The 57,671-nt window shown below is 44.4% G+C and carries 46 protein-coding genes and 1 pseudogene (1 of these 47 running past the window's edge); 19 read left to right on the forward strand and 28 right to left on the reverse strand.

Annotated elements, in window-relative coordinates; translation table 11 throughout:
• Positions 1–51 precede the first annotated feature (51 nt).
• The gene (locus ACED45_RS09480; protein WP_102284712.1) at positions 52–315 is read left to right on the forward strand and encodes a helix-turn-helix domain-containing protein; all 264 of its coding nucleotides are present in this window, start codon (positions 52–54) and stop codon (positions 313–315) included.
• Positions 316–722: 407 nt separating this feature from the next.
• On the opposite strand, the gene ACED45_RS09485 is transcribed toward ACED45_RS09480, so the two are convergent.
• The 4 genes from ACED45_RS09485 to ACED45_RS09500 all read right to left on the reverse strand — a co-directional run bounded on the left by ACED45_RS09485 (position 723) and on the right by ACED45_RS09500 (position 6,153).
• On the reverse strand, positions 723–1,010 hold the full coding sequence (locus ACED45_RS09485) for a hypothetical protein (protein ID WP_371713858.1): 288 nt from the start codon (positions 1,008–1,010) through the stop codon (positions 723–725).
• Positions 1,011–1,163: 153 nt separating this feature from the next.
• The gene (locus tag ACED45_RS09490) at positions 1,164–1,556 is read right to left on the reverse strand and encodes a hypothetical protein (RefSeq protein WP_371713859.1); all 393 of its coding nucleotides are present in this window, start codon (positions 1,554–1,556) and stop codon (positions 1,164–1,166) included.
• A 417-nt stretch (positions 1,557–1,973) separates the two neighbouring features.
• Positions 1,974–2,987, reverse strand: a complete 1,014-nt coding sequence (locus ACED45_RS09495; RefSeq protein ID WP_371713860.1) for a LacI family DNA-binding transcriptional regulator — start codon at positions 2,985–2,987, stop codon at positions 1,974–1,976.
• Between the two features lie 94 nt (positions 2,988–3,081).
• The gene (locus ACED45_RS09500; protein ID WP_371713861.1) at positions 3,082–6,153 is read right to left on the reverse strand and encodes a GH116 family glycosyl hydrolase; all 3,072 of its coding nucleotides are present in this window, start codon (positions 6,151–6,153) and stop codon (positions 3,082–3,084) included.
• 64 nt (positions 6,154–6,217) lie between these two features.
• Here ACED45_RS09500 and ACED45_RS09505 point away from each other — a divergent pair, with 64 nt between their 5' ends.
• Positions 6,218–7,165, forward strand: a complete 948-nt coding sequence (locus tag ACED45_RS09505; protein WP_371713862.1) for an aldose 1-epimerase — start codon at positions 6,218–6,220, stop codon at positions 7,163–7,165.
• A 128-nt stretch (positions 7,166–7,293) separates the two neighbouring features.
• Here the strand turns inward: ACED45_RS09505 and ACED45_RS09510 are convergent, their stop codons facing one another.
• From ACED45_RS09510 to ACED45_RS09555, 10 genes and pseudogenes are all read right to left on the reverse strand, one after another.
• A complete protein-coding gene (locus ACED45_RS09510; RefSeq protein WP_371713863.1) occupies positions 7,294–9,708 on the reverse strand; it encodes a GH36-type glycosyl hydrolase domain-containing protein in 2,415 nt (804 codons plus the stop codon).
• Positions 9,709–9,865: 157 nt separating this feature from the next.
• On the reverse strand, positions 9,866–10,957 hold the full coding sequence (locus tag ACED45_RS09515; protein ID WP_009846155.1) for an ABC transporter ATP-binding protein: 1,092 nt from the start codon (positions 10,955–10,957) through the stop codon (positions 9,866–9,868).
• The gene (locus ACED45_RS09520) at positions 10,957–12,306 is read right to left on the reverse strand and encodes a GH1 family beta-glucosidase (protein WP_371713864.1); all 1,350 of its coding nucleotides are present in this window, start codon (positions 12,304–12,306) and stop codon (positions 10,957–10,959) included. Before ACED45_RS09520 ends, ACED45_RS09515 begins: the two co-directional genes overlap by 1 nt.
• 17 nt (positions 12,307–12,323) lie before the next feature.
• A complete protein-coding gene (locus ACED45_RS09525; protein WP_009846153.1) occupies positions 12,324–13,217 on the reverse strand; it encodes a carbohydrate ABC transporter permease in 894 nt (297 codons plus the stop codon).
• Between the two features lies 1 nt (position 13,218).
• Complete coding sequence (locus ACED45_RS09530; protein ID WP_009846152.1) at positions 13,219–14,205, reverse strand: carbohydrate ABC transporter permease; 987 nt, start codon at positions 14,203–14,205, stop codon at positions 13,219–13,221.
• 66 nt (positions 14,206–14,271) lie between these two features.
• Positions 14,272–15,519, reverse strand: a complete 1,248-nt coding sequence (locus tag ACED45_RS09535; RefSeq protein WP_017097773.1) for an ABC transporter substrate-binding protein — start codon at positions 15,517–15,519, stop codon at positions 14,272–14,274.
• An 18-nt stretch (positions 15,520–15,537) separates the two neighbouring features.
• Positions 15,538–16,545 carry a LacI family DNA-binding transcriptional regulator gene (locus ACED45_RS09540; RefSeq protein ID WP_009846150.1) on the reverse strand — a complete coding sequence of 336 codons (1,008 nt, stop codon included), beginning with the start codon at positions 16,543–16,545 and terminating at the stop codon, positions 15,538–15,540.
• A gap of 579 nt (positions 16,546–17,124) precedes the next feature.
• The gene (locus tag ACED45_RS09545; RefSeq protein ID WP_371713865.1) at positions 17,125–18,408 is read right to left on the reverse strand and encodes a carbohydrate porin; all 1,284 of its coding nucleotides are present in this window, start codon (positions 18,406–18,408) and stop codon (positions 17,125–17,127) included.
• Between the two features lie 373 nt (positions 18,409–18,781).
• A pseudogene (locus ACED45_RS09550) lies at positions 18,782–18,994 on the reverse strand (prolyl oligopeptidase family serine peptidase); the annotation flags it as partial.
• A gap of 61 nt (positions 18,995–19,055) precedes the next feature.
• Positions 19,056–19,973, reverse strand: coding sequence for a LysR family transcriptional regulator (locus tag ACED45_RS09555; protein ID WP_009846145.1), 918 nt, complete (start codon positions 19,971–19,973; stop codon positions 19,056–19,058).
• Between the two features lie 235 nt (positions 19,974–20,208).
• Here ACED45_RS09555 and ACED45_RS09560 point away from each other — a divergent pair, with 235 nt between their 5' ends.
• The 3 genes from ACED45_RS09560 (at position 20,209) to ACED45_RS09570 (ending at position 24,401) form a co-directional block, all read left to right on the forward strand.
• Positions 20,209–21,900 carry an L-lactate permease gene (locus ACED45_RS09560; RefSeq protein ID WP_371713866.1) on the forward strand — a complete coding sequence of 564 codons (1,692 nt, stop codon included), beginning with the start codon at positions 20,209–20,211 and terminating at the stop codon, positions 21,898–21,900.
• 305 nt (positions 21,901–22,205) lie between these two features.
• Positions 22,206–23,345: an FMN-dependent L-lactate dehydrogenase LldD gene (gene lldD, locus ACED45_RS09565; protein ID WP_371713867.1), complete on the forward strand. Its 1,140-nt coding sequence runs from the start codon at positions 22,206–22,208 to the stop codon at positions 23,343–23,345.
• Positions 23,346–23,792: 447 nt separating this feature from the next.
• Entirely contained in the window at positions 23,793–24,401 is a 609-nt protein-coding gene (locus ACED45_RS09570; RefSeq protein ID WP_371713868.1) for a riboflavin synthase subunit alpha, read from the forward strand.
• 185 nt (positions 24,402–24,586) lie between these two features.
• Here ACED45_RS09570 and ACED45_RS09575 read toward each other — a convergent pair whose 3' ends face one another.
• On the reverse strand, positions 24,587–24,790 hold the full coding sequence (locus ACED45_RS09575; RefSeq protein ID WP_004733789.1) for a CPXCG motif-containing cysteine-rich protein: 204 nt from the start codon (positions 24,788–24,790) through the stop codon (positions 24,587–24,589).
• A 111-nt stretch (positions 24,791–24,901) separates the two neighbouring features.
• Positions 24,902–25,768: a fructosamine kinase family protein gene (locus ACED45_RS09580; RefSeq protein WP_048611040.1), complete on the reverse strand. Its 867-nt coding sequence runs from the start codon at positions 25,766–25,768 to the stop codon at positions 24,902–24,904.
• Between the two features lie 586 nt (positions 25,769–26,354).
• Here ACED45_RS09580 and ACED45_RS09585 point away from each other — a divergent pair.
• Complete coding sequence (locus ACED45_RS09585; RefSeq protein WP_048665016.1) at positions 26,355–26,699, forward strand: DUF3802 family protein; 345 nt, start codon at positions 26,355–26,357, stop codon at positions 26,697–26,699.
• Positions 26,700–26,786: 87 nt separating this feature from the next.
• Here ACED45_RS09585 and ACED45_RS09590 read toward each other — a convergent pair whose 3' ends face one another.
• Entirely contained in the window at positions 26,787–27,272 is a 486-nt protein-coding gene (locus ACED45_RS09590; protein ID WP_371713869.1) for a C40 family peptidase, read from the reverse strand.
• 104 nt (positions 27,273–27,376) lie between these two features.
• On the opposite strand from ACED45_RS09590, the gene ACED45_RS09595 reads away from it, so the two are divergent.
• Positions 27,377–29,422: a methyl-accepting chemotaxis protein gene (locus ACED45_RS09595; RefSeq protein ID WP_371713870.1), complete on the forward strand. Its 2,046-nt coding sequence runs from the start codon at positions 27,377–27,379 to the stop codon at positions 29,420–29,422.
• A 167-nt stretch (positions 29,423–29,589) separates the two neighbouring features.
• On the opposite strand, the gene ACED45_RS09600 is transcribed toward ACED45_RS09595, so the two are convergent.
• Positions 29,590–30,393, reverse strand: coding sequence for a sterol desaturase family protein (locus ACED45_RS09600; protein ID WP_371713871.1), 804 nt, complete (start codon positions 30,391–30,393; stop codon positions 29,590–29,592).
• A 68-nt stretch (positions 30,394–30,461) separates the two neighbouring features.
• On the opposite strand from ACED45_RS09600, the gene ACED45_RS09605 reads away from it, so the two are divergent.
• Complete coding sequence (locus ACED45_RS09605; protein ID WP_371713872.1) at positions 30,462–31,208, forward strand: tRNA-uridine aminocarboxypropyltransferase; 747 nt, start codon at positions 30,462–30,464, stop codon at positions 31,206–31,208.
• Positions 31,209–31,371: 163 nt separating this feature from the next.
• Positions 31,372–32,280, forward strand: coding sequence for an N-acetylglucosamine kinase (gene nagK, locus ACED45_RS09610; RefSeq protein ID WP_102530284.1), 909 nt, complete (start codon positions 31,372–31,374; stop codon positions 32,278–32,280).
• 171 nt (positions 32,281–32,451) lie between these two features.
• On the opposite strand, the gene ACED45_RS09615 is transcribed toward nagK, so the two are convergent.
• From ACED45_RS09615 to ACED45_RS09640, 6 genes are all read right to left on the reverse strand, one after another.
• Entirely contained in the window at positions 32,452–32,718 is a 267-nt protein-coding gene (locus ACED45_RS09615; RefSeq protein WP_017063882.1) for a DUF2960 family protein, read from the reverse strand.
• Between the two features lie 279 nt (positions 32,719–32,997).
• Positions 32,998–34,815, reverse strand: coding sequence for a bifunctional molybdopterin-guanine dinucleotide biosynthesis adaptor protein MobB/molybdopterin molybdotransferase MoeA (locus tag ACED45_RS09620; RefSeq protein WP_102478346.1), 1,818 nt, complete (start codon positions 34,813–34,815; stop codon positions 32,998–33,000).
• Positions 34,815–35,399, reverse strand: a complete 585-nt coding sequence (mobA, locus tag ACED45_RS09625) for a molybdenum cofactor guanylyltransferase MobA (protein WP_108082893.1) — start codon at positions 35,397–35,399, stop codon at positions 34,815–34,817. Before mobA ends, ACED45_RS09620 begins: the two co-directional genes overlap by 1 nt.
• A complete protein-coding gene (locus tag ACED45_RS09630) occupies positions 35,377–36,096 on the reverse strand; it encodes an energy-coupling factor ABC transporter ATP-binding protein (protein WP_017067175.1) in 720 nt (239 codons plus the stop codon). The genes mobA and ACED45_RS09630 overlap by 23 nt, the downstream gene beginning before the upstream one ends.
• A 10-nt stretch (positions 36,097–36,106) precedes the next feature.
• On the reverse strand, positions 36,107–36,805 hold the full coding sequence (locus ACED45_RS09635; protein ID WP_009846742.1) for an ABC transporter permease: 699 nt from the start codon (positions 36,803–36,805) through the stop codon (positions 36,107–36,109).
• A gap of 190 nt (positions 36,806–36,995) precedes the next feature.
• Positions 36,996–37,802 (reverse strand): substrate-binding domain-containing protein, encoded by an 807-nt coding sequence (locus ACED45_RS09640; protein WP_017059611.1) that lies wholly within the window; start codon positions 37,800–37,802, stop codon positions 36,996–36,998.
• Between the two features lie 303 nt (positions 37,803–38,105).
• On the opposite strand from ACED45_RS09640, the gene ACED45_RS09645 reads away from it, so the two are divergent.
• From ACED45_RS09645 to ACED45_RS09655, 3 genes are all read left to right on the forward strand, one after another.
• The gene (locus tag ACED45_RS09645) at positions 38,106–39,569 is read left to right on the forward strand and encodes a sigma-54-dependent transcriptional regulator (protein ID WP_029405312.1); all 1,464 of its coding nucleotides are present in this window, start codon (positions 38,106–38,108) and stop codon (positions 39,567–39,569) included.
• Entirely contained in the window at positions 39,559–41,586 is a 2,028-nt protein-coding gene (locus tag ACED45_RS09650; RefSeq protein WP_371713873.1) for a sensor histidine kinase, read from the forward strand. The genes ACED45_RS09645 and ACED45_RS09650 overlap by 11 nt, the downstream gene beginning before the upstream one ends.
• 286 nt (positions 41,587–41,872) lie before the next feature.
• Entirely contained in the window at positions 41,873–43,492 is a 1,620-nt protein-coding gene (locus tag ACED45_RS09655; protein WP_371713874.1) for a methyl-accepting chemotaxis protein, read from the forward strand.
• A 196-nt stretch (positions 43,493–43,688) separates the two neighbouring features.
• Here the strand turns inward: ACED45_RS09655 and ACED45_RS09660 are convergent, their stop codons facing one another.
• The gene (locus ACED45_RS09660) at positions 43,689–44,576 is read right to left on the reverse strand and encodes a mechanosensitive ion channel family protein (protein ID WP_017077251.1); all 888 of its coding nucleotides are present in this window, start codon (positions 44,574–44,576) and stop codon (positions 43,689–43,691) included.
• 1 nt (position 44,577) lies between these two features.
• Entirely contained in the window at positions 44,578–46,923 is a 2,346-nt protein-coding gene (locus ACED45_RS09665) for an ATP-binding protein (protein WP_371713875.1), read from the reverse strand.
• A gap of 451 nt (positions 46,924–47,374) precedes the next feature.
• Between ACED45_RS09665 and ACED45_RS09670 the strand changes: the two genes are divergently transcribed.
• Positions 47,375–48,958: an ABC-F family ATPase gene (locus ACED45_RS09670; RefSeq protein WP_017077249.1), complete on the forward strand. Its 1,584-nt coding sequence runs from the start codon at positions 47,375–47,377 to the stop codon at positions 48,956–48,958.
• Positions 48,959–49,145: 187 nt separating this feature from the next.
• Here the strand turns inward: ACED45_RS09670 and ACED45_RS09675 are convergent, their stop codons facing one another.
• Entirely contained in the window at positions 49,146–51,035 is a 1,890-nt protein-coding gene (locus ACED45_RS09675; RefSeq protein ID WP_371713876.1) for a methyl-accepting chemotaxis protein, read from the reverse strand.
• A 298-nt stretch (positions 51,036–51,333) separates the two neighbouring features.
• Positions 51,334–52,173 carry a formate dehydrogenase accessory sulfurtransferase FdhD gene (gene fdhD, locus ACED45_RS09680; protein WP_285954920.1) on the reverse strand — a complete coding sequence of 280 codons (840 nt, stop codon included), beginning with the start codon at positions 52,171–52,173 and terminating at the stop codon, positions 51,334–51,336.
• Positions 52,174–52,529: 356 nt separating this feature from the next.
• Here fdhD and ACED45_RS09685 point away from each other — a divergent pair, with 356 nt between their 5' ends.
• The 6 genes from ACED45_RS09685 to ACED45_RS09710 all read left to right on the forward strand — a co-directional run.
• Positions 52,530–52,994, forward strand: coding sequence for a DUF3305 domain-containing protein (locus ACED45_RS09685; RefSeq protein WP_371713877.1), 465 nt, complete (start codon positions 52,530–52,532; stop codon positions 52,992–52,994).
• The gene (locus ACED45_RS09690; protein ID WP_371713878.1) at positions 52,984–53,682 is read left to right on the forward strand and encodes a DUF3306 domain-containing protein; all 699 of its coding nucleotides are present in this window, start codon (positions 52,984–52,986) and stop codon (positions 53,680–53,682) included. The genes ACED45_RS09685 and ACED45_RS09690 overlap by 11 nt, the downstream gene beginning before the upstream one ends.
• Before the next feature lie 299 nt (positions 53,683–53,981).
• Positions 53,982–55,643 (forward strand): 4Fe-4S dicluster domain-containing protein, encoded by a 1,662-nt coding sequence (locus ACED45_RS09695; RefSeq protein ID WP_371713879.1) that lies wholly within the window; start codon positions 53,982–53,984, stop codon positions 55,641–55,643.
• Between the two features lie 9 nt (positions 55,644–55,652).
• The gene (locus tag ACED45_RS09700) at positions 55,653–56,291 is read left to right on the forward strand and encodes a TorD/DmsD family molecular chaperone (RefSeq protein ID WP_371713880.1); all 639 of its coding nucleotides are present in this window, start codon (positions 55,653–55,655) and stop codon (positions 56,289–56,291) included.
• A 78-nt stretch (positions 56,292–56,369) separates the two neighbouring features.
• Positions 56,370–56,570, forward strand: a complete 201-nt coding sequence (locus ACED45_RS09705; RefSeq protein WP_008217926.1) for a twin-arginine translocation signal domain-containing protein — start codon at positions 56,370–56,372, stop codon at positions 56,568–56,570.
• Positions 56,571–56,580: 10 nt separating this feature from the next.
• On the forward strand, positions 56,581–57,671 hold the 5' portion of the coding sequence (locus ACED45_RS09710) for a formate dehydrogenase subunit alpha (protein ID WP_048665029.1). It continues 1,765 nt past the right edge of the window; the window shows 1,091 of its 2,856 coding nt (coding positions 1–1,091); its start codon is at positions 56,581–56,583; the stop codon falls past the right edge of the window.

Here is a 57,671-nt window from a genome sequence, read left to right on the forward strand (position 1 = left end):
TCGTGATAAATTAGTCCCAACAAAAAAATCGATTAATCACCATAAATATATATGAATGACCAACTAACCCCAATCAACAAAGATCATTTTAAGAAGCTTATCCGACAAGAACTGGAACCCATATGGTTTGATACAGAATCAGCTAACCCTGATATGTCTTGGGTCACGCCTGCGGTGTTAGAAATATTGTTTACTGAGTTGATAACTCATACTCGCGGCAACCAGTCAAAGGCCGCAAGGATTTTAGGTATCAACAGAGGCAACTTCAGTAAAAAATTGAACCAAATCACCAATAGTGAATTTGGACTGGTTTAGAGGGCCAATACGTATCTATCAGGCCTATTGATGCCTTGTCGATAGTGGCACCTCTCATTATCACCTCAAACAGAGCCCTTATACCCAACGGTGAGTGGCACGCTAGGTTCGCGACTAGTGCCACTCAATACTGAGCGACTGTCTCGAAAGTCGCCTTCGTCCCGAAGCTACCCATCAATCCAATCTAAAATCCCGCTTTTAATGCATAGATATGATTTTCGTTAGATTAGTAATATTTGGGGAAATTGGCACTAGTCTTAATTGTGAGTTTTCTCGGCGAAACTAATAACGGGGCAAAAGACGTTCGGCGTTCATGAGGCTTTGCTAACTTAATTACCGATGGGTTATTTCAAATATTGAAAATCCTCTTAGGCAGCAAACAATATTCTTATTTGTTATCTGCGTAACTAAAAGTACGTTGACAGCATATCAACTTCCATATCGAGAAAGCCCGGATAATAAAACTTCCCCCCCTGAGAGATAAGATCATGTACAAGAAAATTGAAGCGCTTTAGTGTCATACAATATGACTGCATTGCATCTACCCCATAAACATACTCATCAATACCCAATGCCAACACACTAAATTTACAACGATAATCACCAATTGGATCTGGCTCAGGCAAACCTAATTCAATAATCAAATGTTGCTCATTATCATTAGTCATCTTCACTACATATTCACTACTTATCATAACTAATCCTCAAAACTCATAACGCTTTCTCTACGGCGATTGTCCGTATTTCCAATTGTGATCACCGAGCGATTCTGTTGGTGCGCAAAAAACGTTAGTCAGTACTATATTACTAACTAACTGTTCACGATTTTTCATCATAAGTAGGGTTTATCAAGCCCGACCAAAAGCTTTGAGAAAGTTCTTGGGGTGTTGGTGAAACCTTACATGCTCGGAGTGATTAACTCTCCTCTTTCCCTTAAAAGGCGGCGCAATGTATCCCCAGTTTGAACATCTTGAGAAATATATTACATAATCAATCTGTGCATTCTGCCATTGGTCAGTAACAACGGTGTTTTCATCAAAGCACTCTACCGACTTTACTTGAATGCGGTAGAATTTGTTCCCATCAGAAATAAGCACATCGGTCTTCATACCATGATCGATCATGGGCATAAATACCTCCCAACCATCATGTAATAGCCAGCTTGCTAATAGGGTTTCGTAAGAGATGCTTTTATAGTGCTTTTTAGCTTCAGAAGAAGTTTGGAGTGTTTTTACAGGCATAGTAATATCCTAATTACATGCTGATTGTCTTTTTAGCACAAGACAATCAGCGAAGCCTCCCTTATGGGACAACTTCAATTAGGATTCACAATGGCTCTATTGAGATCTCATCAACTAATAATGGGAGCAGCCCCTAGTCTTCTACCTACTCGGTTACCTTGACTATTAATATTAGTGTTCACGTACCGTGAGTGAATCAGTCGGTGTTTATATTAAGATAAACAAAGATCGTAATTTCGTCAATTCAACTGATGGCAAGAAACCAGATCAGTAGACACTACACTGATTAGAAAATGTAGGTCAAACAACCTTCAGCAAAGTATGATGGAAAAATGTTCTGAATTGGAAAGGGCCACGGTTCGCACTGACATCAATACGAATCTTCACGGGCGCACCACCTTGATGCTTGTCTTGAAATTAACGATACAATGATTTAGTCGACTCTCTGACGATTAAATCAATCGGTGGCAGTCGAGCTTCATGCCTCTCGCCAGATAACAAGTTCAAAATCGACTGAGCACACACCTCTCCAATCTCTTCAATCGGCTGTCTCAGCGTCGTCAGGGCTGGCGTGAAATACTTAGACGTCGGCAAGTCATCAAATCCAATCACCGACACGTCTTCTGGAACTTTATAACCGTGATCGTGTAGCGCCTTAATCGCCCCGTAAGCGGTTTGGTCATTGGCTGCGAACAGAGCCGAAAAATGAACCTTTGACTCTATTAATTCAACGGTTTTCTCATAACCAGATTCACTACTGAAGTCACCCTGTTTGACGAGTTTTGGCATCACTTTTATACCCGCCTCTTGCAGCGCTTTCTTATAGCCTTCAAAGCGATTACCTGCGTCTGGCTGGCTAGAAAGCCCTTTGATATGAGCAATATTCACGTGCCCCTGTTGGAGCAAGTGGAGGGTTGCCATGTAACCACCCAACACATTATCAATGTTAATTGAGCGAACATTATCTGCAACCATGTCATAGCCCACTGCAACAACCGGAATGTCTTGCACATACTTAGCGATGTCCTCTTTGGTAATGCTGCCTGTCACGATGATCATGCCATCGACATTACTCTTAGCTAAATACTCCAAGGCATGTATTTCGAGCTTTTTTTGCCAATGCCCGGTAGCTATCACTAACGAATAGCCTTGAGCTATCAGGGTTTTCTCCATGTCGTTAAGAATACGACTGGTATAAGGGCTATCAGGATGCTGCACCAATACACCAATCGTTAATGAACGGCGATTAATGTTTTCCTGCATTTGAAAATTCGGCTTGTAGCCGGTGTCTTTGATTGCCTGCTCGATATTCTGGCTTTTATCATCCGACACATAGGTTGTTCGATTAAGAAAACGAGAAACCGTGCTTGGAGAAACGCCAGCTAGCCTCGCTACATCGTATACGGTGGTTTTTTTAGTTTTAGTGCGCATCTCAATACCCTAACCCAATGACATTAAGGGGAGCCCTAAAGCTCCCCATCAGTTTCAACTCAACATTGCTCAAGGTGAAACTCATACTATTTAATTAATATAAGTAGGCGAAAATCATCCCCGGTCGGAAGTAGCGACCCGCGGTATATTTCAAACCTGTGCTCAGAAGCCACTTGTGAAGAACCGTAGCTTGATCCGCTGAAATTTCACCTTGTACCATATTAACAAATTTATCATTGTCTTTCGTCAAACTAGGATTAACCCGACCGTCAGACAGCACACAGTTTTGCAATTTAAGTGCATTAATCCACTTTTTCGCATCACTTTGTGACAATTTAAAAGACTCTGAAAGATCTTTCTCATCAAATGAGACTGAACAGTTGAACCCTTCTGGTGCGGCAAATGGAATTTTTGAATAGTCATACAGCGCGGTATACACGGTATCCATTAATGTTTCTGCTTGCTGCGATTTGCCCGCTAAACTCAACGCTGTCGCGACACTAAATTGCACGCCAATCCACACGTCTTGCGCCTGAAAAGCCTCATGTGGAGAACCATCCGCGAGCGTCATATTCGCCACCCCAAGTTTAGGGCTGTTAATCTCGAAGTTATGTTTATAAACATAGTCCAATGCACGCTGAATGCGCTGTTGCGGGAAAATACCCTCTAGGCCAATCAGTTTGAGATAACTATCGGCAAGCAGCGCATCACCAAAGCTATTGTCTGAATCGGGTACCAAGTCTAGATATTCTTGCGTGAAAGCTTGAGGTGCCGTTTCACTCAACAAACGTTTCTTGGAGACACGTTGAGCTACCTTACCGATGTTTATCGAAGTATCGGTTTGTAGATAGTCGTTAAGCATATTCTTATCAGCAATCGCATCACCCGTTAAAACCAACCCCAGAGTTTCCAAAGCTTGGTAGCCTTCACCGGTGAGATGCTTGGCTTGGACAGGCGTCACGAAGAAGTGGTAATAACCCTCTTTCTCATCCCACAAGCTCTGCTCAACCGTGGCTAATGCCTTTTTAGAACGTGTTAGGTAGTCCGAACCCAGATCGTCTTCACCCATTAATTGTGCAAGTTCACTCGCGGCTTGAAGGCCAGCAACCCAGAGGCTCGCACAGTAAATAGAGATACCATGTGAAGCGAGGTTATCGAAGGTATCGTCAGTACCTCGAGTGAGTGGTAAATCATCGCCCTCAGCAATCAAGTTCGATAAGAAATCGATGCTCTCTGTAACGGCTTGCCAGCACTCTTTAACCACTGACATATCTTGTGTGTTTTGGTAATGACGGTACACCATCAGAATGTATTTCGGTGCTAAGTCCTTCCATTCCTTAACATTATGCCAGCTATATGCGTCAGGCTGAATGTCGAACGGGCTACCCAAATCGTGGATTACTGCACCTCGAATCGCACGCACACCTTGGTACTTTTCATCAATCAATTCAGCATTCGGTGTCGCTTCATATTCCCAGTAGCGGCGCTGAGTAAAGTCTTCGGCCAAAATGGCTTTTGAGAACTCTTTCATCACGCAGCCATCAAGTTCAGGTAGCAAATAGAGCAATGAAAATGATCCGTAGAAATACACATCCAAAGAGTTAAAGAATGGGTAATCAACACACTCTTTCACTAGGAACTTATCTTCTTTATCCCATACTGTTGATTCAGCAAGGAATGATAGTGAGTTCATCGCCATCGTCGCATAGCGCAGTGCTGATTCAGGCTGTGATATCTTACTCTGAGCTTGCTCTAGGAAAGCAGTCTGCTGCTCAACGAGCTTCTGCTCAATCACCTCAAGCTTTGGCAAGACATCTTCTAACATAGGTAAGGCAGGTTTAGCTTGAGGGTAGAATTGCGTATAAGCCTTCTCCGAGTTCCAGCCATTAAGCATCACTTTGCTATGTGCCATCACTTGTGCAAAACGCAGGTCTACAGACTCACCCGGCTCCAATTCAACCTGTACCACAACAAGTGCGCTCAATGCTTCGCGCCCTGTGTAAATGCCAGTTTGGAATTCAGCGTTAGTGCGGCCGGTTTTCAATGCGAACTCGGTTTGCTGGGTCACTTTCGAAGTATAAAGCGTTGGCTTAACAGACACCGATACCTTGCCCGACTCCATCAAACGGTTTTCGGCTTGAACACCAAACACCACCTCACCCTCAATGTCACTTTGATAAGGGGACTGACTTGTGAGCTGAACACCAGTAAAACCGTAGCTTTCACCATTAAGCTTCACCGCTTGATGCTGCTGATCAATCGGGTTTTGAGACAAGGTACACGCCGAATCTTGAATCCCATCACGACCTTTCCGGTAGGTTGAACCGATCAAGTTTTGTAGAGGTTGAGCAAGAGTAATCACGCGTGTTTGCTGTGATTGGTTAGTAAGTTGGAAGTGGTTCCAGTGCATCGGCAAAGAACAGAGGCGTTTATCCTCCTTAACGATCGGCGAGACTACCTTTCGCTTTATATTAATACCATCAAAACTATTATATTGATATTCAGCTAATGGATATAAAGCCTTATATTCTATATCGCTACCATTAACACTTTCTATATCACTATTATTTCCCGCAGTTAGTGATAACTTTCTCGCTGTACCATTTATTAATAAACCATTAAAGAAATCTAAGGCTACATATAATTGACAATCAATCGATGATGAATCGGATTCAATTAATAATGTAGTCTTATTAGAAAACTCGACATTCCACTTTATAAAGTTATCTTTATTTTCTTTATAGAAATTACCATTTTCTAATGCGGCACGAATAAGGTTAATTGCATTCGAAATATTTTCTTTATCTATCTTCTTTCCATCGAATAGCGCTGGGTAAAATTTCAGGTGCACACTAAGCTCTTGCTCGTTAAGAACTTGGAGCTTTTCAGTGGTCGGCACATCCATCACTGACGCATAAAAATCATTAAAATTAATAGCTTGTTGTGAGCAGTCGACAAATATCCCTGGAATGAAACTGAAGTTTGGCGTGTTGCCATTTGGCGTCAGTGTAAATGTATTACCGATACCACCGATTGCCATGCCGGTATTTTCTGGTGTCGTAGAAATTGGCGTGTACCAAGGTTGAATAAATTCAACTGCATCACCTTTTTTACACAGGTGTTTTGAATTTCCTGAATAGCTTGTATATGGAATTTTATTATTCATTTTAAAACCGCCATTGAATATTTTTTTCTTCTTGTTAATATCTTTCAAAAATGGAGACATCAACATGTTTAAAATTATAAATGAAAAATTTGGAAATATTGACTCTGTCACATTAATAAACCACCAGCATGGTATAGAACTTCAAATAATCAATGGGTTTGGTGCTGTTATAAATAAATACATTGTAAATAACAGTCCATTCTCTTTTATTTGTGGTTATCAGAATTATGATGAACTGATCAACCAACATCCGTTCTTTTCCCGCAGTGCTAAATTATTCCCTTTTCCAAACCGTTTAAACTTAGGTCGTTACAGTTTCGAAAACCAAAACCATCAACTCCCAGCTAACTTTCCTTGGTCAGATCACGCCGTACATGGCCTGCTCTACAACCAACCTTTTTCAATCAAAAACAGCGTAGCCAATGAAGAGTCAGCCAGTGTGACGCTGCAATATCAGACGTCATCTTTGCACCCTGCTTTCCCGTTCGCTTTTAACCTTGAAGTCACCTTCACTATCGACATCACAGGCAAGCTATCTTGCTCGACAACTGTCTCTAATTGTGGTGATTTCGCCTTCCCATTCGGTGATGCTTGGCACCCTTATTTCTCGCTTGGCACTGACTTGAAGCAGTGTGGGCTTACCATGTCATCTTGTGCTGAGGTCATACACGAGAACGACCTGCCTAATGGTGAAAAACAGGCTTTTGACCGTTTGTCTTTGGCTGATTCCCTAACGAATCAAAGCCTAAACCACTGCTTTGAATTTGATTCAAAGACAACCAACCAACTGACTTTCACACGCTCAGATTCATCTGCCGAGATTCACTATCAACAAGATGCGAGCTACCCATTTGTTCAGCTGTACACCCCAACGAGTGAGCAAAGTATTGCAATAGAACCAATGACTTGCCCTGCCGATGCTTTCAATAACCAGATTGGCTTATTGACGCTTAATCCGAACCAATCTCAAACCTTCACTTGGCAATGCCAAGCTGCCTATCAACCAAAATAATCGAGCTAAACTAGAGCAACTGCTGTATGCGAAATCAGCCCCCCAGAGAACGCATTGCTAACGAAACAACTACAACGAAAAACGAAACGAAAGAGCAATAAAGGGCGCATAAAGCGCCCTTCTCTTTGTTAACCTAAAACCACTTCTACCGTGTGCTCGCCAGAGGTAAACACCGGTGCTTTGTTGCCTGAAATCAGATCACCATTGACCTTCATCTCAACCACGCCCTTACACACGTTATTCGGGTTCGTGACATGAATGTTGTATGTTGCACCGCGGAACTGACGACGGACTTTAAACTCAGGCCATTCAGCCGGAATACAAGGGTCCACCAGCAAGCCATTTACTTCAGGTCGAACACCCAGAATCCACTGCGTACCCGCAACGTATGTCCAAGATGAGGTACCAGACAACCATGCATTACGGCCTAAGCCGAACTGCTTATGTTCGTCACCCAAGATGTTTTGTGGGTAGCAGTAGGGTTCTGACTCAAAGGTATCAATGTCGTCGTTCTTAGAAGCTGGGTTAATTTGACGGTAGTACTCATAAGCACGCTCGCCATTGCCCATTTTCGCTTCTGCGATCATCACCCACGGGTTTGAATGCAGGAAAATACCGCCATTCTCTTTCGCACCCGGTGGATATGTCGAAACGCCACCTAGTTGCGGATCAAAGCCGTTGTAACCCGGTGTTGAAAGCTTGATGCCATTGGTTGTGTTCAGCTTGTTGTAAACCGAATCTAGCGCTTGCGTCGCACGTTCTTGAGTCGCGAAACCAGAAATCACAGGCCAGCTTTGACCATTAGTGTAGATCTGCCCTTGCTCGTTCTTGTGAGAACCAATCGGCAGGCCTTGCTCATCAAAGTAACGCACAAACCATTCGCCATCCCAACCGCACTCATTCACTGTGCTCTGCATCCGTTGGTACTGATCTTTAAACTTAGCCGTCAGTTGCGCTTCGCCACGCAGCTCACACAAATCCAACATATCGAGCAGGGCTTTGCCGTACATGTTAGCTACCATCATCGACTCAGCACCTGTTGGCAGGTTCACCGTGTCGTTCCAGTCAGCAAAACCCAATAGCGGTAGACCGTGTTCACCAGTATTGGTATAAGTAAATTCAATCGCGCGGCACAGGTGGTTCCAAACCGTTCCCGTTTCAACTGGGTTGCCCGCTTTGTCTTTTTGATAGAACGGGATCTCTTTATTCAAGAAGTCTGCATTGCCCGTTTCTTTCACATATTGCGTCACCGCGTAGATGATCCACAGGTGATCATCACCGTAGTAATCAGGGCGATCTTCCTCTTCACGAGAGTCACCCGCGTTCGCTTCCATGGTTGATGGGAAGAACTGGTGCATCGCAGAACCGTTGGTGTTTTGCACAGATAACAGACGCTCGATAAATTCGCGCGCTTCCTCAGGCATATGTGTAATAACGCCTAAAGTATCTTGCGAAGAATCACGGAAACCGATGCCACGTGCGCCATAACCAAGCTGGTACAGAGACAGGTAACGAGACCAGTTTTTGGTTGTGTGACACTGACGTGGGTTATGTACGTTCAACATCGAGTTCATCGCAGGATCTGGCGTTTCAACCTGAACCGCTTGTAGGTAACCATCCCAATGTTCAGCCAGTTCAGCGAAAGCAGAATCGACCACTTGATGGTCACGATATTTAGCCAGCAGAGGAAGTGCAGCTTCTAGGCTCTGTTCTTGCGCGATTTGTACAATCGTACGTTCTGTCTGCTCTGGAGATAACCAACCTAGGCGCAGGTTCAGTGCACCAATATTGTCGCCACGCAAACACTCGGTGTTGCCTAATTCATCATTATTCAATGCTTGTGGCGCTGCCCATGTACCGTAGCCCAAATTACCTAGGAACGATTGGCGATCACCATCAAAAGACGTCGCAGGGCGATCCGCTGTCATCAGGTTCACCGCGTAGTCACGCTTCATGAAAGCGTACTGCTCAAGCACGGTATGACCCGACTCTTGCTGGTGTGCTTTCAGCGTCATGGTTTGTGGAACCCAATCAGCATTCAGTAGTTGCTTAAGTGCATCAAAGTGTGTGAATTCGTATACAGGCACCACATCAACGTGCAGCGCTTTGTCTGAAATGTTGGTGACTTTGATGTCTTGTAGCAGCACTTGGTCAGCTTTTGGTACAAAGAAGGTCGCTTCACAACGCACACCAAAGGCTTCTGCAATGATGGTGGTGTATGACAAACCCGTGTGATTTTCAAACTTATCGAGCGGCTTCAGAGTGGGTGTGTAGAACGGTGAGAATACTTCTACATTGCCCGCTTCATCACGCACCTTGAGGTACATTGTCGAGCCTTTAAAATCTGAATTTGGCAGTTGTGCAATGTACTTAGTGATACGGTTGAGTGCAGGATCGCCCTTACACAACAACACGCCACCGTTGCTATCAACAATGCCACCGAAATCTAATGTGCCGACATAGTTACACCATTTGATCGGCGTACACGGCGTGGTTGCTACGTATTCTTTATTTTTATCGTCAAAATATCCGAATTTCATCATCACTATCCCTAGCCCCTCCCAAATCAGAAGGAGCCAAAACAATTTGTCGTAAGTTGGTTGGTGTCAGCTCAATGACTGACTTAGCCGTTTGAGTCAGGCTTCTCTCACTCGCCCTTGCAGATCAACTGGCTGTTGCAAAATAACTAGCTCTTGCAAATCAGCTCGCTAGCGAGTTCTCACTCAGAGCATCGAACAAATGGAAAGCATCCAAATCCAAGTAAAGCGTCAGATCTTTTACATCCACTTCAGCCGCTTGGGTTTCAACCATCAACGGCTGACCGCCAATTTCTGTTTTCAGAAGAATGCTTGCGCCCAGTAATTCCTTGTCTTTGATTTTCACAGGGAATGGCAGCACGCGGTCGTGGTCAACTTGCTCGGCACGTAGGTGAATGTCTGTTGGACGTACACCAAAATGCAGTGCTAGGTTCTTAGATGCCAGAGACTTAAAACGCTCAGGCAGTGGGATATGAACATCGCCAATTTCAACGAAGTACTCGCCTTCTTTTTCAATCAGTTTTGCTTCCAACATATTCATTGACGGGTTACCAATGAATTGCGCGACAAACTTGTTTGCAGGACGCTGGAACACCTCGGTTGGAGTGCCAACTTGAGCAACATACCCGTCTTTCAGGATCACGATGCGATCCGCCAGTGTCATCGCTTCGATCTGATCGTGGGTTACGTAGATCGTGGTGGTTTTCAGTTCACGGTGTAGGTGTTTGATCTCTTCACGCATCACGCCACGAAGTTTTGCATCTAGGTTAGATAACGGCTCATCAAACAAGAAAACCTTAGGCGTACGAACCATCGCACGGCCCATTGCTACACGCTGACGCTGACCACCAGAAAGCTCTTTTGGCTTACGATTCAGTAGTGGATCAAGCTCTAGCATTTTCGCCGCTTTTAGCACTTCTACGTCGATTTCTGCTTTTGGCATGCCCTTCAGTTTTAGCGCAAAGGCGATGTTCTCGTACACCGTCATATGTGGGTACAGAGCGTAGCTTTGGAATACCATCGCCAAGTCACGGTCTTTCGCGTCGACTTTATTCATCAACTTGCCGCCAACGACGATGTCACCAGAACTGATGCTTTCAAGGCCAGCTAGCATGCGTAGCGTTGTCGATTTACCACAGCCAGATGGGCCAAGGAAAACCACGAACTCACCGTCTTCAACCGTAAAATCAAACTCTTTGACAACTTCAACATCACCGAATGATTTTTTGATGTTCTTAAATTCTACTTTAGCCATTATCTGTTCTCCTCAGCGCGCTCTAGCAGCATATTTCGGTACGCAATTGCGCTCTGTTTCAATGTTCTTTCTTGGGTGGTGTAGTCAACATGGACAATGCCAAAACGCTGGCAGTAGCCGAATGCCCACTCAAAGTTGTCCATCAGGCTCCAAGCGAAGTAACCATCAACTTTCACACCCGCTTCAACCGCGTTGTGAACCGCTTCGATGTGACCTTGGAAATAACGAACTCGTTGGTCGTCCATCACTTGACCGTTTACGCGCTCGTCGTTACCTGCAGCACCGTTCTCAGTGATGTAGATAGGTGGCATGTTTTCGTAACGAGCATCCAGTCTTACCAATAAATCGGTTAAACCTTGTGGGTTGATCTCCCAGCCGATATAAGTGTGTTCAGCTTCAGTTTGCTTCACCGATTCAATATCGCCGTTCTCATTAAAGCGAGCGACATTGCGTGTGTAGTAGTTGATACCGATATAATCAACCGGTGCGCTGATGATGTCTAAGTCACCTTCAAGGATCATCGGCATGTTCATCGCTTGACGTTCAACCACTAACTGTGGGTATTCACCCTTCAATACTGGGTCGATGAACCAGTGATAGTTTTCCGCTTCGCAGTAGTCTGCTGCCGCTTGGTCTTGTGGCGTCAGCGGGTAAGCTGGCGTCGCGTTAAATACCACACCATGCTTAGCATAAGGTGCATTCTTGCGAAGAATCGGCATTGCTAAACCGTGTGCCAGCATTAGGTGGTGAGATGCTAGGTAACCCTCTTTCTCACCCTTGATACCTGGCGCGTGTTCGCCCCAGCGGTAGCCTAGGAATGCAGACACAAACGGTTCATTCAGCGTGGTGTACACATCGATATTGTCGCCAAAGTATTTACTCACCACTTCTGCGTATTCTGCGAATTTGTAAGACGTTTCTCGGTTTAGCCAGCCACCCTTATCTTCAAGATATTGCGGTAGATCCCAGTGGTACAAAGTCACATACACTTTCATGCCGCGAGCATGACACTCGTCGATGATCTGACCGTAAAACTCTAGGCCTTGCTGATTCACCACACCGTCTTGCGGCAGGATGCGCGGCCATGCAATAGAGAGACGGTAAGCATCAACGCCTAAGCCTTGAATCATCTCGATATCTTGTTTCCATAAATGGTAGTGGTCACACGCCACATCACCATTGTCGCCGTTATCGACCTTGCCCGGCGTCTTGCAGAAAGTGTCCCAGATAGACGGTGTACGACCGCCCTCTTCAACGCCGCCTTCAATTTGGTATGAAGATGTCGCGACACCGAATACAAATTCCTTACTGCGTAACTTTGAATCACTTGGAAGTTGATATTTATTCATTGTTATAACCCTTAAACCTAACCTTTGACTGCGCCGGACGTTAAACCACTGATCATCTGTTTCGATGCGAACAGGTAAGTAATCACGAGCGGTAAAATAGAAATTGTGGTGCCTAGCATTACCGCGCCCCATGGCGTATTCGGAATGCCTTGAACGCTTCGTAGCGCCTGTGTAATCACGTAATTATCTGGGTTGTTAAGCACCACGAGAGGCTGCATAAACATGTTCCAGAAGAAAACGAACTGCACGATAGCCAGTGTTGCTAGTGCTGGTTTCATCAGTGGCAGTACCACACTCCAGTACGTTCTGAACTCACCTGCACCATCCAATTTCGCTGCTTCAAGTAGCTCTTTTGGAATCGATGCAATCACGTGCTGACGCATCAAAAAGATACCAAATGGTGTGGTGGTGAACGGTAGCCATACCGCCATGTGGTTATCCAGCAAGCCTAAGAATTTCACGATCATGAAGTAAGGGATCAAGCTAAGCACAGGCGGAATCGCCATTGAGCCAACCAGCATGCCGAACAACACGTTCTTACCGCGGAACTTAAACACAGCAAACGCGTAGCCACCCATGCTACAAAACAGCAGCGAGATGGTGGTGCCTAAGAAAGCCACGTAAATCGAGTTAAACATCGCTTTCCAAAACGGCATGATTTCAAGCAATTTGGCGTAGTTAATCGCCAGGCTATCGCCAATCGCAAAGCTAATGCCCGTGCCGAAAATTTCAGAACGGTCACGCGTTGATAGCAGTGCCGACCATACAAATGGAAAGACTGTAATTAGCGCTGAAACAACCAGTAAGATACCTAGCATGACCATCAAGATCTTAGTCAGAATGAACATGCTGCGTTCGCTTGGTATCAGTCCACTTAGTGGTGAGGTATTTGTCTTAATTGATGTCGACATCTTAATGTTCCCCTAAGCCTTTCTTACCGAAGAGTAAAAATTGAACCAATGTACAAGTCGCGATGAGTGCAAACAGTAACCACGAGATAGCAGATGCTGTACCCATTTCTAGCCATTCCCAACCTACTTTGTAGAGGTACATCGAGATAGTTAAACCAGACTGGCCAGTACCACCTGTACCACGTGTTAGTACGAACGGTTCTTCAAACATTTGCAGGTTACCGATGATGGTCATCGTGATAGCAAAGAAGATGAATGGGCGAATCATTGGTAGTGAAATGTTCCAGAAGCGGCGGAAGGCATTAGCACCATCCATACGTGCAGCTTCTAAGATGTCTTTAGGAATCGTCATTAAACCCGTGGTGTAAAGGACGATGTTAAAACCGGTGTATTTCCAGAAAACCATGATTGCGATAGACGGCTTCACCATAGTGGCATCGTCTAACCAACGGATTGGTTGGAAATCGTTAACCCAAGCGAATGCCCAACCAAACAGCGTGCTATCGGCCAGAGCCATCAGCGTTTGGTTAATAATTCCTGAGTTAGGAGAGTACATATTGAAGAAAATCAGTGACGCTGCGACCGTTGATGTAATGAACGGTAGAAAGTACGCCGATGTTAGCCAGTGACGCATACGGTCACCCATTGAAACCAACATGTAAGCCACTGGAATAGCGACTAAGTGCTGAGCCACACCTGAAGTGATCGCTAGCCAAAGCGTGTTCTTCAATGAACGCCATAGCCATGGATCCGTTAAAGCAATGTGATAGTTCTCAAAACCAACGAACTCCATCGCATCCATGCCTCTTACCGGGTTCCACTCGTGGAACGACAGGTAAACAGAGAACAACAGCGGGAAGATCCCAAATACAGAAAAAATGATCAGAAACGGCAGAAGAAATCCATACGGTGTAAGCGCTTTCAAATTTAGACGAGAAAAAAGGCTTTTGTCCGCAGGTTCTATCGTTGTGCTCGCTGTATGATTCATAGTAACGACCTCTTAAAAAGGAAGCGCGTTATCCACGCTTCCTCACTTACTTAAAGTAAAAACAAATTAAAGATTACGCGTGCGACGCTTGATTAGACGCTCTGCCTCTTTAAGCGCAGTCTTGATGTCTTTACCTTCATCAAGTACTTCCATCAATGCGTTCTCTAAGATAATAGAACGTGCAACGTGGTCGCCTTGTGCTGGAGATACTGGTTTGATGTTTTGCGCCACTTCAGCAAAAAGAAGACGGGCTTTTTGTCCACCGAGGAACTCCATCTCTTCTTGGAAAAGCTCATCGTCATACGTTGTGATGTTCGCTGGGAAAGCAGCAATCGTTTCGAAGTGCTTAAGCTGTACTTCACGGTCAGTCGTCATGTATTCAATAAGCGCCCAAGCTTCGTCTGGGTTGTCTGATTGAGTTGGAATTGAAAGGAATGAACCACCCCAGCTGCCGTAGATACCATCAGGTAGGTTTTCTACTGCCCACTTACCTTTAGTTTCAGGTGCAATCCAGTTGTTTAGGTGACCAAGAAGCCAAGCGCCAGAAAGTTGAGTTGCAAATGTGCCGTTGCGGAAGCCTTCGTACCATTCGTTAGACCAAGCCAAAATGCGGCCGTCTAAGCCTTTGTCGCGAATCTCTTTTGCTACTTCAAAAGCGTGAACAAAACGCTCTGATGTCACCACTGGGTTGCCATCTTTATCGAAGTACAGACCTTCACCTTCAGGAACCGTCGTGAAGATGATCGCTTGTGCTACGTCGGCTGCCGAAGCGATAAGTTGTACGTTTTGTTCTTTCAGTTTTTCACCAGCAGCAATGTATGAATCCCAATCTTTGATTGCGTCTTCTACATTAATGCCTGCTTTTTCGAACACGTCAGTGCGGTAGTACATAACGCCAGGACCAAGGTCGACAGGGATGCCGTACATATCGCCATCAGCGCCTTTGCCCTGTGCCCATGCGTAAGGTGCGAATCGTTCTTCGTATTTATCTGCTCCGTAGTTTTCAGACAGGTTAACTAGGCCGCCAGATCCAACAAATGGACCAATTTTCTCAACGTCGACAACAATCACATCACCGGCACCAGAGCCCGTTGCAAGGTTCGTTGTGAGTTTCGTGTGGTGGTCACCGTGGTTGTTCATAAGGTAATCAACTTTGATACCCGTTTCCTTTTCGAAATCAGGCAGTAATACCTTCAGGCTGCTATCGAAATCAGGGAAACCGTCGAAACGAATTTCTTTGTCTGCTGCATTTGCAGCTGTTGTACCTAATCCTAAAGCAACCGCGCATGAAAGCGCTAAGGTCTTAAATTTCATGTTCTATCCTTAATATTTTTATAGGGTAACTGGTAAATCCGATACCGAGTTTCTAGTGACCAACGTCGGCAGCAATTTAAAGTTCACGTCATGTTTTATTTTTTTTAGCTTCTGTAGAGTGAGCTGTACTGCTTCAACGCTCATCTCTTCAATAGGGAAATTAATGGTGGTCAAACTAGGGGTCAGATAGCGCGCGAAGATGGTGTTATCGAAGCCCACCAGTGATACATCTTTAGGAACAGACAGCCCCTCTTGATGCAACACCTCGAAGGCGCCAAATGCCATGTGGTCATTCGAAGCAAATACTGCTGTGAAATGACACTTACGATTAATCAGCTTCTTCATAGCACTGATGCCCGTCTCTTCAGTAAAGCCCGCTTCCGAGACTAATGCTTCATCGTATGGCACACCCGCTTCTTCCAAGGCCTTTCGATACCCCTGCAAACGCCCCCTAGCATCTGCTTTATCTAAAGGCCCGGTAATACACGCGATATCTGTATGTCCCTTTTGCAAAAGATATTGAGTAGCGAGTAGCCCCCCGACTTCGTTATCAATATCAATGCAACTCATCGCCATTTCTGGGATGAAGCGGTTAATTAAAACCACAGGGGTCCCCTGTTCTTCCAATTCAATTAAATAATCATCACTGAGCAGTTGAGTATGAAGAATCAAAGCATCAACACGACGCCCCAACAGAAACTCCACAGACTCACGTTGCCCTTGCTCGGTGTTCGAACCCGCTGTAACCACAGCGTGGTAACCAAAGCGGCGTAGGTTTTCTTCTATGCAATGCAAAATGCCTGAATAGAAAGAGCCGCCAAGTTCTGGAACAACAACACCCACACTTCCGGTACGACTTGAAGCCAAGGCTTGAGCGATAGAGTTCGGGCGATAACCCAATTCTTTGATCGCTTTTTCAACCTTTAATTTCTTGTCATGACTCACTCTACTAGTGCCGTTGATCACTCTAGACACTGTCGCCTGAGACACACCTGCATGTTCTGATACGTGTTTAATTGTCGCCACTCGAACCTCGATACTTCATTAGCTTGTAACCGCTTACAAAACGATTATTAAAGAATTAAGTCTAAGTAGAAGTGAGTGACATCACACTAAACCTCGAGCTAAAAAGGCCAGTTATGGAAATCATGAAAGCGCTTACAGATTACCTTCACGCCATGAAACTGTTTCATGGATTCATGAATCCACATTTAGTCAATTTTGTTAAAAGCCTTAGTTCAATAAAGGGATTTCAACACATCTATTGGCGTATCAAATACGATTGATATCTAGTATTTCCCATTATCGAGGCTATTGATATGCAGGGGCCACGGCGAGATAAATTAAAATAATATGAAACGAGGTATTGAAGATGTCATGGAGGGGAGAGGGAGAGGCAATCCCAAATGATAGAACAGATATTCAAGACGAAAAAAGGGCACAAAGAATGTGCCCAAGAATGGAGTTACATAACGTGCCCTAATCAATCTGCCTTTAGGGCTAAAATGGACAGTATTTACGTACTATTGAAACGCATGGATATTCGAAAGCATGGCTCTTTGAAAATATGCCGAATTCAAAGAGCTGCGCTTTCTATATCGGTGATTACCACCAAGCTTCAAACATTGCGCCGAACGACAATGTATCAACATTAGTTGTCTTCACTGTGTTGCCTTTCGTTTCTACATCACCCACGGTTGTGTAGAAGCGAAGCATTGGACGGCTCCAAGGTAAACCACCTAGAGAAACGTTTTGAGACAGGGTTACTTTCCACGCGTTCTCTTCACCGTCGTCATCGTAATCAACCATGCCGTAGCCCGCTTCTAGCCATGTAGAGTGAACATCATCCCATTGGTATTGTGGACGAACAATACCAGCGTATTCCGTATTCTCGCGGTCTAGATCAGAACCAGAGTTGTCTTTGTACGACACTAAGTAATCGATGATGAAGTTGTCTGTCGCTGCATAGCTACCTTCAACGCTTGCATACAAAATCTGGTAGTCACCTTTCAGGTCATATACTGACGAATCAGCACCGTCACCATACTTAACAACCAACTTGTTAGACTCACCCAAGCCTAAGGTCGCACCCAATAGGTATGCCGTTTCATCACTAACTTTTGGCTCACCTGCTACATCAGCTTCATCTGAAGCAAAGCCGTAGTTCGCATACAGATCTAGGTTACCGATACCAGCGTTGATGCTGTGCAGTTTTGCGGTCACAGCGTATCGACCGTTGTCGTTAACCAAACCACCTTTAACTTGGCCAACAAAGCCCATGTCTAACTTAGCACCACCGAAGTCGAAGTTGTTAAAACCAGCACCTTGACCATCGTGTGTCATCCAGAAGTAATCGTTCAAACCTTGTTGTGGACGTTGATGGAAGTCACGACCAGCCCACATGTAAAGCTCAGGCTGACTTTCAAAGACGTTGGTTACACCAGCGTACATTTTTTTCATGCTTAGGCCGCCGTCATCAGCCCATGCGTCTGCTTCCCAGTGGTCAGCCATAAATACGATGTCCCAGATAGCGCCGTTATCTGCTTGGAAAAGCTTAGCTAACTGAACTTCACCACCGTTAGCTTCGTTACCTAAACGACCAACAGAACGACCTGTTGTACCTATGTCTACGTAACGCTCATCACCACTTTTGTAGTGAGCGCCGTAACGAGCATAACCAGAGAAGACGATACCGTCTGGTACATTGGTTTCTGCAGTCAGAACCGCTTGTTGTTGATCATCAACATACTTGATATCACCAACTTGAGATTCCAGCTCTTGGATTCGTTGTTCCAGAGCGGCAAGATCCGTTTCTGCAGCAAAAGAAGAGATTGAAGCAAGCGAAGCCGCCACTGCGACCGTTATTGGCAAAAGCTTAAATTTTTGCATTGTAATTCCCTATTATTTTTTTGAGTTTTCATCGAACAGGGAAATATTAAGCAATGAAAGCGTTGAAAAGTTGGTCGCTGTTCACACTGATAAATTAGGTCGAGAGCCATGAAACTTTTAGAAAAATCATACCCAAAACTATTAATTTAATATCAGAAACTTAGAACATAAAGTGCGTGAAATATCAGCTTGAAATCGCTTTCATTTCATCAATAATGGCGGGGTCTATCACGGAAAGCCGTGTGTGAAAATGAGGGAAATATGGTGCAGTTTTGACTGGTTTTCATATATATGAAAAGCCTCAAAATCTATCATCAATTTTGAGGCTTTCTAGTTATCGTGAAATATCTATTTTAAATGATTCAAGATACCCCTACGGCATATCAAGAGACTCAACGCCCATGTTGAACAGAGTAAATGCATAGATATCTGCAGTAAGATCGATAGCTTTACTCAATGGCATTCCAGCACCGTGACCCGCATTAACATCAATACGAATCGTCACAGGTGCGCCACCTTCATGCTTGTCTTGCAGCTCAGCGATGAACTTATAAGAGTGTGCAGATACCACGCAGTTGCCATGCTCCTTCTTTTATATGCTATAACGCTATGACTCTACTCATCAAAACATGGCGAAACTCATAACATTAAAAATAGTGTGAAATCGTCAGATAACGAGTTCTGATGTGTTCAATCAATAACTTAATCTTATTGGGAGGCTGGCGCGTAAAGGGGTACACCGCATAAATACCCAACTTCTTGCCCACCAAGTCAGGGAAGATATCCACCAGCTGACCATTGCGAATATCGTGATAAACCAGACAGCGCGGCACGTACGCAACGCCATGTCCACCCAGCGCTGCTTTTCTTAATGCCGTCGCGTTGTCAGTCGAGAAAGAGCCCGAGACACGCACAATGTACTTATCGTTGTCGGTACAGCCATCTTTACTGTGCAGGAACTGCCATTCGCTAGCACCCGTTGTTTGATACGCATATTGCAAACAATTATGCTCAACTAAGTCTTTGGGCTGCATTGGTTTGCCATTCTTGGCGATATACGAGGGCGAGGCACACACCACCCATTGAGAATCCAATATGTGTCGCGCAATCAAGCTGGAATCTTCTAGGTATCCGGTTCTAATCACCAAGTCGAGACCATCCTCAACCAGATCGACAAAGCGATTGTTTAGAGACATATCGACCGTTAAACCTGGGTGCATGTTACAAAACTCGGCAACAGCGTCTGCGAGTATCAAATCTCCGGAGATAGTAGGCACTGACATTTTGATATGACCACTGACATTTTCACCAAAGCCTGAAACTGCGTCCATAGCCTCTTGAGCTGCCTGCTTCACATTTTTGGCTCCGTGTAACATTGCCTTGCCTGCTTCGGTCAGCGTCAATTTACGCGTAGTTCGATATAATAATTGCACACCAATCTCTTCTTCCAAACGCGCAATCCTCTTGCTAACTACCGAATTTGTAAGGTTATTTTGCTCTGCCACCTTACTAAAACTACCCAGCTCTACTACCTGTGAAAACAGGATCAAATCATCTGCCCGCATCTGATTATGCCAATTTTGGAATTAATTATTTTCATTATTTCCCTATATCAATAAAAAATAAAGGGGTAAATTCACGCCAAATTAACAAAACAATTACAAAAGAGTCATTCCAATTACAAGATTCGCACCTAAATGGTTCCCGCTTAAGAGGCCAATAGCGATTCGAATGATGACAACCCATAACGTGTTATTTACTTCAAACATGAACGTTTGAAATCAGTACGAGGAAGTACCCATGAGTGAAACTCTACTAGCTCTATTGGCCTTTTCACCAATAGTTGTTGCAGCGATTCTACTGGTTGGCCTGAACTGGCCAGCGAAAAAAGCGATGCCAGTGGCATTTGCACTAACCGTTGCTATTGCCCTATTTGCTTGGGATATGTCTGGCTCTCGCGTGCTGGCTTCTGTATTCCAAGGCTTCGGCATTACCGTGTCGGTTCTCTGGATTGTGTTCGGCGCCATCTTCTTATTAAACACTTTGAAGCACACCGGAGCTATCACCACTATTCGTAACGGCTTCACGGATATATCCGCTGACCGTCGCGTTCAGGCTATCATCATCGCTTGGTGTTTTGGTTCATTCATCGAAGGCGCATCTGGCTTCGGTACACCTGCTGCAATTGCCGCTCCGCTACTGGTTGCTATCGGCTTCCCAGCGCTTGCTGCGGTACTTATGGGCATGATGATCCAATCTACGCCAGTATCATTCGGCGCGGTTGGTACACCAATCATTGTTGGTGTGAACAAAGGCTTGGACACGCACAACATCGGTGAAAGCCTGATTGCTCATGGTTCTACTTGGGATGCTTACCTGCAACAGATCACGTCAAGCGTTGCGCTGATTCATGCTTCTGTTGGGGTGATGATGCCAGTGCTAATGGCGATGATGCTAACTCGCTTCTTCGGTAAGAACAAAAGCTGGACTGAAGGTCTTGATATCCTGCCGTTCGCACTGTTCGCCGGTGCTGCTTTCACTATTCCCTACGCACTAACGGGTGTTTTCCTAGGTGCTGAGTTCCCATCATTGATTGGTGGTCTCGTTGGCCTAGCAATTGTGGTTACTGCAGCAAAACGTGGCTTCCTAGTTCCAAAATCAAAATGGGATTTTGAAAGCGAAGACAAATGGCCAGCAGAGTGGCTAGGTTCTCTGAAAATCGATCTAGACGACAACCAAGGCCACAAGGAGATGAGTATGGCGATGGCATGGGCACCTTACGTGCTGCTCGCTGTGACTCTGGTTGCTAGCCGTGTGAGCCCTGAGTTCAAAGGCCTGCTTAAGAGCGTTAGCCTTTCTTTCAGCAACATCCTTGGCGAGACAGGCGTAAGCACCGCAATTCAACCTCTGTATCTACCTGGCGGCATCTTGGTATTCGTCGCGCTAGTTGCGGTTCTAATGCAATCTCGCAGTGCTGCTCCGCTGGCTAAAGCTTTTGGTGAATCAAGCAAGACTCTGATTGGCGCTGGCTTTGTGTTGGTGTTCACCATCCCAATGGTTCGTATCTTCATTAACTCTGGTGTTAACGGCGCTGATTTAGCAAGTATGCCAGTAACCACTGCCAACTTCGCAGCTGACCTAGTCGGCGGCGCATTCCCAGCGCTGAGTGCAACAGTTGGTGCGCTAGGTGCCTTCATTGCAGGTTCGAACACCGTTTCAAACATGATGTTCAGCCAATTCCAGTTCGAAGTAGCACAAACTCTGACTATCTCTAGTGCGGTGGTTGTGGCTCTGCAAGCCGTTGGTGCAGCAGCAGGTAACATGATTGCGATTCACAACGTGGTAGCCGCATCAGCGACCGTAGGTTTGTTAGGACGAGAAGGTGCAACACTACGTAAGACAATCATCCCAACGTTCTACTACTTGGTGATGACAGGAATCATCGGCCTAGTGGTTATCTACGGCTTCAAAATGACAGACGCACTTATGTAAACCATAAGTCGTTACAAAAGCACTTGGCGTTAATACTCAATTCCCCGACTGCAACACCGTCTAATAAGACAGTTGATGAGTTTCGGAATGGATACTAAAACACATCAACACCCTCGGGTATTAACGCCATTTTCCCGTTTTATCGTTTTATCGTTTTATCGTTTTATCGTTTTATCGTTTTATCGTTTTACAGCTTATTTGTTTCAAAGCGAAAGAAAGACAGAACACTTACTTTTCAAGAATTAAAGCAGCCCAAGCCAAGCTCTCATAGAAGAGCAACATCCCAAGAATTTAGGACTGAAATTATGATCATATCCGCATCGACTGATTACCGCGCCGCAGCAAAAGCAAAATTGCCACCGTTTCTTTTCCACTACATTGACGGCGGTTCTTACGGAGAACATACCCTACGCCGCAACACAGCCGATCTTGCAGAGATCGCGCTCAAGCAGCGAGTCCTCAATGACATGTCAGATCTGAATTTGGAAACTGAGTTGTTTGGCGAAAAGCTAGCAATGCCAATCGCACTAGCTCCTGTTGGTTTAACAGGTATGTACGCACGACGTGGTGAAGTGCAAGCAGCAAAAGCCGCGGACAACAAAGGTATTCCTTTTACGATGTCGACGGTGTCGGTATGTCCAATAGAAGAGGTCGCACCTAAGATTGAACGCCCAATGTGGTTCCAACTTTACGTACTAAAAGATCGCGGCTTCATGAAGAACGTTCTTGAACGCGCAAAAGCAGCAGGCGTAACAACATTGGTTTTCACCGTTGATATGCCAGTACCTGGCGCTCGCTACCGTGACATGCACTCAGGAATGAGTGGCCCAAATGCGGCAATGCGTCGTGTATTCCAATCTATGCGTCATCCTAGTTGGGCCGTTGATGTTGGCTTGTTAGGTAAGCCACATGATCTAGGCAACATCTCTACTTACCGTGGTTCTCCTACCAAACTGGAAGACTACATCGGTTGGTTGGGTGACAACTTCGACCCATCGATCTCATGGAAAGACCTAGAGTGGATCCGTGATTTCTGGGATGGCCCAATGGTCATCAAAGGCATTCTTGATGAAGAAGATGCAAAAGACGCTGTGAGATTTGGCGCAGACGGTATTGTGGTTTCAAACCACGGTGGTCGTCAGCTTGATGGTGTTCTATCAAGTGCAAAAGCGCTACCTGCAATCGCAGACGCAGTAAAAGGCGACACCAAGATTCTGGTCGACTCTGGTATTCGTACCGGCTTGGATGTAGTTCGAATGATGGCATTGGGCGCAGATTGCACTTTGCTTGGACGTTCTTTCGTCTACGCATTAGCAGCGCAAGGGCAAGCAGGTGTTGAAAACCTACTCGACCTTTACGACAAAGAGATGCGCGTTGCGATGACTCTAACTGGCGCCAAGACAATCAAAGACTTAACTCGTGATTCTTTGGTGGGGCTAGATTAATCCGCCACGACTCTGGTTCGGATTCAGATTCAGACTAATGCTTTGGTCTACTTAGACTGAAGTTCAATCGGTGTCACAGCAATTCCACTGCTGTTGTGACACCGTTTAAGCACTGGAAAATAAAATAAAAACTAGGGCGTGTTGATCTTTCGAGCTGATTTTTGCAGCGAGTTGCTGGGTATTTATACAAGGCAGAGGCGTCGATGTGTAGCTAGCCTACATGAGAAGCCGATAACGCAGTAGAAATGACCAGCAAACGCTGCCCGAAGGGTTCGAGCTGGGCGCCCCCGCAAAAAGCGTTTTACTCTTTGTTGAGGGAGATTTACTTAGAATGACTAGGCTACTTCCCCCTCGCCGCGATTAAAACGCTTTTGACTAGGCGCCCCCATCCGAACAAAATTTAACCACAAAAGGTCAACACGCCCTAGAATGCTAAATAGGAATCTTATGTTTACAGGTATCGTTCAAGGCATGGCAACACTGGTTGCTATCAACAAAAAAGAGTTGTTTCAAACTCATACCATCGAGCTAACTGACGAAATGGTTGAGGGATTAGCAATTGGTGCTTCAGTAGCTCATAACGGTTGTTGCTTAACAGTAACGGAAATTTCAGGCAATCAGATTGCTTTTGATTTAATGCAAGCGACATTGCGATTGACGAACTTAGGCCAGTTGAATGTTGGTGACAAAGTGAATGTTGAGCGTGCAGCAAAGTTTGGTGACGAAATTGGCGGGCATAGCATGTCTGGCCACATTACTCTGATGGCTAATCTCGTTGATGTGATTAAGACTGAGAACAACCGTACACTTTGGTTCGAACTACCAGAAGAGTCGATGAAGTACGTGTTGAGCAAGGGTTACATTGGTGTTGATGGTTGTTCATTGACGATTGGCGAAGTGGAAGAGAACCGTTTCTCTGTCCATCTGATTCCAGAAACTCTGAATCGTACTCTGTTTGGCGGCCGTGGAGTAGGCGACCAAGTAAACATTGAGTTTGATCCGCAAACACAAGCGATTGTTGATACTGTTGAACGTGTACTAGCAAACCAAAAATAGTAGTAGCGGTTTATCAATAGCACTTGCCCAAAAATCGATGACTAAGTAAAAGTCGAAGATATTAAAAAAGAGCACATTTTGTGCTCTTTTTCTATTTTTGTGTATTTGTGTATTTGTGTATTTGTGTTTTTCTAGGTTAGCCTAGAAATCGAGAGTAGATCTAACTCGACAAGAGAGTAAGTGTGTTAGAAGACTTGTTCGTCGTCTGCATCAATCGAGAGGTTGATTCTGTCTCTTACTTCGTCTACTTGCATGTCGAGATGAATAGCATTGCAACACGCTGGGCAATCGTCATAAAAATCTTGGCTTCCATTTGAAGCATCTAGCGTTATGCTGATTGCATGCCCACAGTGGGGGCAGGAGACATGTTTTTCTGTGTATTTATGCATAGCAAATTCTCCTCACTGTAACTCGTCCCAATCCTAGTAGCTTTATAGATCGCAATAGCTTGTATAGTTCGTAGTAGCTTTATAGAACGACTTAGCTAGCTGCGATTGGTATTAAACGGCCTGTATCTTCTGAATGCATGCCTCAGTTTGAGCTAAATACTCGCCGCCAAATTGATTGCAGTGGTTGAGAAGATGGTACAAGTTATAAATGTCTTTGCGATCAGTATAGCCAACGTCTAGTGGATTTACGCTCTGGTAACCGTCATAAAACTCTTTTGGAAACCCTTCAAACAATTCCGTTAAAGCTAAGTCACATTCATGATCGCCCCAATAACAAGCCGGGTCGTAACAGATTGGTCCAAAGGCTGAGTTTGCAACGTTGCCATTCCAAAGATCACCATGAAGCAAAGACGGGCGAGGGTTGTGGCCAGCAAGACGCATATTCACCACATCAACGATGTCATCAATATCACCGAATTCGATGCCTTTTTCTTTTAGCAGTTGTAACTGGAAACCAATACGCTGCTCAGAGAAAAAACGACCCCATTTCTTATGCCAAGGGTTAGGTTGAAGTGTGCTGCCGATATAGTTGTCTTGGTCGCAACCAAACTCTTTTTGCTCGCCCCATTGATGAAGCTGCGCAAGCTGAACGCCGAAATCGAAGCTATTGTTGCCCGTCTCCAGCGGCTTGGTTGGCAAGTAATTGAGAATAATGAACGAGCACTCCTTGGTTTTGCCAATAAGCACTAATTCAGGTACGTAAACGGTGGAGGTTTCTCTCAACAAGCGTAAGTTCTCAGCTTCAATTTCAAACTTAGGTAAAAATTCTCGCTGATTCACTTTCACAAAGTAACGTTCATTACCATCGCTGATCATATAGCAATCGTTAATGTCGCCACCAGAAACCTTGGTACGCTCAGTAATCTGAAAGTTAAATAGAAGAGTATCTGAAAGTTGTTGAGAAATGGCCTGCCACATAGGAAATCCTCAAAGACTGAAAGTTAAAAAGATTGAAGGTTAGAAATACTGTTTGTTTAATAGCAATAGTTTAGGATAAATCTGAGCAATTTATAGACGCACTCGTCAATGTTCTTAGCTCTTCTTCAGCTTATGCAGAATCAATTGGCCGAATTGTGAACTCGAACTGATACAAGCTCGTTGAAATACAAACATAAATTGAAACCCTGGCGTGGTGAAACAGTTTGGAGCTGGTCTCACAATCGAAACCGTTTTAATCACCACAAACTGGAAAAGTGGTTTGAGCTTGTTATTGTCTCCCCACCAATTTAGATGAACTTTTAGAGTAAGCTGAAAGGGCTATTATTAACTGGCGCAATACTTTACTTCAAAGTTTGTCTTAAACTTTGTTAGGCGTGAATTTACTTATGGTTTAAGTGGGCAGGTACACCGCATAGAGCTATATCGATTTAAATTTAAGCTGAAAAACTAACTAGGATCATTTTAATGCGGTTTTGGGCAATAAAGTGATGACAAATAGCGTCATTTACATAGTATTAGGCAAGTACGTATTAATCTGCTTTAGAGCTTAAAACGGAGAATTATTGTGGTTGTAGAAACCGATGGCTATTTGGCTTTGATCGAGCACCTATCATTTAATCTGGACGTCTTTACCAATAGTAATGGCGATACAGGCAACGAGAGTGTTGAAGACATCATCACAGACATGATTTCAACGAACATCATGGCTATTTTCGAGCAAAACCCAGAGTTGCATTCGAGCGTTCGTTTTCAGCTATTGAAAGAAGCAGATGCCGTAGTAGCTGACCTTGGTGAAGTATTAGCGGGTGTTTGGGCTAAGAAAGCGACCAACGAACAAATTGTATTTCTTGATGAATACATCGCGTTAGTGAAGAACCTGTTTGATACGGCTGTTGCTAAATACGACTAGCTATTCACGTATCACTCTAAAATAGTAAAAGGCGTTTAAGTCGTAACGTTTTATGTTATGTCGTTCAGCGGTGAATCTTTTGAATCGCTATAAACGCCTAAAGTGCCAAAACTTGGAAGCCCAATAAGGGTTGTCCAGCCTCGATATAATCACACCTTTCGATGTAGAAGCATGTAGGAATTGATTATTTCCTAAGTAAACTCCAACGTGTCGCACTGTCATCGATGTTTTAAAAAACACCAAGTCGCCACTCGTTGCCTGCCCATACGCTATTTCTTTTCCCTTTTTACTCTGGTCTATTGTGGTTCTTGGCAGGGCTTGTTGAGTCGCATTTTGGACGGCTATCTGTACAAAAGCAGAGCAATCTATACCTCTAAATGAGGTCCCACCGAAATGGTATGGCACGCCTTTCCACTGTTCATACACGCTCATATAAGCGTTTGTAGTCAATTGTTCTGACTTTGATAGGGGTTTCTGTGTGGTTTGACTAAGCTGAGAAGGCGACGGTGACGAGCTACAAGCAGCCAATGTTGCTAAAGTTATTGTAACTACAGCCATTTTTCTGATTTTCATATGTAACTCTTCTGACAAAAAACTGAAATAAAAACGTCATCAAGGACTTCTAGTATACGGACTAACTTAAGGATATCTCTTTTCGTAGTCAAACTGGATTTCACATGCCCGACACAAATTTATCAATAAAACCCTCACGTTATACATTCTCGCTCATTCAAACCGTCACTGCTGTATTTATTTCCATTCTTTTACTTGTTAGTTTTTTATCAATGGTTAGCATTCGGGGCGTTGAACGGGTCGGGGGACACTTTGACGCACTCTCGGAACAAGCATTACCCCTTGCTCTACATAATGCCGAATTAACGCAAAGCGTATTAGAACAAGTAAAACTTCTCACTTACAGCACCCAATCAACCGACTTAGATACACTGAATGCCACAAGGGGCTCAATTGACCAACTCGCAACAGAGAGTAATACCACGCTAGAGGAACTCCTTTTTATCTCCCAATCTTTTCCTGAAGCGATCTCTTTAGAGCAACAACAAAACCTTATCGATGACATGACGCAACTGCAAAACATGACCAACACGGTACTGCTAGCGCAAATTGAGATTCAAAGTAAGCAAAATATCATCGACAGTAAAATGGGCGAGTTCCGTTATGGCGTTGGATCTATCGGACCAGAAATGAATCGAATCAGCTCGTTTTTGGTTGAAGACAACCCGGAAGCGAGTGATGCTGCGAATCGATTTACATCCAGTGCGTCTGCGATGGCGAACACCTTTTTGATGTTGATGATGCAATCTGACATTGATAAAGCACACGATGAATATCGTCAACTCAGAAATCGAATTGCGGGCCTTAACTTGGCTTACGGTGACTTTGCTGATTGGCACCCAGACATCGCCGAGTTCGCAAGTTTGACGGCACCTTACGGAATGGTGAAAGAGGGCTTTACAGAAAAGGGGGTAATCAAGCAAATCCTATCGAAACTCGAACTGGTTAAACAGCAAGAGCAGAACTTAACGCAAGTGATTACCTTAGCAAATACCGTTATCAGCACACTGAATCAGTTGTCTTCTACAGCTTCCCAACTGATTGATGAAAGCGAGCTCGTTGTAAATAAAACCATCATCAATATCGATAGTGTGTTGTTTATCAGCGGGCTGGTGATTGCCGTAATCATTGCGATCTCATGGTTCGTATTACGTCGTTGGATGAATAAAGGGCTTAAAAACATTACCCAACAATTAAGTTCACTTGCCGATCACGACTTCTCCAAACAAAGTGAACTGTTGGGACCTCTGGAGCTGCAAGTTATCACTTCGAAACTCAATACAGTCGTAGATTCAACCGCTGACTCGGTTCGTTTGGTAACGCGTAACTGTGAGACGCTTTATCAAACAGCTGAAGTGAGTCATGACGCCGCAGAGCAAACAAATTCTAGCTTGAATGAGCAGAACGAATCACTTCAGAATATGATAACTACGATTACTGAACTTGAAGCATCCATTGGTGAGATTGCCCGTATCTCTAACGCATCGAACGACGATGCACAAATAGCAGAAGATGAGTCAGTGAATGGCAGCCAAGTGGTTGGCCTTAACCAACAACGATTACAAGCGCTTGAGCAATCTCTTAGCCTGAATCAAGAATCGATGACGGACTTGGATATTCACGTTAAACAGATTCGTGAAATGGTTGACGTGATCAGTGGTATTGCTGAAAACACTAACTTACTCGCATTGAATGCCGCAATAGAAGCAGCGCGAGCAGGAGACCAAGGCCGCGGGTTTGCAGTGGTTGCCGATGAAGTACGAAAACTGGCGAGTGGTACATCCCAGCAAACCACTAATATTCGTAATATGATGAACGAATTGGTGGCGGCGGCTGATCGCTCACGAGCTTCTGTAACGGAATCGCGAAGCGAAATGGCGAATGCGCTGGACACCAGCGGAGATGTAAAACAGGCCTTCGAGAAGATAGAGTTCGCGGTTAGCCAGATCAAAGGGCGTGTTGAACAAATCATGGTGGCTACTGAGCAGCAAGCACGAGCGACTGTCGATGTAACGCATTCAATCACCCGAGTATCTGAGCAGGGTGAGAATACTAAGCTGCAACTTGAATCTATGATCGAGAGTTCAGAACAAGTCGGAGAGATAGCAGGGAACCAACAAGCCATGCTTCACAAATACGTATTGAAGTAAACGAGCGTGCGGAGTTAAGCTAAACAGTACAACAGTTGAAGAACTAGCTACGCTTATATCCCTATCGATACAGAAACACCCTTAAATTCCGACATGAATCTAAGGGCGTTTTTGTCTAGATATAGGTTTGAGTTTAATATCAGCTTGAGCCACAAACGAGTTTGAATCTAGTCTTTCGTTGTCGGGAATTGTGCAAACGGCTGACGCAACATCAAGTCCAACCGTTGCTCTTTACCATCTTGAATCTCGGGAACACCAATATTCACCTTATCGTGGCCAAGCTTGGGTTGAGCTCGGTAAGTCTTAAACCAGATGTCCCACACAGATAAAAAGAAGCCAAAGTTTGAGTGGGTTTCTTTAACAATGATCGAGTGATGAACGCGATGCATGTCTGGTGTCACTATCACTTTTCTTAATCGCTTATCAATCCATAACGGAAGACGTGCATTACTGTGGTTAAACATCGCACTGGCATTAAGAACAATTTCAAATATCACGACCGCAATGACAGGGACACCAAGCGCGATCACCAAACTCACTTTAATCAACATCGAAAGGATCATCTCAATAGGGTGAAAGCGCATTCCGGTAGTGACATCGATATCTAGGTCTGCATGGTGAACTCGATGAAACTTCCATAACCAAGGAACACGGTGGAACACCAAATGCTGCAGGTAAATGGCGCAATCTAAGAGCAATACACAGACCAGAATGGTCAGTTCTTTCGGAAGTGACAGGGTATTGAACAAACCCCATTGGTTTTCTTGTGCGATAACCGCCGCTTGAAATGCTGCGATAGGAATGAGAGTGGCCAATAAAAAGCTATTTAAAGCAACCAGAGCGAAATTGTTCGCCCAACGAAACCATTTGCTTTGAGTGAGTGTTTTACGTGGAAAACGGGATTCCCAAAGTGCACACAATCCAAAAGCGACAATAAAACAAACAAGGCGAAGCAGTGATGGGTCTTGCATGGGAATTCCTTCTATCATTCTAAGGACACTGTAAGTACAATCGTGCCACTTTTCTAGATTTATCGTTATTGCCCATGAGAATCCACGCTTTTCACCGTTTATATCAACATCGTTTATCCATTGCGACCAAACCGTTTAATGCGCGCGGGTGTAAAGTCGTGCGATGTGAATTCTGTAAAATCAAGCAAGACAGCTGTATCTGTGAACATCAACCAGACGTAAATACGAACGTCGCGACCATGTTGATCTTATCGGACAACGAAATACTCAAACCAAGTAATACCGGCCGTTTAATCCTTGATACCGTTAAAGATAGCTATGCCTACCTTTGGCACCGCACTGAGCCGAATCAAGAGATGCTGGATGTGCTGAAAGACGACAAGTATCAGCCTGTCATTGTGTTTCCTGAAGACTACACAGATGACAAAACGCGAGTGGTTCAAGACTTGCCACAAATACGTGACCCAAATAAAAAGCTGCTGCTGATTTTCATCGATGGAAGTTGGCGTGAAGCAAGACGTATCTTCCGTCGTTCAGAATATCTACAAGATTTACCTGTGTTATCGATTGAGCCTGAATCAGTTTCTCAATACATGATGCGTAAGTCGGACAACGAACAACACCTTTCTACTGCAGAAGTCGCGAGCTTAGTATTAAAGCAAGCGGGCGAAGAGCAGGGCGCCAAGACTTTACAGCTATGGTTTGAAGCATTTCGCGAAAGCTACATGCTAAGCAAGACGCGTTATAAGTCAGATCCGACCAAACCTAGCCTGAACGCTTTCATAGAACACAGTAAAAGTGAGACTTCACTCTAACCTTTAACCGCTTTGTGCTGACTTGTTGTTCAAACAGACTCGATCGCGAGATAAGTTTGTTATCTATCACGGTTTGTAGGGGGAGTGTTATGGATAATGCTCCTTAGTTGTTTAATTTAAAAAATTTATTTGCCCGAATTTAGGGAAAAATTGGAGAGATTTCATGTATTACGGCTTCGATGTTGGCGGCACAAAAATTGAGTTTGGTGCATTCAATGAGAAACTTGAGCGAGTAGCAACAGAGCGTGTTCCAACACCAACAGACGATTATCAGTTACTGCTTGATACAATTGCTGGTTTGGTAAAAAAGTACGATAGCGAATTCTCTTGCGAAGGCAAAATTGGCCTTGGTCTTCCTGGCATGGAAAACGCAGACGACGGCACAATGCTTGTTGTTAACGTACCAGCTTCAACAGGTAAGCCACTACGTAAAGATTTAGAAGCGCTTATTGGTCGTAGTGTAAAAATTGAGAACGACGCAAACTGTTTTGCGCTTTCAGAAGCGTGGGATGATGAGCTTAAAGATGAACCATCAGTTGCTGGCCTAATTCTAGGTACTGGCTTCGGTGGTGGTTTAGTTTACGAAGGTAAAGTTTTCTCTGGTCGTAACCACGTTGCAGGTGAGCTTGGCCATATGCGCCTTCCTATCGATGCATGGTTCCACCTTGGCGACAACGCACCGCTACTAGGCTGTGGTTGTGGCAAGAAAGGTTGTCTAGACAGCTACCTATCTGGTCGTGGGTTTGAGTTGATTTACGAGCACTACTTCGGTGAGAAGAAGAAAGCGATTGAGATCATCCAAGCATACAATGAAAGTGAAGCAAAAGCTGCAGAGCACGTTGATCGCTTCATGGAGCTATTGGCTATCTGTTTCGCGAACCTGTTTACAGGTCTTGACCCACACGTTGTTGCACTGGGCGGCGGTCTTTCAAACTTTGAACTGATCTACGAAGAGATGCCAAAGCGTGTGCCTAAGTACCTGCTGTCTGTAGCGAAGTGTCCTAAAATCATTAAAGCAAAACACGGTGATTCAGGCGGCGTTCGTGGTGCTGCATTCCTTAACATTAAGTAATCGCGACTTAACGTTAAGCTAGCTAAGGTTAGATAGTTAAAAAGCATAAATAAAAATGCCGCAATCTCGAAAGAGGTTGCGGCATTTTTTATTGTTTGGTGTTTTCGTTTAGTTAGCTCTTAGCTCTAACTACAAACGAAAAGCGACCTATCAAGAAAAGAGCCAGAGGGCTTACTTCTTCTTTTTGCCAACACCAAGGTTGTCTTTTTGCTTCAACGTAAGCTTAGTAAAGCCAAGCTTGCGGAAGTAGTTGTCTTGGTAGTTGCGAACCGCTTTAGTATCAGAAATCAACTCAAGCTGTTGCTCAGTTTTTAGATACTCAGAGATGTCGATGCCTTCCGCTGCAGCAACAGCTTCTTGGATCGTGCGGTGTTCTTGTTTTGAAAACAGTAACTCTTTGTCTTCGTCTTTGTAAGTGTACAGAATGGTACGAGCCATGGTGCTCTCCAATAGAATTATTACTTTGCGCGCACTCTACATAAAAACCGTACGTGGCTCAAGGTAATGGTAATAAATCTTAAGATTATCGTTCTAAACGTTTAGCGTAATTTAAGCTAATTGTCTTTTAGGAAACGAACAAGTTGTTTTTCACCAAACGAAAATAACAAAAAGCCCCTTAACATTGAAAAATCAATATAGGGGCTTCGTCTATGTCTTGGCGAAGATCTTCCAAATCAACTAAAAAGCAGCTAAGTCAATTTAGGTAATTGCTTTGAGTTAAACGCGACCTTGTAGAGGAATGATCGTCACTGTCTCGCCAACTTTCACGGTATCAACCGCTGGTGAGATTTCGATTAAACAGTTTGCTTCACTCATTGAACGCAGAATACCTGAACCTTGCTTACCTGTCGTTTTCACTTCAAGCACACCTGATTCATTCATCGAGAACACGCCTCGGCTGAACTCAGTACGACCTTGGCGCGAACGTAACTGTTCAGTTGCTACTGCGTTTGCTTTTACTGGCGTCCAATTCGTTTGACCTTGAAGCTTGCGGATCGCTGGCTCAACAAAGTTAATGAACGACACCATTACTGCAACTGGGTTACCCGGCAGCCCAAAGAAAGGTTTGTTTTCGATTTTACCGTAAGCCAATGGGCGGCCTGGGCGCATGTTGATACGCCAAAAGTTGATTTCACCCAGCTTATCTAACGCAAGCTTGATGTAATCCGCATCACCAACAGACACACCACCTGAAGTCAGAACCATATCGGTTTCAAGCGACGCAGAGTGCAGCACATTCATCATCTTTTGTTCGTCATCTTCAATGATGCCGTAATCGACGATGTCACAGCCAAGCTTTTGAAGCATGCCGATAATAGTAAAACGGTTCGAATCGTAGATAGAGTTTGGTTTTTGCTCGCTACCCGGAGCTTGAACTTCATCACCCGTAGAGAACACTCCCACTTTCACTTTACGCAGAACAGGGCAGGTACCAAAACCTAATGATGCCATCATGCCCATTTCTGGCGCTTCGATTCGTGTGCCTCGCGTAAAGACAGGTTGGCCAATTTCTAGATCTTCACCCGCCATACGGACATTTTGTCCAACCGAGATTTTCGCGTCAGGGAAGCTAACCTTGTCACCTTCCTGAACAGCTTGCTCACGCATCACAACAACATCAACGCCTTCTGGCATTGGCGCACCTGTCATGATCTTAACGGCTTCACCTTGTTGAACGATTTTGCCGTAGCTATGTCCAGCCATGACTTCAGCAACAACGCGGTAGCTATCTAGATCTAAATCTTCACTACGAATGGCGTAGCCGTCCATTGCAGAGTTAGTGTTCTGAGGCACGTTGATTGGCGAGATAACATCTTCAGCCAGAACACGGCCATAGCCTTGCTCTAAGGAAACAGATTCCGTCAAATCTAGAGCATCAATGCTATCAACAATTTTTTGCTGACCTTGAGTAACCGTTAGGCCGGCTGGAGAGAAAGAGTCGCAACACACAACTGGCGTGTTGTCTTTTGAAGATGCACATGAAGCGACTTTATCTTTTTTCGAAGTAGAGTCGAACGATTGAGCGTATTCAATGATGAAATCACGAATTGCTTCTAAGTCGCTGATCGCCATTTGCGGCAGGTCAGATTCAACTTTGCTGTCTGCGGCGATAGCAATAATGTTGTCATCGTTTGGATAAAGCCAAGGTTTACCCACTTCGTCGCGGTGAAGCTCAATCTTAGGGAAGGCGATGTTCTTGCAGCCTTCAACCAGAATTAAGTCCAACGTGTTGGTATTGAAACGTGTAAGCAGGTAATCAAAGTCCGCTTCGGCTTCTGGCGTTTCTGTCATCATGACATGACGGTTACGAGAGCTAATCAACATTTGATTCGCGCCTGCTTTGCGTAGGCGGTAGCTGTCTTTACCCGGCTTATCGACATCGAAATCGTGGTGAGCGTGTTTAAGAACGCCAACTTTTAAACCTGCGTCGGTTAACAAAGGTAACAAGGCTTCAAGTACGGTCGTTTTGCCTGTACCGCTATAAGCAGCAAAGCCCAATAGAGGAAGGTTAGGGCGTTGTTTTGAATCTTTCATTATTGAAGCGTTCCGAATTGGGTGAGTTCTTCTGGCGTGTTGAGATTGACAAAGCAGTTAGGAGAATCGCTAAAATCAACGTATTCGGTAACACACTCTTTGTATAGCAAGATGATTTTACGATCACCACGTTCTAAAAACGCTTCTAACTTTGGCAGAACACGTTTGTGGAATAGGGTGAATACAGGTTGCTTAAATTCGCCATCATGAGCGACAAGAATGTCACTGTCTTCTTTAACCGCAGAACAAAAGCGCTCAACAAGGTCGTCACTGATTTGTGGGCTGTCGCAAGGAACAAAGCCAACCCAGTCGGTGCTAGCGTTTTTAAGGCCTGCATGTATGCCACCCAGCGGACCTGGGTAGTCAGGGAAAAAATCGGAAACAACCGGAGCAAATGCTTGGTAACTGTCTAAGTTACGATTGGCATTGATAGTGATGCTGACATCTTGTTGTGACAGCTTGTTTATAACATATTGAATAAGCGGAGAACCGTTGAGCTCAACGAGTCCTTTATCTTTTCCGCCCATACGGCTGGCCTGTCCGCCAGCCAAAATAACCCAACTAGTTTGCGTTGGAAGCAGCATAAATATTCTCTTGTGCTTTATCTTTCTGAATAACTTGCAGAAGCGGGGATTCGGTCAAAGTATTGTCTTTAATCCACCACTGCTTCTTACATAAATCGGTTAACGCGTTAGTTTGGTGACTGGTGATGACTAAACTCGCGCCTCTCTGAAGAAGATCTTCGGCCATAATCACCAATCTTTCAATAGATTCTTTGTCTAAAGAAGCACTTGGTTCATCCATAAGCAAGATTGAAGGCTTAAGAATCCAAGCTCGAGCCATTGCTACGCGTTGACGCTCCCCCCCAGACAACACAGAGATGTGCTCATCTGCCAGGGTTTCTAAACCTACCATTCTCAATGCATTAATTATTTGAGCTCGCTTATCTTTTTGGCTCTCTTTGTTAAAGCGAATGCCATAAGCGACATTTTGGTACACCGAGCCATCAAAAAGATAGGGGGTTTGATGCAGGTAGATGATGTCTTTGAATTTGAGTCGAGGGAATAATCTTTGTTGCCAGCTCTGTGTTGGAGACTGAATGCGTCCAGAACTTGGCTGAATTAATCCAGACAAGATTTTTAGTAGGGTCGTTTTACCAACACCATTGTCTCCTTTGAGATAAATGGCATCGTTGGGGCCGATCGACAATTCGGGAATGTGGAACAAAACACGCTCTTTGTAGCGCATTGAAATTTGCTGCGTTGTTATTTTTATACTCATGACAGCGTTCCTAAGTTCTTAAATAGCCTTTTCCTCTCACACTGGAAAGGAAAAAGTTGAGGGCCAATGCCAATGCTAATAACACCATACCGAGGGCAACACCTTGAGCGAATGCGCCTTTGTGGCTTTCCATAGCGATAGCTGTTGGGATGTTTCTTGTCATCCCCATAATGTTGCCACCGACCATCATTGAACAACCGACTTCAGTAACGATACGAGAGAAGGCTGCAATGGTTGCGGCCAATAGAGGAAAACGTGTTTCCCAAATCAAGGTACACGCCACACGTGTCGTTGATACACCAAGCGTACGCGCTGTTTCTACTGCTCGGCGATCACTGGCCTGCAGAGCACCGTGCATCATCGCGACTAGGATAGGGAAACAGATCAACATCTGACCTAAAATCATCGCCTTCTGGGTAAACAGCAATTGCCAATCACCTAGCGGGCCAGAGCGAGAAAGCATCATGTACATCAACAAACCAATAACCACAGTAGGGATCGCTTGCAGGGTATTGATCACCGAAAGCAGAGCCCACTTTCCGGGGAACTCGGTATAAGCCAATAAGAAAGCCATAAGGATTGCAGGAACAATCACTAATGAGATGGCGGACAAAGACACACTGAAGGATACCGCGACGATCTGCCACAATTCGTGGTCAAAGCTCACCAGTAGATTCATTGCATCAATCGTTGTTTGCCATAGGGTCATGAAGTATCTCGTGTGAATCGATAATAGGTTTTTATCGGTAATGACTGATGTTAATCATAGCTGACACAATATATATGAGCCTGTATTGGCCAGCTATTGTTTTTAAGCGTGCTCATTAACTGAATTTAGTTAAGTGTAGTGTTTGTTGGTTTTGACGACATCTTCAACGCTACGCTTTACTTACTACAAACTATTCTGCGCTTGCAACAAACAGTTGTTTGCCGTGCAGTTTAAAGTCGTTAATCAGTTTCTGACCTTTAGGGTTAACCAACCAATCACTGAATACTTTCGCTGCTTGGTAGTTAATGCTTGGGTAGCGCTCAGGGTTAACGAGAATCACTTGGTAAGGGTTGAAGAGGTTCTTATCACCTTGGAAAAGGATTTTAAGATCCAGTTTGTTTTGGTAAGCCAACCACGTACCACGGTCTGTCATGGTGTAACCTTGCATTTCAGACGCCATGTTCAGAGTTGGGCCCATACCTTGACCAACACTGCGGTAGCCACCAAAGTTTGGTTCGATTTTAGTTTGCGCCCAAATACCCATCTCTTTCTTATGAGTACCAGAGTCGTCGCCACGAGACACAAACGTCACGTTATTAGTCGCGATCGCTTTGAACACATCTGCCACTGCTTTTTGAGATTCAATTTTTGCAGGGTCGCTTTGTGGGCCAACGATGACAAAGTCGTTATACATCAGCTTACGAGGTAAAACGCCGTAACCTTTTTCTACGAAATTCGCTTCAGCCTTTGGTGCGTGAGTCATCACCAAATCCACGTCACCATTTTCACCCATGCGAAGTGATTTACCTGTACCCGCAGCCAGAACATCTACTTTGATGCCAGAATCTTTTTCGAACTCAGGCAGTAGGTAGTCCAGTAGGCCAGAGTGATAAGTGCTTGTGGTTGTCGCCAACTTGATATGAGTGGTGTCTTCCGCACTGCTAGCCGTGTAACTGACGATAGATAGAGCTGCAATAGTTAAGGGAATTGCTTTCATTATTATTATGTCCATTCTGTTATAAATGAATGACATGCCTTCAGATTTAAAGGGCTCAAAGAAGGGCATGTGCATAAGACGCTAATTGTTGTAATTAGAAATCTACACCTTACAAGCAATCTTAATGCCAATAAATCATGCATCAGATCTCATTAAATTGCTGTTATTTCGGACAAAACTACGCCATTTACCCCGTTAAAATGAATCAAAACATGAGCTAGGACAAAATGTCGCACATTATCCCTGTTGGAGAAAGGGTTAATTGGTACACTCTGTCCCAACTTTCCTCACCGGCTAATCATTATGTCTTTACCTAGTTCATCTGCATCCAATCTCAACCCGAACACATTGACTCACTATCAGGCGTTTTCCGTTTTGGTCGTGGATGATGAATTGGGTATGCAGGCTATCTTAAAGAAAGCACTAGGTAAGTTCTTTGGCAAGGTATCAAGCGCAGGTTCGGTTGAAGAAGCTGAAACACTACGTTCTAGCGAACATTTTGATCTCATCGTCCTTGATATCAACCTGCCAGGTCGTTCTGGTATTGAGTGGGAAGAGGCGTTTAACGACAATGACAAACGCGCCGATGTGATTTTCATGACGGGTTATGCTGATCTAGAGATGACCATATCTGCACTTAAGCTTGGTGCTTCAGATTTTATTCTTAAGCCATTCAACCTCGAACAGATGATACAAGCGGTTCTGCGTTGTATGGATAAGCGACTCGACCAAAGAATGCAGTACGCGTTAAAGCGTGATGTTAGTCGTCATATCAAGACCGAATTGATCGGCAATTCAGACAAGACCAAACAGCTCAAACTATTGATCAGTCAATTTGCACCGTCTCGAGCATCAGTTTTAATAGAAGGTGAGTCAGGTACGGGTAAAGAGTTGGTTGCGCGTGGTGTACATGAAGCCAGCAAACGTACCGGACCATTTGTACCAATCAACTGTGGTGCGATTGCCCCGGAGCTTCTCGAAAGTGAATTGTTTGGACACACCTCTGGCGCATTTACTGGTGCGAAGAAAAACCGTGAGGGTCTGTTCAGAGTCGCAAGTGGTGGCACCTTGTTCCTTGATGAAATAGGTGAAATGCCACTGCCAATGCAAGCTGCGTTGTTACGTGTGTTAGAACAAAGAACGATTCGTCCAGTCGGTAGCGAGAAGGAAATTGCCGTTGATGTACGCGTGGTGGCAGCAACCAACAGAAATCTTCAGGAAGAGGTTGATAAAGGGCACTTTCGCCGCGATCTGTTCTACCGACTCAATGTACTTAAGATTGATGTTGTACCACTAAGAGAGCGCCCATCAGACTTGATTGAGCTTGTTCCATATTTCACTCGTCTATTGTCGAATGAACTTGGCATGCCGGTTCCCAATTGGGCACATGAAGATATCTTGGCGATGAATGAATACGAATGGCCGGGGAATATACGTGAACTTAAAAACTTAGTCGAACGATGCATTCTTTTAGACAAGCCACCAGCACACTATTGGCGCGAGATTAATGGCGATCCGGTACCTGCAAGCATTTCAGTGACGGTGTCACATGGTGCGGAAATACCAAACTTAAATAATGCGGACGCTGCCGAGGGTTACCCAAACACTTGGACACTGAAAGAAGTAGAGAAATCTCATATAGAACAACTCGTGAGCTTCCATGACGGCAATAAATCGGCTGCTGCGAGAGATCTTGGCGTCGCTCGTAAAACCCTAGAGCGCAAATATAAAGATTGGAACACAGAAGGCTCTGAATATGCCGATTAGACGCCATTGGTGGTCAAAGTGGGCGTTCCGGTTCAAAACCATGGTTCGCTATCGCTTATTATTCCTAACATCTGCTCCGATCATTCTTACGTTGTGTGCACTTGTGGCTATCACTCTCTATTGGTCTGTTCATTACACGTGGCAGGGGGCACTGATTGATGTCGATGAGCGCTTAGACGTGGCAGAGAACAGTATTCACTTGATTCAAAATCAGCAGGCATACAACGTTCGTGCGTTTGCTGAGTCTTATAATTTCCGCGTCAAACTCGGGAGTGATATTTCTAAAAAGGATCTCACGCGTTGGGTTTCTGAAAACAAATCTCGCTATGAGCTCGACTTTCTGCGCTGGCGCAGTGTCGAAAGTATGGCAAAGAAACTCGAATATCTAAATTTGACTCACAAGTCTTCGTTTTTCAGCGTCTTAAGCCGTAGCGAACTCAACGATCTCGATCGGGATCTTGCTAAAAAAGCGGAAGTTCCGATGCTTAATGGCCAAGAAGTTGAGACCCGCGGATTGGTAAGTCGAACCGTCGTATCCGTAAAAGATGGCAATGATAATGTAATTGGTTTTCTTGATGGTGGGATTTTGCTTAATAACAGCACGCAACTTGTCGACCAAATCAGCAATCTTATCTATCCCCAAAGAGAAGACTTTAATCGTCATGTCGGTACCGTCACGGTCTTCCTTGATGATCTTCGTGTGAGCACCAACGTTCCTTTAAGCAGTGAAGACAGTGTAGGGCGGGCAATAGGTACGCGAGTTTCTCATGAGGTTCACTCAAAAGTCCTGAACGAAGGCAAAGAGTGGCTAGATCGAGCGTATGTGTACGATGCTTGGTACATCACGGCTTACCAACCGATCCACGACCAGTTTAATAACGTAATCGGCATGCTGTATACCGGCTATCTAATATGGCCGCTCATCGAAACTTACCTGACTAACCTTGGCGAAATCAGCATTATCATTGTGTTGCTGTTGCTTGCTTCTGGGTTGATCGTTCACCGTGGTGCTCGGGATCTTTTCGACCCAATTGAAAGAATTCATAAAGTGGTGAAGCTCGTGCAATTGGGAAAAGACAAACGTATCGGTACGTTAGGCTTAGATGACCAACACGAGCTTACTCTGCTCGCCAAACAGTTCGACAAGATGCTAGATCTGCTGCACGAACGTAATCAAGAGATTCAACAAGCGGCGTTAGAACTCGAGTGTAAAGTTCACTCTCGTACCGCCAGCTTGAAAGAGAAAACTGAAGAACTGGAACTGCATATCAAGCTTCTCAATCAAGCCCGAGATAAGCTGGTGGTTAATGAAAAATTAGCAGCGCTCGGTGAGCTCACGGCAGGCATTGCCCATGAGATTAATAACCCTACAGCGGTAATTCTTGGCAATGTAGAGTTGATGAAGTTTGAGCTCGGTGACGAAGTCGCTCGTGTAGACGAAGAAGTCCACGCGATCATGGAGCAGATCGACCGAATCCGAAACATCACACGAAGCTTGCTTCAATACAGCCGACACGGCGGTGTACAAGACGAAATTACGTGGCAACATATCAATCCAATAGTGGATGAAAGTATTACGCTCGTAAAAACAGGCGCGAAAAAGAAAGGCATTGTCTACGTATCACACCTGCATGCTAAAACGTCTGTGGAAGTTAACCGAAACCAACTTTTGCAGATTTTGGTTAACCTACAGATGAACGCGATTCATGCCATGGACGGACAGGGCACATTAACTATCTCAAGTGAAGACTGGGTGGAGAATGGCGTGTCTCATGGTGCAATCGTTCATGTCGAAGACGAAGGCTGCGGTATCAAAGAAGAACAATTGAAACGCATCTTTTCGCCTTTCTACACCACCAAACGTGACGGTACAGGCTTAGGCTTGTCAGTATCTCAAAGTATCTTGAGCCAAACGGGTGGCGAGATACGTGTCGAATCAGAAGTAGGCAAGGGAAGCCGCTTTAGTATCTACCTTCAGCAAAAAGCGACACCACAGTTATTGGTCTCAAACCTATAATTTTTTTAGTTTTAACCTCAAATCGAATCCAACCATATTAGCACCTGATAATATTTCTACTGCGCTTGGGCTGTTACATGAACGTTTCAGCCCAAGCACGAAAATCCTGCACTACTAAACTATCGCCAACTAAATCTCAACCTCTGACTGTTTGACGAGCACCTCTTTTTGAATATGTAACACAGTGTATATCTTTTGATCTTGATGCATATCATCTGAACTGTACGGATTTTTGATACATTGACCCCAAATTCATAATCAAAAAATATAATAAAGTCAGTCAGCTATGAAATTAAGTAATCTCTCTATTAAATCAAAACTTATCTCCATCGTCATTTTATCGGTTGTTCTATTGGTAATGGCGTCATCTTTCAACCTAATGCAACAACGTGAAAGCTCAATGCAAGAGCGCCAAGATAAACTCAGTGCTCAAGTCGAAACCGCGGTCAGCTTAGCGAGCTACTATTACAGCCAACGTAACGTGCTCGGTGAAGAAGTAGCAAAGAAACAAGCGCTGCAAGCGATTGACACGCTTCGCTACGACACCAACAATTATTTCTGGATCTTAAACCAACAACTCAACGTTGTTATCCATCCATTAAAACCTGAACTCAATGGCAAGAACGCAGGTAACTTTAAAGATGGTGCAGGTAAACACCACTGGCGTGAGATGGTCACCATTTCACGTACCCCAGAGGAGAAAGGGTTTCTTGATTATCAATGGATGAGCCCGCAAGGTGAACTCAAAGACAAGATCTCATATGTACAGCTATTCCCTGAGTGGAATTGGATTGTTGGGTCGGGAATCTTAGTTGCGGATATTCAAGACGCTTTCTATGCACTAGCGCTCAAAGAGGGACTGGTCGCAGTTGTATTATCAGGCCTGTTGTTTGCTATGGGCTACGCGATTTCTAACAATATCCTTGTGCCACTTAACAAGCTTATCGACAACACCCATAAGATTGCAGATGGGGATCTTCGTGTACGCATGAACATGACACGCAAAGATGAACTGGGCGATATGAGTAATCAAATTGATACCATGCTCAACAAGTTACAAAGCACGCTTCGTACAGCGAATGAATCAGCAAGTTTATCCAGCAACATGGCGAGTCACATTGCACAAGCCAGTGAAGAGGCTGCGACCAGTGTTAACTCACAGCATGCACAGCTTGAGTTGCTATCGACAGCGATGACAGAAATGAGTGCCACCATTTCTGATGTCGCTGTTAATGCTGAAAATACTGCCGCAAGCACCAATAAGGTTGTCGAGCACGCAAATCAGAACGACCAGAACATGCAAGTAACGTCTAAAACCATATCTCAAGTTTCAGAAAATATATCTACGGCAAACGAATTGGTAAGAGACCTACAATCGGGTGTTAGCGAGATAAGCCAAGTGGTGAGCGTGATACGTGATGTATCTGAGCAAACTAACTTGTTAGCGCTTAATGCGGCAATAGAAGCAGCCCGAGCAGGTGAGCAAGGAAGAGGGTTCGCGGTAGTCGCAGATGAAGTCCGTAACCTCGCAAGCCGCACTCAAAACTCAACCAATGAAGTTCAATCGACGATTGAAAAACTGACTCAGCAAGCCGAGCGTACCTTTAAAGCAATGCAAAGCAGCAATGAGAAAGTCGATCACAGTGTTGTCGCGTCTAACGAAACTCGCCAACAACTCGATGTGATAGTGAATGAGCTTCATAACGCCAACGACATGGTCGCACAGATCGCCGCCGCATCGGAGCAACAAAGCACGGTAGCAACCGAAATGAGTGAAAGTGTTACTGGGATTCATCTGGCGGCTAACGAAGTACTGCAAGCTTCACAGTCGTTAGCTGAGGATAGCCAGAAAATGGCCAACACCACAGAACACCTTACTGATCAGTTGAAGTACTTTAGGGTTTAACCGCTAAGTTTTTTTATAACGGACTATGCCGGTCACAGGTTTCTTATCTTCAAGAGATGAATCCAAGAAGCCCATAACAAAACACCTCCGTACTTGAGATAAGTTCGGAGGTGTTTTCGTTTGTAGATAACTGGATTGTTAGCTCGCTCAACAAAAGAAGAGCATTAAGAAAAAGAAGAGTGTTAAGCCAATCTTGTTAATGTGCAGTCACTGAAATCTTCGGAGGGTTGATATTGTGTTTTCTAAACTCTTTCATCACACGCAAGGTAATATCGGTTTCAAACAGCTTCTCATACGCCGTGTCGACCACATAGGCCTTACAAGTTAGCTGTATCGCCAGGTAGTTATCCGTAATCGTCTGTTTGACCAGAACCGTAACAGGCTTCGGCAAATGGATGTAACGACTAGAAGACGCCGCTTCTTGAATCAAGTCTCGAGCTAGGGTGATGTCTTCATTCATACCGACATAAAATGGAATCACCACCTGCATATCCAGCGCGCCATAGTTACCACTAGTCGTTACTTCGTTTAAGAACTTGTTGTTCGGGATCGTGATAATGTCGTCGTTCAGGGTTCTCATTCGAACAGAACGCAAACCAATGGTAATGATGTCGCCATAGTTACCTTCGAACGTGACGCGGTCACCAACTTGAAAAGGTCTGTCAATCATCACCGTGATACCGGCGATGAATGACGCAGCCAAGTCTTTAAGCGCAAAGCCGACCGACACGGCGAGGGTACCACCAATCAAAGCTAAGATTTGATCGTTGATTCGAAAGCTCATCATGAACACGATAAGACCGGTGCTCACGTAAATAAAGAACTGAGTAAACGACTGCAGTTTCTGTAGCAGCATTCGATATTGCACGAACTGACTACCAAAACTGGTCACCAACGAATTGATGAACTTAAGCAACAACCACATTGCGGCAATAACGATCATGGAGAAGAACACGCCGCTCCAACGCACTAAACTCGCAATCTTTGAGATGTTTTCTACGTTAGCTAACTCTTCCGTCGCGAAGGTCGGGAAACTGACAACACTTGCCAAGCCAACAAATAGTAGGATAAATAACTTCTTCATTTTACTTCACCAGTAGATGTTGACGGTCGAGAACATTAGTAATGTGGCGGAACCAGTGCTCAGAAATTCGAGCCTTTTCTTCATGCCAACCAATATAACCACGGCTTTCAAAATAACGTAGAATCCCGGTTATCTCTGCAATGCTCAGCTGAGTACATTCAGACAACACTTCCGGAGACGCTATCTCCAGTTGTACGATAGAGCGAAGTACAGCCAGCATAGGTTTTGGCATATTCTCTAGTTCCTGCGCTTCAGGAACATGGAACAGACGCACCACGGCTTGATCTGTCTCTTTATTGCGGTTCAAAGAGAGCCTAAAGAATCGCAGCGCAACGGTAGGGTTGCCATCAGAGTAGTGCCACAAGATTCGATAGAAGCCTTGGCGTGCACGTTCTTCTTCACTCATGTCATCTTGATCCCACTGCTTAGGGACAACTAAACCATCAAACGATAACGGCTTTTCAAGATCGGTATTGATGCGGCTAGTCAGTAGCTCACCAACTTGTTTCTCTGTCCAACGTGGTAGGAAACACACCAAGTCAAACAGCAGACGCTCGCCACGCGCTCTATCAACAAATCGCCAGCTTGATTTGGCAATCGATATCACGACACGGTGATTCTTTTTAGAACGACGGAGAAGGTTGGTTAAACGAATCAAATCAGACAGGCCACCGACCATTGGCTTAACCAATCGTTGGGCATTATCAATCGCAATTAAGTACGTGGTGTTACTTTTACGTAGGTGCGCCAATATCTGAATCTCAGTCGCTTCTTCTTCCAAGCCGATGCTCACGGCTAGATGCGCTAAGAGCTCTTGGTAACCCGCGTAAGGGCAACTCACGTAAACAGGCTCTGCGTTGGATACTTTATGCAGCAAGGTATAAAGCAGCGTTGTAGCGCCCACACCACGTTCGCCTGAAACAATACAAATAGCAGGGCTGTCCGACATCAAATAACGAGAGAGTTGCTTAACCTCATCGCCCGCGTAATCAATTAAGGTGCTATCGATATTACCCGGCAGAATGTACTCATAGGTTTTGTCTCCTTTGATTCGAACCAAGTTTTGTTGGTTTTTATCAAGATCCGACTGTTTAGCCACTTCGATTCGAAAGAGATAGGCTAAGGCCTGACTAAACAACGTGTAACTAGAAAGCAATGCCATGATTCGATGTTGGAAGTTGTAAACACTCAACCAGACGATTCCAATTGCCGTCGCCAGTATATTAAGTAAGAAGGTTTCCTTACGGTTTACCGCCCAGTTAACCCACACCGGACGATCGGAGATGTGTTGCAGCGTATCGAAGACTTTCGCTCTCCATAATCTCAGTACCGATATCGTGACCAGCACGAACCAGAAAAACAGCGCACTGTAGATCCAGCTGTAAATGGTGCCTTTACCCAGTGTGATGCTCGATATCTGCAAAGTCAGACCTGCAACAATAATACTCCAAACATAGCGACGAATAGTCGATAGTCTCAGCGCGATGACTTCTTGGTTTGATGTGCGACCCAAACGATACGCAAATTCAAGAATAAAGCTGATAGCAATCGAACCACCTAGAATCCACCACGTGAATATTTCTAGGAAAATCAGGTGCTGCAGGCTAGGGATGCTAGAAAGCACTCTCAAAGAAAGTGTGATAGCGATTAACCAAGCAATCGCACGCTCAGCGCGGCTGATATACCAAATCACACGAACCAGAAAAGGAGGGTTCGTTTTCGCTTCGAGAAAGTTAACTCTAAACAACTCAATCAAGCGAGTGCTGTTGGCAAGCCACCATACTAAACCAAAGTAAATGAACAGCACCTTTAGAGAAGCCCAAATGACAGGCACTGGAGAAATAAAAATGTCTTTAACTAATGCTTTAAAGCTACGAATTTGGAAGTAAACAAGATACTCAATATTGAGCTTGGTTAATTCCCACTCTTGTTTAAATTGAGTCACGCCGTATGGGCCAAAACCGGTTAAGCGCTCTTTATTCGCAGAGTTTGTCTGCTCTAAAAGATGCTGTTTACTTACGTTCAAGCTATTCAATGTGACGTAGCTCGTTTGCACGGAAAACCATTGTTCTGCGTCGTTGTTATCTCTATAGGCTTTTACCTGTTGCTCGAAGGTTTTGATTTCCAGCTTTTGAACTCGCAGAACTTCGGCAAGTAAAATGTTGACTTGGCGTCTGTCCGACTGCTCCATAAAGAGTGGGTCAGGCAGGGAATCAATACGCTTATCCAGATCTACAGCAGTATTAGAGACCTGAGGCTGAGATTGTAAGTCATATTCCAAGTTGGCATGACTAGGCCAAGAGAGAATGGCCAAAGTGAAGATTAAGAAGCGCGAAAGTGAACGCATAAAAGTCTCTTAGAATTATGAGGTTAGGATTACTATAGTTAGTTAATCTTACTTTGTGAAATCCAACCCCGTATCGGGGGCGAGTACTTTATTCCCGTTTCGGCTGATTTTGTCATGAAATTGTCAGAGATTAGGCTAGTCTTGCCTATGTCTGTTGTTGCTTTGATTGGGTTAGTTTTACTGTGACAAACCAGTACACGATATATTCAATGATTGGCATGATTTGGGACGTTATATACCGCCCATTATGGGGGGCTGTTCGATATTTTGTTTTTCCTGAAAGTAGATGGTTTTTTAACGACAAATAGAAAATCAAAAATGTGAGTCAGCTCAAACTATGATTTGGCTAGGTTATCACTCACTTAATGGCGAGTAATTGCAATCAGGACTTGCAGTTAAAGCCCCGAAGAAGTAACGTTGCGGCGTTTTTCACATTAAAAAGGTAACGGCATTGATCTCCACAGCAAATATCACCCAACAATTCGGCGCTAAGCCACTTTTCGAAAATATTTCAGTTAAGTTCGGCGAAGGCAACCGCTACGGTTTAATCGGCGCGAATGGCTGTGGTAAATCGACGTTCATGAAGATCCTATCTGGTGAACTTGAGCCAAGTGCAGGTAACGTAAGCTACGATCCAAATGAGCGCGTTGCTAAGCTAAACCAAGACCAGTTTGCTTATGAAGAATTCACGGTAATCGACACGGTTATCATGGGTCACAAAGAGCTTTGGGCGATCAAGCAAGAGCGTGACCGCATTTACTCTTTGCCTGAAATGAGCGAAGAAGACGGCATGAAAGTAGCTGATCTTGAAGTTCAGTTCGCTGAAATGGACGGTTACATGGCAGAAGCGAAAGCGGGTGAGCTTCTTCTTGCGGTAGGTATTGAAGAATCACTGCACTTCGGTCTAATGAGCGAAGTAGCACCGGGTTGGAAACTTCGTGTTCTATTGTCTCAAGTACTGTTTGCAGACCCGCATATCATGCTTCTTGACGAACCAACGAACAACCTGGACATGGACACCATCAAGTGGTTGGAAGATACGCTAAACCAACGTAACTGCACAATGATCATCATTTCGCATGACCGTCACTTCCTAAACTCAGTTTGTACACATATGGCTGACCTTGATTACGGCGCACTTCGTCTGTTCCCTGGTAACTACGATGAGTACATGACAGCAGCGACACAAGCTCGTGAACGTCTACTTTCTGACAACGCGAAGAAGAAAGCACAAATTGCTGAACTTCAAACGTTCGTTTCTCGTTTCTCTGCTAACGCATCTAAAGCGAAACAAGCGACATCTCGTGCTAAACAGATCGACAAGATTCAACTAGATGAAGTAAAAGCGTCTAGCCGTCAAAACCCATTCATCCGTTTCGAACAGTCTAAAGAGCTATTCCGTAACGCGCTTGTGGTTGAAAACCTATCTCAAGGTTTTGAAGAAGACCTATACAACAAGTTCGATGCGATTTTCGAAGTTGGTGAGCGTGTTGCTATCATCGGTGAGAACGGTGTGGGTAAAACAACACTACTTAACACACTAGCGGGTGCTCTAGAAGCACGTACTGGTGAATATAAGTGGTCTGAAAACTCAAACATCGGTTACTACGCTCAAGATCACGCACATGATTTTGAAGAAGATCTAAACCTGTTTGACTGGATGAGCCAATGGCGTCAAGAAGGCGAAGACGAGCAAGTTGTTCGTAGCTTCCTAGGTCGTATGCTGTTTGGCCAAGACGATATCAAGAAGTCGGTAAAGGTTATCTCTGGTGGTGAGCAAGGTCGTATGCTTCTTGGCAAGATCATGATGCACAAGCCAAACATCCTGCTAATGGATGAACCAACAAACCACATGGATATGGAATCTATCGAAGCGCTTAACTTGGCTCTTGAGAACTACAAAGGCACATTGTTCTTCGTATCTCACGACCGTGTATTCGTAGACTCTCTAGCGACTCGTGTTCTTGAAATCAAAGACGGCAAGATCAACGATTTCCGCGGTACTTACGCAGAATTCTTGAAAGCACGTGCTTAGTACGCATTAAACATGAATACGTAATACAACGTTAGTACGTATCCCTGATTAAAAAGGCCTCTATCTTTATGAATAAGATAGAGGCCTTTTGTTTTTCATATCAGTTTTTTATATCAATCTCTTTGTATTAAAAAACGTCGAGTGGTTGGTCGCAAATACCTTTACTCATCAATACTTACACTGCTCATTAATACTTAAACTGCGCGACAATCTTCTCAAGCTTCACACTCACGCTCGATACTTGTTCACTACAACGAACTGACCCTGAAACCACGGTATGAGTATCACTGGCTAAATGAGCGATATCGGTAATGTTCCGATCGATGTCCGCTGAAACCATGGATTGCTCTTCAGACGCCGTGGCAATCTGGCTGTTTAAGTCGAACATCTCTCCAACTTGAAAGTGTATACCTTCAATCGCATTTACCACATCTTTGGTTTGGTGTTTAACTAACCCCGTTTGTTCTAGGCTTACCGACATCTTAGCGACCGTTTTTGCTATTCCAGACGTTAGGCCATGAATGGTCGATTCAATTTGATGGGTTGAATCGTTAGTCATTAGCGAAAGTTCTCTCACTTCAGAGGCCACGACTGCAAACCCGCGTCCATGGTCACCAGCACGCGCAGCTTCTATCGCCGCATTTAGCGCGAGTAGGTTAGTTTGTTCCGCAATACCTTGAATGGTAGTGACGACTTGGTTGATTTCACGACTCTGGTCTTCGAGCTGAACAATTAGGTTTTGAGACTCTGCAATATTCTCGGCCAACACATTAATGCTGTCATTGGTTGCGTGGGTTTCTTGTAACGCCTGATGTGCATTGTCTTTGATCTTCTCAGCGTTCATCGCTGCGTTTTCTATGTTCGCCGTCACCTCATTACTGGTCATAACCAGCTCATTAACTGCCGTCGCTACTGATTCAGATTGTTGCTTCTGCTTCTCAGCATTACTCATACTTTTGATTGCCGCTTCTTCAGAGCTACACGAACTATCGGTCAACACCGTCATCACGCCGGATAGCTCTTTGATGTTACCGTGCAGTTTATTGATGAAGGTATCGAACGAGTGAGCAAGTTGTGCGAGTTCGTCATTGCCTTTGGCATTCATGCGAACGGTTAAGTCACCATCTCCACTGGCGATTGATTCCATCATCACGTTTATCGCTTTGATTCGCGCAAGTATGTTGCGACCAATGAACACCAACAATAAAGAGAGCAGAGCGACGATGGCGGCACCAAACAGATGCAATGTATTTTTGGTATGTGTACTCGCCGCTGTGATGGCTTGGCTTATCTCGGTTTGTACGGCTTCAATGGCTTGTTCTGTTTGGTGGACGTTGCTACGTAAGGCGCCTCTAAGACCGAGTTCTGCCGATAAACCTAAATTGGTGTTAGCCAACAGAAGCATTTCAACCGCAGCTTTGTAATCCGAATAGGCTTGCTCTGTCGCAACCGACGTTTGAGAATAGGGTTCAAACTCTTTAAGAGCATCAGCTAACGCCATATGTGTTTGGTCATTAATATGAGCGAGATAGTGGAAGTCTTTTTCAATCAACTCTAACAGCGCAAGCTCTAAAGCCAAACTCGATTCAGATTCGATCGCTGATTTTAACGCGGTTCTTTTGCCATCTAACGCAGCGACAAAGCCTAAAGGTGCGGTCGTACGTTCAATGTTACTTACTTGTTCGACGATTTGGTGAAATTGCTTTTGATATTGATGGAGAGTGTCCGAAATCCGTGTCATTTGGTCAGACAGGTGCAGCTCATGCGAGGTGAGAGTCTGGTTCAACGTCACCAATCTTTGATTCAATGTGTCGGCGGTTTTATCGAAACGCTCTGCGTATTTTTGATCGTGGCGAGACAAAAAGTCTTTCTCATGTCGCCTAAGCGTTAATAAATCAACTGAACTTCTGAGATTTTCGGTAGCAGCGATCTCCAATGATTCCAATTTGTCTAAGCTGAACTGCTCGTAGATGGCATAGATAAAAACAGAAATAAACAGGGTGAGGTTGATTAAAATAAACTTACTGCGAATAGAAAGAGACAGCAAACGATGCTGAGGTTCCGATGGATTGTTCATGGTTAACTCCCTTTAGCCTATGACGTTTCATGTCCATCAATGTTTAATAGTTATTAGATACATTTAAATGATGGATATGTAACTAATAGCTTATAGAGCTCGTAAAGCAAGATTGGTTTCGTATTGAAAGTTAAGGAGATGTAATTGTGTAAAGAAACGGAATTAATAGCCTTATGCGCTTAACTTAAATTGGGCATCATCGTTTCGCGAACCAACGACTTATCCCTACTTAAATAAAAATGCCGTTCATCAACCTTAATGAACGGCATTGTTTATTCACTCGTAGCAGGGGGGAGATCTAGTCTTCTGACGACGCTTGCTCACCCTTTACATCAAAATCGATCTTGTCTGCGCCCGTGAAGACTTGGAAGCGTAGACCTTTAGCACGAGCAATCGTGGTGATACCGAACTTCTGCGCCAAATCTAAGCCCATTTGGGTCACACCAGAACGCGATAGAAGAACAGGGATACCCATCTGCGCAACCTTAATCACCATCTCAGAAGTCAAACGACCTGTAGTGTAAAAGATTTTGTCTTCACCTGACTCCTTGTTAAGCCACATCTCACCAGCCAATGTGTCAACGGCATTGTGACGGCCTACATCCTCCACAAACGACAACACTTGGTCGTCTTTGCAAACAGCACAACCGTGCACCGCGCCTGCTTTCTTGTAGGTATCGTTGTAATGAGTCAACGCTTCAAGCGCTGTGTAGATTTCAGATTGCTTAATCTTGTTTTGAGGCACCTGGTAATCTTCCAACTGCTTCATCACGTTGCCATACATGGTACCTTGACCGCAGCCAGAGGTTACTGTTTTCTTCTTAAGCGCTTGCTCAAGTTGGCTTGTATCTTCTTTGGTGATAACCGCTGCAGAGCTGGTTTCCCAATCGATGATAATAGATTCAACCGCTTCTGGGTCGGAAAGGAAGCTTTGGTTTTTCAAATAGCCCAATACTAATGACTCCGGACGAGAGCCCAATGTCATTAACGTTACGATCTCTTTCCAGTTCAACATAACGGTAAGAGGGCGTTCACAAGCGATCTGTTTGGTTAGCTTCTCACCATATTCATCAAACACTTCAACTTCGATTGTTTGAAGTGGGTTTTCGCTAGTTTTTATTATGTTTGGTTTTACCACAATCACTTCCTACTTAATGAGATAGGGTTGTAACAAGAGGGTCTAACGCCGATCTTGTTAATCGATTCTTTAACTCATGCTTAAAGCAAATCTTATTCCAAAATAACGGGTATTCAGGAAAACATGAAGCATTCGATTAAAATAGCGCAAAATATGAGAGTTCACCGAGTGGAGTTGTATGAATTTACGTGTATCGACTACCGTTATAGATACGACTCAATAACGAAAACCATTATGTAAGATGGTAAAAGTTAACGTGTATTGGCGTGTTTATTGCTTTATAGCGCTTATATGATTGAGCTAAGTACAAAATGTCCTAAGCACATTCAGACCAAAGAAAATCAATTGGGTGAAGTATGTCTGAGATAAAAGAATTCAAAGAACACTATGAAAAAACAGAAGCAGCTTGGCCAATAGGTGTCCAAAGAATAGAGAAAGAGATCAAGACAGGTATCTGGGTAACCACTCAATGGGAATTGATGGGGTTTGAACTATCACCAGAAGATGACGCCCCAGACGTTTGTTTGCTTCAGTTACACAAAGACGAGCGTACTGACTATCGTTTCAACCTAAGCTCTCAGCAACCTAAGCTTTTCTTAGTGATGGATAATGTCGATTCTGGTGTTAAGCCAGTTATTCAGTTACTTACAGCATCACAAACCGTTGCAGGGCAATACATGGACGGTGACAATCAAGTCCTTTCATACGACATTCCTTTGCCCGTACAGGCTTGGATGGAAGCATTCATCGGTCGTCATGGCGAACTACTAGAAGCAAGACGTAAAAAACGTAAAGGCGCGGGTCGATCAAATGGCAACTAACTTTTTTAGCCGTTGGTCTCAACGAAAGCTTGATGAATCGACTGGTAAAGCACTTGAAGCGGAACAAACACTTGAGGATACCGAGCTTACTTCCTCAAAGGCTTCTTCTGCTGCTTCATCTATAGACGTAGAAACATCGGAATCACTAGAACGTGGGACTTTAGAAAATGAGTCTCCAGAACACAATGAAGATGCTCATGCTGTCGATTCTCAAGCTATTGACTCTCAGGAGATAGCATCAGAAACGACTGAAGACTTGTCTGTTGCTCAATTATTGGTGTCAGAAGCCTCAGAAAGCGTAAAAAAAGCCGCATTGCGTAAATTATTCCTTTCAGAAGAATTCAATGTTCGTGATGGTTTAGATGATTACGACGACGATTACAGTAATTTAAAGTCTCTTTCTGAAGGGGTTGCGGAAACCCTGCGTGATTGGGTTACAGACAAAACGGAAGAAGACACTACACCAGAAGAAGAGCAAGTTATTGATAATAAAGATGAAGATGAAGTTTTAGGAAATTCTGAAAGCGATTTTGAGGTATCTGATAATAAACTTGAAACGTCAGAAAGTGCCGAAATAACCGAACAAGAAAAAGAACTGTATAAAAAAACAGTAGCAGATATTAACACTACAATGTCAGACGAAGCTGACCTGAAAGAGATGGGACAAAATATACCACACAAAGAATAGGTACATTTTGACTAAACACTCAATGAACCGCTTGCGACAAAATGTCCCAAGCGGTTTTTTTATACGCACAATAAACGCTATAAATCATTAAGTAACTGATATATATGGGTTATTAAATTGGCATGGCATTTGCTTAATAACGTTTATTATCAACTTTTTTGTAGATAGGCGAATTCATAGTCTGACGATCGAGACACTGGCTAAAGGGTTAGTTGTTAACGAATTACTCAGCAAGTTCTCTATCGCTTACTACAATGAAGGTTGAACAGATTATCCATGTCCAAAGATGGAACTGAGCAATGCTTAAACAATTATTAGAACAAGCAACTTCAAATAACGCTAAAGCAAGGCTGTATGCATTTGAAAATACAGTTGAGTTAACAAATCTGATTCCACCGACAGTAAGTTATGAAAGTGGTGGTAATACGCTAATTATTGGTCCAACTGCGATCATTGAAAGTGCTGCGGCTCAATTACCTCAATTGACGAGCTTAACCTTATTGTCGACAGACGGCGAAAAGGGCAAAAACCCAGAACTGTACTTCGCGAATTCGGTTCAAGTATCCGGTTTCCTTGGTACGTTTGAAGTTGTGATTGAGAGTAAAGGCACATCAAGCAACTTGGCGAAAATCGCGATTAATCACGATTGTTTCGATGTTGTTCTAGACCTATGTCTGAATAGCTGCATGACAGAAGAAGTGCCTGTACCAGGTTATTACCCAGTGGGCCGAGGCTATCCAAAACTGGCCGAAGCACTGGAAGAGATTCCAACGCTAATGGGCACATTTGATAAGCCTAAGTTCTTCCGTTTAGACACTGACCTTTGTGCGCACAGTTCTCGTGGCGTAAAAGGGTGTGAACGTTGTGTTGACGCTTGTCCTGCTGGCGCACTATCAAGTGAAGGCTCAGACAAAACAGGTCACAAGATCGAGATTAACCCTTATCTATGTCAAGGCGTAGGAACTTGTGCAACAAGCTGTCCTACAGAAGCGATTACCTATGCGCTTCCAAACCCTGACGATACTCAAAAGTTCATTGAACGTACGCTAGCTAACTATGAACATGCGGGCGGTCTGGATCCAATCGTACTTATCTGTAGCTCTCGTCATGAGACTTACAATGTAATGGCGCTAAAAGCACTACCAGATAACGTTATTCCAATCGTGGTTGAAGAACTGCCTTCTATTGGTATTGATACTTGGTTTGCAGCGCTAGTGAATGGGGCGACTCAGGTTCTGTTTGCTGCCTCTCGTTTTATGCCAGAGACGATCATTCGTGTTCTGAATAACGAAGTCGGGATTGCTCAAGAGCTACTAGACCAAATCGGTGTTCCAAAAGAAACCATCGATATCCTGTATTTAGAGTCTCTACGTGAAGGGCCTCCAACACTGTGCGTTGATTCTTTCGACCTTGCACTTGGCGATCTTCAAGGCAACAAACGTCAACGTCTATTCACTGCACTCGATGCTATGTCTTCATCTCGCATTCCTGTCGAGAATATCGTTGAACTTCCTTCGAATGCACCATACGGCACGGTTTCGTGTGAAAGCAAAGATTGTACTTTGTGTATGAGTTGTGTGGCTGTGTGTCCTACACGTGCTCTTCATACTGACGGTGCTTCTCCATCACTTAAGTTTGTAGAACAAGACTGTATTCAATGTGGTCTGTGTGAAAAGGCATGTCCTGAAAATGTTCTGACTCTTACGCCTCGTATGAACTGGGTAAAAGAAGAACGTCAAAAAGCAGTTGTGATTCATGAAGAGAAAGCTGCGGAATGTGTACGTTGCCATAAACCATTCGCACCTCAGTCTATGATTGACATGTTACAGAACAAGTTACGCGGTCACTCTCACTTTTCAGATGAAGCAGCGATTAATCGTATTGCTATGTGTGAAGACTGCCGTGTGGTGGATATGTTCGATTCAATGGCTCAAGACCCATTGAAACAATTGAAATACTAGGAGTTAGCCTTGGAAACGAATTTGGATCAGGCACAAGAACAGACACTAAGAACTGAGATCTATTTGGTTCTATCCGCACTGTTTCGCAGCGCACCTTCTGAAGAAGTGATCGACTTTCTAAAAACGCTCGATATTGAAGCGTCTGAAAGCGCAATGCAAAAGGCTTGGATTGCCATTCAACAAGCGGCAACAGAATCAAACCGTGAAGCGCTTGAAGACGAATATCAAGATTTGTTCATCGGTATTGGGCGTGGAGAAGTCGTTCCATTTGGTTCTTGGCATCGCACTGGCGCCATGATGGAAAAACCATTGGCAGAGATTCGTCATGACTTAGAGCTGTTAGGCATTGAGCGTGACGATCAAGTGAAAGAGCCAGAAGATCACATCGCAGCACTGTGTGAAGTGATGGCTATGCTAACGGCTGAAGAAGAAGCACTGCAACGGGCGGTATTCAATAAGCACCTTGGCCCTTGGTTTAACTCTTTCACGCGTCAGCTTGAAGGGGCAGAAAGCGCGAACTTCTACAAATCGGCCGCTCAACTGTGTGAAGCATTCTTAACGTTAGAACAAGTGCGTTTTAGCGTGAATACAAAAAGCAGTAAGCACAAATTAAAGATTGATGTGAAAAACGTCACTGATTACGAGTAATCGAGCAGTACGCGATTATATCGATAGAGGGGCATTAAGCCTCCAAAAAAAGATCTACCGTAAGGTAAGGAAGCAATGATGAAAGATAATAAAGATATAAATACAAGCCGTAGGGATCTACTCAAAGGCTTGACGACTGCAGCCGTTGCTGGTGCCGTTGTCGCTGGTACAACTAAAGTGGCAACCGCTTCAGAAACTGTTGAAATTTCGAAAGAAGACGTGAAGAAGACAGGGTATCGTGAGACGCAACACATTCGCGATTACTACGACACACTTTAGGAGATAACGGATGAAACTTGTCAAACGCTCCGATAGTGTGAGCAAAGAAACCAATCAGCTAGGTGTGTCTCGACGTGCCTTCATGAAAAACACTTCATTAGCTGCTGGTGGTGCAGTGGTAGGCGCAAGTCTATTTGCACCAGGTATGATGAAGAAAGCACAGGCTAAATCAGTTGATCCAGAAGCGAAAACAGAAGTGAAACGTACTATCTGTTCTCACTGTTCTGTGGGTTGTGGTATCTACGCTGAAGTTCAAAATGGCGTATGGACAGGTCAAGAGCCTGCATTCGATCACCCATTCAACGCTGGTGGACACTGTGCGAAAGGTGCAGCACTTCGTGAGCACGGCCACGGTGAACGTCGTCTTAAGTACCCAATGAAATTGGAAGGCGGTAAGTGGAAGAAGCTTTCTTGGGAACAAGCGATTGAAGAGATCGGTAACAAAGCGCTAGAACTTCGTAAAGAGTCTGGCCCTGATTCGGTTTACTTCCTAGGTAGTGCAAAGCACAGCAACGAGCAAGCTTACGCATTCCGTAAGATGGCGTCGCTTTGGGGAACGAACAACGTTGACCACCAAGCGCGTATTTGTCACTCAACCACAGTAGCCGGTGTTGCAAACACTTGGGGTTACGGTGCAATGACCAACTCGTTCAATGATATGCACAACTGTAAGTCGATGCTGTTCATTGGTTCAAACCCAGCAGAAGCTCACCCAGTGGCAATGCAACACATCCTAATCGCGAAAGAGAAGAACAACTGTAAGATCGTTGTTGCGGATCCTCGTCGTACACGTACTGCTGCTAAATCTGATCACTATGTATCACTTCGCCCAGGTTCAGACGTTGCGTTTATCTGGGGTGTGTTATGGCATGTCTTTGCTAACAAATGGGAAGACCAAGAATTCATCCGCCAACGTGTATTCGGCATGGACGAGATCCGTGAAGAAGTCGCGAAGTGGAGCCCAGCAGAAGTTGAACGTGTAACAGGCGTAAGCGAAGAAGACGTTTACCACACAGCGAAACTGCTTTCTGAAAACCGTCCGGGTTGTATCGTTTGGTGTATGGGTGGTACTCAACACACCACAGGTAACAACAACACACG

The sequence above is a fragment of the Vibrio crassostreae genome (genome assembly GCF_041439375.1).
Taxonomy (GTDB): Bacteria; Pseudomonadota; Gammaproteobacteria; order Enterobacterales; family Vibrionaceae; genus Vibrio; species Vibrio crassostreae_D.

Coding starts and splice junctions, on each gene's coding strand:
- ACED45_RS09490 (WP_371713859.1), bottom strand. CDS start 1,556: ATGCCTGTAAAAACACTCCAAACTTCTTCTGAAGCTAAAAAGCACTAT.
- ACED45_RS09590 (WP_371713869.1), bottom strand. CDS start 27,272: ATGAAAATCAGAAAAATGGCTGTAGTTACAATAACTTTAGCAACATTG.
- ACED45_RS09685 (WP_371713877.1), top strand. CDS start 52,530: ATGTCTGAGATAAAAGAATTCAAAGAACACTATGAAAAAACAGAAGCA.
- ACED45_RS09615 (WP_017063882.1), bottom strand. CDS start 32,718: ATGGCTCGTACCATTCTGTACACTTACAAAGACGAAGACAAAGAGTTA.
- ACED45_RS09635 (WP_009846742.1), bottom strand. CDS start 36,805: ATGACCCTATGGCAAACAACGATTGATGCAATGAATCTACTGGTGAGC.
- ACED45_RS09520 (WP_371713864.1), bottom strand. CDS start 12,306: ATGAATAAATATCAACTTCCAAGTGATTCAAAGTTACGCAGTAAGGAA.
- ACED45_RS09640 (WP_017059611.1), bottom strand. CDS start 37,802: ATGAAAGCAATTCCCTTAACTATTGCAGCTCTATCTATCGTCAGTTAC.
- ACED45_RS09630 (WP_017067175.1), bottom strand. CDS start 36,096: ATGAGTATAAAAATAACAACGCAGCAAATTTCAATGCGCTACAAAGAG.
- ACED45_RS09705 (WP_008217926.1), top strand. CDS start 56,370: ATGAAAGATAATAAAGATATAAATACAAGCCGTAGGGATCTACTCAAA.
- lldD (WP_371713867.1), top strand. CDS start 22,206: ATGATCATATCCGCATCGACTGATTACCGCGCCGCAGCAAAAGCAAAA.
- ACED45_RS09510 (WP_371713863.1), bottom strand. CDS start 9,708: ATGATGAAATTCGGATATTTTGACGATAAAAATAAAGAATACGTAGCA.
- ACED45_RS09580 (WP_048611040.1), bottom strand. CDS start 25,768: ATGTGGCAGGCCATTTCTCAACAACTTTCAGATACTCTTCTATTTAAC.
- ACED45_RS09595 (WP_371713870.1), top strand. CDS start 27,377: ATGCCCGACACAAATTTATCAATAAAACCCTCACGTTATACATTCTCG.
- ACED45_RS09660 (WP_017077251.1), bottom strand. CDS start 44,576: ATGAAGAAGTTATTTATCCTACTATTTGTTGGCTTGGCAAGTGTTGTC.
- ACED45_RS09665 (WP_371713875.1), bottom strand. CDS start 46,923: ATGCGTTCACTTTCGCGCTTCTTAATCTTCACTTTGGCCATTCTCTCT.
- ACED45_RS09505 (WP_371713862.1), top strand. CDS start 6,218: ATGTTTAAAATTATAAATGAAAAATTTGGAAATATTGACTCTGTCACA.
- ACED45_RS09620 (WP_102478346.1), bottom strand. CDS start 34,815: ATGAAAGATTCAAAACAACGCCCTAACCTTCCTCTATTGGGCTTTGCT.
- ACED45_RS09675 (WP_371713876.1), bottom strand. CDS start 51,035: ATGAACAATCCATCGGAACCTCAGCATCGTTTGCTGTCTCTTTCTATT.
- ACED45_RS09480 (WP_102284712.1), top strand. CDS start 52: ATGAATGACCAACTAACCCCAATCAACAAAGATCATTTTAAGAAGCTT.
- ACED45_RS09485 (WP_371713858.1), bottom strand. CDS start 1,010: ATGATAAGTAGTGAATATGTAGTGAAGATGACTAATGATAATGAGCAA.
- ACED45_RS09645 (WP_029405312.1), top strand. CDS start 38,106: ATGTCTTTACCTAGTTCATCTGCATCCAATCTCAACCCGAACACATTG.
- ACED45_RS09525 (WP_009846153.1), bottom strand. CDS start 13,217: ATGTCGACATCAATTAAGACAAATACCTCACCACTAAGTGGACTGATA.
- mobA (WP_108082893.1), bottom strand. CDS start 35,399: ATGCTGCTTCCAACGCAAACTAGTTGGGTTATTTTGGCTGGCGGACAG.
- ACED45_RS09695 (WP_371713879.1), top strand. CDS start 53,982: ATGCTTAAACAATTATTAGAACAAGCAACTTCAAATAACGCTAAAGCA.
- ACED45_RS09690 (WP_371713878.1), top strand. CDS start 52,984: ATGGCAACTAACTTTTTTAGCCGTTGGTCTCAACGAAAGCTTGATGAA.
- ACED45_RS09545 (WP_371713865.1), bottom strand. CDS start 18,408: ATGCAAAAATTTAAGCTTTTGCCAATAACGGTCGCAGTGGCGGCTTCG.
- ACED45_RS09535 (WP_017097773.1), bottom strand. CDS start 15,519: ATGAAATTTAAGACCTTAGCGCTTTCATGCGCGGTTGCTTTAGGATTA.
- ACED45_RS09515 (WP_009846155.1), bottom strand. CDS start 10,957: ATGGCTAAAGTAGAATTTAAGAACATCAAAAAATCATTCGGTGATGTT.
- ACED45_RS09530 (WP_009846152.1), bottom strand. CDS start 14,205: ATGAATCATACAGCGAGCACAACGATAGAACCTGCGGACAAAAGCCTT.
- ACED45_RS09655 (WP_371713874.1), top strand. CDS start 41,873: ATGAAATTAAGTAATCTCTCTATTAAATCAAAACTTATCTCCATCGTC.
- ACED45_RS09575 (WP_004733789.1), bottom strand. CDS start 24,790: ATGCATAAATACACAGAAAAACATGTCTCCTGCCCCCACTGTGGGCAT.
- ACED45_RS09650 (WP_371713873.1), top strand. CDS start 39,559: ATGCCGATTAGACGCCATTGGTGGTCAAAGTGGGCGTTCCGGTTCAAA.
- nagK (WP_102530284.1), top strand. CDS start 31,372: ATGTATTACGGCTTCGATGTTGGCGGCACAAAAATTGAGTTTGGTGCA.
- ACED45_RS09600 (WP_371713871.1), bottom strand. CDS start 30,393: ATGCAAGACCCATCACTGCTTCGCCTTGTTTGTTTTATTGTCGCTTTT.
- ACED45_RS09500 (WP_371713861.1), bottom strand. CDS start 6,153: ATGAATAATAAAATTCCATATACAAGCTATTCAGGAAATTCAAAACAC.
- ACED45_RS09570 (WP_371713868.1), top strand. CDS start 23,793: ATGTTTACAGGTATCGTTCAAGGCATGGCAACACTGGTTGCTATCAAC.
- ACED45_RS09495 (WP_371713860.1), bottom strand. CDS start 2,987: ATGCGCACTAAAACTAAAAAAACCACCGTATACGATGTAGCGAGGCTA.
- ACED45_RS09560 (WP_371713866.1), top strand. CDS start 20,209: ATGAGTGAAACTCTACTAGCTCTATTGGCCTTTTCACCAATAGTTGTT.
- ACED45_RS09555 (WP_009846145.1), bottom strand. CDS start 19,973: ATGCGGGCAGATGATTTGATCCTGTTTTCACAGGTAGTAGAGCTGGGT.